General features: G+C 60.0%; 49 protein-coding genes, 1 tRNA gene and 2 rRNA genes (2 of these 52 running past the window's edge). 21 read left to right on the forward strand and 31 right to left on the reverse strand.

The window, feature by feature from the left end:
* The 5 genes from ASD36_RS07190 to ASD36_RS07210 form a co-directional block, all read right to left on the reverse strand.
* Positions 1-732 carry the 5' portion of an efflux RND transporter periplasmic adaptor subunit gene (locus tag ASD36_RS07190; protein WP_060502941.1) on the reverse strand. Its footprint begins 540 nt before the window's first position, so the window shows 732 of its 1,272 coding nt (coding positions 1-732); its start codon is at positions 730-732; its stop codon lies off the left edge, out of view.
* Positions 733-969: 237 nt separating this feature from the next.
* Positions 970-1,971: an ABC transporter ATP-binding protein gene (locus ASD36_RS07195; protein WP_060502942.1), complete on the reverse strand. Its 1,002-nt coding sequence runs from the start codon at positions 1,969-1,971 to the stop codon at positions 970-972.
* A gap of 12 nt (positions 1,972-1,983) precedes the next feature.
* Positions 1,984-3,039, reverse strand: a complete 1,056-nt coding sequence (locus ASD36_RS07200) for a Gfo/Idh/MocA family oxidoreductase (protein ID WP_060502943.1) — start codon at positions 3,037-3,039, stop codon at positions 1,984-1,986.
* A complete protein-coding gene (locus ASD36_RS07205) occupies positions 3,039-3,878 on the reverse strand; it encodes a carbohydrate ABC transporter permease (RefSeq protein WP_060502944.1) in 840 nt (279 codons plus the stop codon). The genes ASD36_RS07200 and ASD36_RS07205 overlap by 1 nt, the downstream gene beginning before the upstream one ends.
* Before the next feature lie 13 nt (positions 3,879-3,891).
* On the reverse strand, positions 3,892-4,842 hold the full coding sequence (locus ASD36_RS07210) for a sugar ABC transporter permease (protein ID WP_060502983.1): 951 nt from the start codon (positions 4,840-4,842) through the stop codon (positions 3,892-3,894).
* Here ASD36_RS07210 and ASD36_RS30890 point away from each other — a divergent pair.
* Positions 4,751-5,113, forward strand: coding sequence for a hypothetical protein (locus ASD36_RS30890; protein WP_162246340.1), 363 nt, complete (start codon positions 4,751-4,753; stop codon positions 5,111-5,113). The genes ASD36_RS07210 and ASD36_RS30890 overlap by 92 nt on opposite strands.
* 40 nt (positions 5,114-5,153) lie before the next feature.
* Here the strand turns inward: ASD36_RS30890 and ASD36_RS07215 are convergent, their stop codons facing one another.
* On the reverse strand, positions 5,154-6,413 hold the full coding sequence (locus ASD36_RS07215; protein ID WP_060502945.1) for an ABC transporter substrate-binding protein: 1,260 nt from the start codon (positions 6,411-6,413) through the stop codon (positions 5,154-5,156).
* A gap of 53 nt (positions 6,414-6,466) precedes the next feature.
* Entirely contained in the window at positions 6,467-7,366 is a 900-nt protein-coding gene (locus ASD36_RS07220) for an N-acetylmuramic acid 6-phosphate etherase (protein ID WP_060502946.1), read from the reverse strand.
* A gap of 196 nt (positions 7,367-7,562) precedes the next feature.
* Between ASD36_RS07220 and ASD36_RS07225 the strand changes: the two genes are divergently transcribed.
* Genes ASD36_RS07225 through nagA form a run of 4 tightly spaced genes read left to right on the forward strand, consistent with a single transcriptional unit; the run spans position 7,563 to position 11,410 of the window.
* The gene (locus ASD36_RS07225) at positions 7,563-8,441 is read left to right on the forward strand and encodes an N-acetylglucosamine kinase (protein ID WP_060502947.1); all 879 of its coding nucleotides are present in this window, start codon (positions 7,563-7,565) and stop codon (positions 8,439-8,441) included.
* Positions 8,438-9,202 (forward strand): GntR family transcriptional regulator, encoded by a 765-nt coding sequence (locus ASD36_RS07230; RefSeq protein ID WP_060502948.1) that lies wholly within the window; start codon positions 8,438-8,440, stop codon positions 9,200-9,202. Before ASD36_RS07225 ends, ASD36_RS07230 begins: the two co-directional genes overlap by 4 nt.
* A gap of 28 nt (positions 9,203-9,230) precedes the next feature.
* Positions 9,231-10,253, forward strand: coding sequence for an SIS domain-containing protein (locus ASD36_RS07235; protein ID WP_060502984.1), 1,023 nt, complete (start codon positions 9,231-9,233; stop codon positions 10,251-10,253).
* Positions 10,250-11,410, forward strand: coding sequence for an N-acetylglucosamine-6-phosphate deacetylase (nagA, locus tag ASD36_RS07240; protein ID WP_060502949.1), 1,161 nt, complete (start codon positions 10,250-10,252; stop codon positions 11,408-11,410). Before ASD36_RS07235 ends, nagA begins: the two co-directional genes overlap by 4 nt.
* Positions 11,411-11,429: 19 nt before the next feature.
* On the opposite strand, the gene ASD36_RS07245 is transcribed toward nagA, so the two are convergent.
* The 3 genes from ASD36_RS07245 to ASD36_RS07255 are packed head-to-tail and all read right to left on the reverse strand — an operon-like array spanning position 11,430 to position 14,433.
* Positions 11,430-12,158: a copper homeostasis protein CutC gene (locus ASD36_RS07245; RefSeq protein ID WP_060502950.1), complete on the reverse strand. Its 729-nt coding sequence runs from the start codon at positions 12,156-12,158 to the stop codon at positions 11,430-11,432.
* Entirely contained in the window at positions 12,155-13,066 is a 912-nt protein-coding gene (locus ASD36_RS07250; RefSeq protein ID WP_060502951.1) for an ROK family protein, read from the reverse strand. The genes ASD36_RS07245 and ASD36_RS07250 overlap by 4 nt, the downstream gene beginning before the upstream one ends.
* Complete coding sequence (locus tag ASD36_RS07255; protein ID WP_060502952.1) at positions 13,063-14,433, reverse strand: amidase; 1,371 nt, start codon at positions 14,431-14,433, stop codon at positions 13,063-13,065. The genes ASD36_RS07250 and ASD36_RS07255 overlap by 4 nt, the downstream gene beginning before the upstream one ends.
* Before the next feature lie 192 nt (positions 14,434-14,625).
* Between ASD36_RS07255 and ASD36_RS07260 the strand changes: the two genes are divergently transcribed.
* From ASD36_RS07260 to ASD36_RS07270, 3 genes are read left to right on the forward strand one after another with little or no spacing between them, the layout of a single operon-like run.
* Positions 14,626-15,372, forward strand: coding sequence for a sulfate transporter family protein (locus ASD36_RS07260; protein ID WP_060502953.1), 747 nt, complete (start codon positions 14,626-14,628; stop codon positions 15,370-15,372).
* Between the two features lie 52 nt (positions 15,373-15,424).
* Entirely contained in the window at positions 15,425-16,069 is a 645-nt protein-coding gene (locus ASD36_RS07265) for a PAS domain-containing protein (protein WP_060502954.1), read from the forward strand.
* Positions 16,066-17,205: an aminotransferase class I/II-fold pyridoxal phosphate-dependent enzyme gene (locus ASD36_RS07270; RefSeq protein ID WP_060502955.1), complete on the forward strand. Its 1,140-nt coding sequence runs from the start codon at positions 16,066-16,068 to the stop codon at positions 17,203-17,205. Before ASD36_RS07265 ends, ASD36_RS07270 begins: the two co-directional genes overlap by 4 nt.
* A 10-nt stretch (positions 17,206-17,215) precedes the next feature.
* Here the strand turns inward: ASD36_RS07270 and ASD36_RS07275 are convergent, their stop codons facing one another.
* From ASD36_RS07275 to kdpF, 7 genes are all read right to left on the reverse strand, one after another.
* Positions 17,216-17,911, reverse strand: a complete 696-nt coding sequence (locus ASD36_RS07275; RefSeq protein ID WP_060502956.1) for a response regulator transcription factor — start codon at positions 17,909-17,911, stop codon at positions 17,216-17,218.
* A complete protein-coding gene (locus ASD36_RS07280) occupies positions 17,908-20,616 on the reverse strand; it encodes a sensor histidine kinase KdpD (protein WP_060502985.1) in 2,709 nt (902 codons plus the stop codon). Before ASD36_RS07280 ends, ASD36_RS07275 begins: the two co-directional genes overlap by 4 nt.
* A gap of 164 nt (positions 20,617-20,780) precedes the next feature.
* Positions 20,781-21,344, reverse strand: a complete 564-nt coding sequence (gene kdpC, locus ASD36_RS07285) for a potassium-transporting ATPase subunit KdpC (protein WP_060502957.1) — start codon at positions 21,342-21,344, stop codon at positions 20,781-20,783.
* Positions 21,345-21,356: 12 nt separating this feature from the next.
* Positions 21,357-23,414: a potassium-transporting ATPase subunit KdpB gene (gene kdpB, locus ASD36_RS07290; protein ID WP_060512005.1), complete on the reverse strand. Its 2,058-nt coding sequence runs from the start codon at positions 23,412-23,414 to the stop codon at positions 21,357-21,359.
* 45 nt (positions 23,415-23,459) lie between these two features.
* Positions 23,460-23,627, reverse strand: coding sequence for a hypothetical protein (locus ASD36_RS30490; RefSeq protein ID WP_156393815.1), 168 nt, complete (start codon positions 23,625-23,627; stop codon positions 23,460-23,462).
* An 8-nt stretch (positions 23,628-23,635) separates the two neighbouring features.
* Entirely contained in the window at positions 23,636-25,339 is a 1,704-nt protein-coding gene (gene kdpA, locus ASD36_RS07295; protein ID WP_060502959.1) for a potassium-transporting ATPase subunit KdpA, read from the reverse strand.
* Between the two features lie 27 nt (positions 25,340-25,366).
* A complete protein-coding gene (gene kdpF, locus ASD36_RS07300; protein WP_060502960.1) occupies positions 25,367-25,456 on the reverse strand; it encodes a K(+)-transporting ATPase subunit F in 90 nt (29 codons plus the stop codon).
* 605 nt (positions 25,457-26,061) lie between these two features.
* Here kdpF and ASD36_RS07305 point away from each other — a divergent pair.
* The 5 genes from ASD36_RS07305 to ASD36_RS07325 all read left to right on the forward strand — a co-directional run bounded on the left by ASD36_RS07305 (position 26,062) and on the right by ASD36_RS07325 (position 34,924).
* The gene (locus ASD36_RS07305; protein ID WP_277995989.1) at positions 26,062-29,658 is read left to right on the forward strand and encodes a FecR domain-containing protein; all 3,597 of its coding nucleotides are present in this window, start codon (positions 26,062-26,064) and stop codon (positions 29,656-29,658) included.
* Positions 29,659-29,666: 8 nt separating this feature from the next.
* Complete coding sequence (locus ASD36_RS07310) at positions 29,667-31,646, forward strand: CHASE2 domain-containing protein (RefSeq protein WP_060502986.1); 1,980 nt, start codon at positions 29,667-29,669, stop codon at positions 31,644-31,646.
* A gap of 323 nt (positions 31,647-31,969) precedes the next feature.
* Positions 31,970-32,428: a hypothetical protein gene (locus tag ASD36_RS07315; RefSeq protein WP_060502962.1), complete on the forward strand. Its 459-nt coding sequence runs from the start codon at positions 31,970-31,972 to the stop codon at positions 32,426-32,428.
* Between the two features lie 265 nt (positions 32,429-32,693).
* Positions 32,694-34,310, forward strand: a complete 1,617-nt coding sequence (locus tag ASD36_RS07320; RefSeq protein WP_082512007.1) for a SulP family inorganic anion transporter — start codon at positions 32,694-32,696, stop codon at positions 34,308-34,310.
* Entirely contained in the window at positions 34,307-34,924 is a 618-nt protein-coding gene (locus tag ASD36_RS07325) for a ParB-like protein (protein ID WP_060502963.1), read from the forward strand. The genes ASD36_RS07320 and ASD36_RS07325 overlap by 4 nt, the downstream gene beginning before the upstream one ends.
* A gap of 40 nt (positions 34,925-34,964) precedes the next feature.
* On the opposite strand, the gene ASD36_RS07330 is transcribed toward ASD36_RS07325, so the two are convergent.
* Both ASD36_RS07330 and ASD36_RS07335 read right to left on the reverse strand, forming a co-directional pair.
* Complete coding sequence (locus tag ASD36_RS07330; RefSeq protein ID WP_060502964.1) at positions 34,965-38,051, reverse strand: efflux RND transporter permease subunit; 3,087 nt, start codon at positions 38,049-38,051, stop codon at positions 34,965-34,967.
* The gene (locus tag ASD36_RS07335) at positions 38,048-39,280 is read right to left on the reverse strand and encodes an efflux RND transporter periplasmic adaptor subunit (RefSeq protein ID WP_082512008.1); all 1,233 of its coding nucleotides are present in this window, start codon (positions 39,278-39,280) and stop codon (positions 38,048-38,050) included. The genes ASD36_RS07330 and ASD36_RS07335 overlap by 4 nt, the downstream gene beginning before the upstream one ends.
* A 303-nt stretch (positions 39,281-39,583) precedes the next feature.
* Here ASD36_RS07335 and ASD36_RS07340 point away from each other — a divergent pair, with 303 nt between their 5' ends.
* Positions 39,584-40,342 carry a Crp/Fnr family transcriptional regulator gene (locus ASD36_RS07340; protein WP_060502989.1) on the forward strand — a complete coding sequence of 253 codons (759 nt, stop codon included), beginning with the start codon at positions 39,584-39,586 and terminating at the stop codon, positions 40,340-40,342.
* On the opposite strand, the gene ASD36_RS07345 is transcribed toward ASD36_RS07340, so the two are convergent.
* The 9 genes from ASD36_RS07345 to ccoN form a co-directional block, all read right to left on the reverse strand.
* Complete coding sequence (locus ASD36_RS07345) at positions 40,323-40,826, reverse strand: hypothetical protein (protein WP_060502965.1); 504 nt, start codon at positions 40,824-40,826, stop codon at positions 40,323-40,325. The two genes, ASD36_RS07340 and ASD36_RS07345, sit on opposite strands and share 20 nt — an antisense overlap.
* 104 nt (positions 40,827-40,930) lie before the next feature.
* Complete coding sequence (gene ccoS, locus ASD36_RS07350; protein ID WP_060502966.1) at positions 40,931-41,101, reverse strand: cbb3-type cytochrome oxidase assembly protein CcoS; 171 nt, start codon at positions 41,099-41,101, stop codon at positions 40,931-40,933.
* A complete protein-coding gene (locus ASD36_RS07355; protein ID WP_060502967.1) occupies positions 41,098-43,365 on the reverse strand; it encodes a cation-translocating P-type ATPase in 2,268 nt (755 codons plus the stop codon). Before ASD36_RS07355 ends, ccoS begins: the two co-directional genes overlap by 4 nt.
* Complete coding sequence (locus ASD36_RS07360) at positions 43,362-43,850, reverse strand: FixH family protein (protein WP_060502968.1); 489 nt, start codon at positions 43,848-43,850, stop codon at positions 43,362-43,364. Before ASD36_RS07360 ends, ASD36_RS07355 begins: the two co-directional genes overlap by 4 nt.
* On the reverse strand, positions 43,847-45,406 hold the full coding sequence (gene ccoG / locus ASD36_RS07365; protein ID WP_060502969.1) for a cytochrome c oxidase accessory protein CcoG: 1,560 nt from the start codon (positions 45,404-45,406) through the stop codon (positions 43,847-43,849). Before ccoG ends, ASD36_RS07360 begins: the two co-directional genes overlap by 4 nt.
* A 116-nt stretch (positions 45,407-45,522) precedes the next feature.
* Positions 45,523-46,398, reverse strand: a complete 876-nt coding sequence (gene ccoP / locus ASD36_RS07370) for a cytochrome-c oxidase, cbb3-type subunit III (RefSeq protein WP_060502970.1) — start codon at positions 46,396-46,398, stop codon at positions 45,523-45,525.
* A 1-nt stretch (position 46,399) separates the two neighbouring features.
* Positions 46,400-46,549, reverse strand: a complete 150-nt coding sequence (locus tag ASD36_RS07375; protein WP_037103611.1) for a CcoQ/FixQ family Cbb3-type cytochrome c oxidase assembly chaperone — start codon at positions 46,547-46,549, stop codon at positions 46,400-46,402.
* Positions 46,550-46,562: 13 nt separating this feature from the next.
* Positions 46,563-47,294: a cytochrome-c oxidase, cbb3-type subunit II gene (gene ccoO / locus ASD36_RS07380; protein WP_060502971.1), complete on the reverse strand. Its 732-nt coding sequence runs from the start codon at positions 47,292-47,294 to the stop codon at positions 46,563-46,565.
* A gap of 12 nt (positions 47,295-47,306) precedes the next feature.
* On the reverse strand, positions 47,307-48,917 hold the full coding sequence (ccoN, locus tag ASD36_RS07385) for a cytochrome-c oxidase, cbb3-type subunit I (RefSeq protein ID WP_060502972.1): 1,611 nt from the start codon (positions 48,915-48,917) through the stop codon (positions 47,307-47,309).
* A gap of 187 nt (positions 48,918-49,104) precedes the next feature.
* Between ccoN and hemN the strand changes: the two genes are divergently transcribed.
* The 7 genes from hemN (at position 49,105) to ASD36_RS07420 (ending at position 55,497) form a co-directional block, all read left to right on the forward strand.
* Positions 49,105-50,451, forward strand: a complete 1,347-nt coding sequence (hemN, locus tag ASD36_RS07390; protein ID WP_060502973.1) for an oxygen-independent coproporphyrinogen III oxidase — start codon at positions 49,105-49,107, stop codon at positions 50,449-50,451.
* Between the two features lie 298 nt (positions 50,452-50,749).
* Complete coding sequence (locus ASD36_RS07395; protein WP_060502974.1) at positions 50,750-51,199, forward strand: helix-turn-helix transcriptional regulator; 450 nt, start codon at positions 50,750-50,752, stop codon at positions 51,197-51,199.
* Positions 51,200-51,204: 5 nt separating this feature from the next.
* Positions 51,205-53,007, forward strand: a complete 1,803-nt coding sequence (locus ASD36_RS07400; protein ID WP_060502975.1) for a hypothetical protein — start codon at positions 51,205-51,207, stop codon at positions 53,005-53,007.
* 25 nt (positions 53,008-53,032) lie between these two features.
* A complete protein-coding gene (locus tag ASD36_RS07405; RefSeq protein ID WP_060512010.1) occupies positions 53,033-53,248 on the forward strand; it encodes a hypothetical protein in 216 nt (71 codons plus the stop codon).
* Positions 53,248-54,441: a YcaO-like family protein gene (locus ASD36_RS07410; protein ID WP_060502977.1), complete on the forward strand. Its 1,194-nt coding sequence runs from the start codon at positions 53,248-53,250 to the stop codon at positions 54,439-54,441. The genes ASD36_RS07405 and ASD36_RS07410 overlap by 1 nt, the downstream gene beginning before the upstream one ends.
* A gap of 116 nt (positions 54,442-54,557) precedes the next feature.
* Positions 54,558-55,157 (forward strand): TfuA-like protein, encoded by a 600-nt coding sequence (locus ASD36_RS07415; protein WP_244481977.1) that lies wholly within the window; start codon positions 54,558-54,560, stop codon positions 55,155-55,157.
* A gap of 97 nt (positions 55,158-55,254) precedes the next feature.
* Complete coding sequence (locus ASD36_RS07420; RefSeq protein ID WP_060502979.1) at positions 55,255-55,497, forward strand: hypothetical protein; 243 nt, start codon at positions 55,255-55,257, stop codon at positions 55,495-55,497.
* A 128-nt stretch (positions 55,498-55,625) separates the two neighbouring features.
* On the opposite strand, the gene ASD36_RS07425 is transcribed toward ASD36_RS07420, so the two are convergent.
* The 3 genes from ASD36_RS07425 to ASD36_RS07440 all read right to left on the reverse strand — a co-directional run.
* Positions 55,626-55,702: transfer RNA gene (locus ASD36_RS07425), tRNA-Met, on the reverse strand.
* 311 nt (positions 55,703-56,013) lie between these two features.
* Positions 56,014-56,128, reverse strand: a 5S ribosomal RNA gene (gene rrf, locus ASD36_RS07430).
* Between the two features lie 239 nt (positions 56,129-56,367).
* Positions 56,368-57,671: ribosomal RNA gene (locus ASD36_RS07440) — 23S ribosomal RNA — on the reverse strand; it runs 1,493 nt beyond the window's last position.

Raw genomic sequence — 57,671 nt, forward strand, 5'->3', positions numbered from 1 at the left:
TTCGTTGCCCCCACCGGCCAAAGCACCGTCCTGCAGCGCCTTGCGCAGGCGGATGAGATCCATCGCAGACTGGGTAAAGTCGGCATAGACAGGATCGAGCTGCTGGATCGTGGCCAGGTTTTCGGAGCCATTGGCGCTGACCAGCGCACCCTCGGTGATCAGCGCACGGCCGATACGGCCGCTGATCGGCGCTGTGACATTGGTATATTGCAGATTGAGCTGGGCGGTTGCGAGACCTGCCTCAGCGATGGCCACGTCGGCATCGGCCTGTGCGAGCTGCGCGATCGCGTCATCATAGTTCTGACCGGTGGCGACGCCGGATTTCTTTAACTGCTCCTGGCGATCAGCCGCCTGCTTGGCCTGAAGCTGAACCGCCTTTGCGCGGCGCAACGTGCCTTCGGCACTCTCGACCAGAACCCTGAAAGGCGCCGGATCAATCCGGTACAGCACGTCGCCGGCGTTCACATGCGAGCCCTGCTCGAACACGCGTTCGATGACGATGCCGGTGGCGCGCGGACGCACTTCCGAAATGCGGGTTGCTGCGATGCGGCCCGGCAGGTCGTTGGTGATCGGCAGCGATTCGGTCTTCGTTGTAATCACCGAGACCTGCGGCGGCGGATAGGACGGGGCCGCCTGCTTCTCGCTGTCGTCCTTCTGGCAGCCTGAAATAATCACCAGGGCAGCCACTGTTGCAGCCAATATTGGTCGGTTCATCCGCATCTCTGGTTCCATACGCAAAGTCCAGCCACACAGCCGATCATCTTTTTTCAAAGAGATCAGCTGCTGCTGGAAGTTCATGAAAATCAATATGATACGAAGAAATTCCGGGACAGAACGACCAACGCATCAATTATACAAACAGATACGTATGTTAAAACCGGAAGCAGCGCAAGCCGATGATGCAACGCACAATAAAACGTTACCGAACGATAATTTTCATCAACATTCGGATACAATCACGTTTCGAAATCAGCGCAGAACCCGGTCGTCGGCACCGAAACGGTGCATCGAAGCCTTGTCCGGCGTCGCGTAGACGACGTCGTCGACATCGTATTTGTGCTCACCGAAGAGGCGAACCGTCAGCAGGCCGGTGACCTCGGTTTCCAGATACAGGATCGTATCGGCACCAAGATGCTCGACATGAATGACCTTGCCCTTCCAGTCACCGCTCTCACGCGACAGGGTAATATGTTCCGGCCGGATACCGACAGTCTTTGCCTCTTTGTCGCCGAGCCTGCCGGCTTCAATGAAATTCATCTGCGGCGAACCGATGAAGCCGCCGACGAACATGTTAGCCGGCCTGTTATAAAGCTCCATCGGCGAGCCGATCTGCTCGATCTGGCCGGCATTGAGAACGACGATCTTGTCGGCCAGCGTCATCGCCTCGACCTGATCGTGCGTCACATAGATCATCGTTGCCTTGAGGCTGCGGTGCAGCCGGGCGATCTCCAGACGCGTATTGACGCGCAGCGCAGCATCGAGGTTGGAGAGAGGCTCATCAAACAGGAACAGCTTTGGCTCCCGCACGATGGCGCGGCCGATGGCGACGCGCTGGCGCTGGCCGCCGGACAGTTCCGCAGGACGGCGGGCAAGATATGACTCAAGCGACAGCATGCTGGATGCCTTGGCGACCTTGGCGTCGACCTCCGCCTTCGGCGCGCCCATCTGCTTCAGGCCGAGGCCCATATTGTCCTTGACCGTCAGATGCGGGTAGAGCGCATAGGACTGGAACACCATGGCGATGCCGCGCTTGGCCGGCGGCGTGGTGACCACTTCCTGGCCATCGATCTGGACGCTGCCGGAGGTCGCATCCTCAAGACCGGCGATGACACGCAGAAGAGTCGACTTGCCGCAGCCGGACGGGCCAACGAAGATGACGAACTCGCCATCCTTCACGTCGAGGTCGATGCCCTTCAGAACTTCGTGATTGCCGAAGGCCTTGCGGATGGATTTCAGTTGAAGTGATCCCACGTGAGGCCCCTTTTAAAGTTTGACCGGCTGGCCGGTGCGCACGCTCTCATCGGCCGCAAGGCAGATGCGCAGCGACTGGACCGCATCGTCCATATGGCGTTCGAGATCGATATTTTCGGTGATGGCTTTCAACACATAGGCCTGCTCGAGGTCGCAGAGCTCCTGATGTCCAGGCTCGCCGTCCATCTTCAGGTCCTCGTCCTTGTGAACGAACTTGCCGTCCGCGCCGGTTTCGGCCTTGTGAACGCGAATGACCGCGGTCTTGGTGTGCGTGTCGATATCGTCGGATTTGGCATTCGGATCCATGACGATGGAAACCGATCCGTTCGGCGACATCACGTCCTTCACGAAGAAGGCGGTCTCCGAGATCATCGGCCCCCACGCGGCTTCGTACCAACCGAGGGAACCATCCTCGTACAACACCTGCAGATGGCCGTAATTGTACATCGACGGGGCGATTTCATTGGACAGGCGCAGGCCCATGCCGCGGACTTCGACGGCCTTGGCATCGGTGATCTGGCACATGACATCGACATAGTGCACGCCGCAATCGACGATCGGCGGGGTGGTCTCCATCAGCGACTTGTGCGTCATCCAGGTTGGGCCGCTGGATTGCTGATTGAGGTTCATGCGGAACACATAAGGGCCGCCGAGCTTGCGGGCTTCGGAAATCAACCGGATCCAGGACGGATGGTGGCGTAAGATATACCCGACCACCAGCTTCTTGCCCGCCTTCCTCGCCGCTGCCACGACGCGTTCAGCATCGGCCACCGTCGTTGCCAGCGGCTTTTCGATGAAGACATCGCAGCCTGCCTCGAAGGCCATGACGGCATAGTCGGCATGGCTGTCGGAGTAGGTGCAGATCGAGCAGAGATCAGGTTTTAACTCTTTGAGGGCCGTGGCAAAATCCGGATGGATCGTATAGCCGCCAAGCTCCGGCGCCAGCACCGGCTTGGAGCGATTGACGAGGCCGACGATCTCGAAGCCGGGATTGTTGTGATAGGCCAGCGCATGACTGCGGCCCATATTGCCGAGACCGGCGACGAGGACACGGACGGGTTTGCTCATTACTTGACTGCTCCTGCGGTAATGCCGCGGATCAGCTGCCGCGAGAAGATAACGTAGAGAATAAGGACAGGGAAGATCGCCAGTGACAGGGCCGCAAGAACCGCGTTCCAATTGGTAACGAACTGGCCGATGAAGACCTGTGAGCCGAGTGTGACGGTCTTGGTGGCTTCGCCGGGCGCGAGGATCAGCGGAAACCAGAGATCGTTCCAGATCGGGATCATCGTGAAGACCGCGACGGTTGCCATGGCCGGGCGGACCAGCGGCAGGACGAGCCGGAAGAAGATCGCATATTCCGACAGGCCATCGATGCGGCCGGCATTCTTCAGGTCATCCGAGACGGTGCGCATGAATTCCGACAGGATGAAGATGGCAAGCGGCAGGCCTTGGGCGGTGTAGACGAGGATCAGTGCCGTCAGTGTGTTCACCAGACCGGCGGCGACCATGCCCTGCAGGATGGCCACAGTGCCAAGCCGGATCGGGATCATGATGCCGATGGCGAGATAGAGCCCCAGCAGCGTATTGCCCCGGAACCGGTATTCCGACAGCGCGAACGCCGCCATGGCGCCGAACAGCAGCGCAAAGAAGATCGAGACGACCGTGACGATCAGGCTGTTCTGGAAATAACCGATGAAATCGCCCTGTTTCAGCACTGTGGTATAACCGATCAGGCTGAACGTCTCCGCTGTCGGCAGAGCCAACGGTGTGCGGAAAATGGCGTTCTTGTCTTTCAGCGAATTGACGATCGTCAGAACGACCGGAAACAGCGCGACCACTGTATAGGCTGCGAGGGCCAGGTGAACGAAACCCGAGCGCAGCGGCGAGATGCGTGCTTTTGACATGGGCCCATTCCCCTTAGAACTGGTAGCGGCGAACGCGCCGCTGGATGCCGAAGAGATATAGCGAGACGCCGGCCAGGATGATCAGGAACATCACGGTGGCGATGGTGGCGCCCATCGAGCGGTCACCAAGCTGCAGTTGGAAGCCGAAGAAGGTCCGGTAAAGCAGCGTTCCGAGAATGTCGGTCGCCCCGTCCGGCCCGGCAAGTGCGCCTTGCACGGTGTAGATCAGGTCGAACGCATTGAAATTGCCGACGAAGGTCAGGATCGAGACCATGCCGATGGCGGGCAGGATCAGCGGCAGCTTGATCTTCCAGAACTGGCTCCAACCGGTGATACCGTCACATTCGGCAGCCTCGATAACTTCGTCCGGGATGTTCAGAAGGGCGGCATAGATCAACATCATCGGAATGCCGACATTCTGCCAGACGGAGATCAGCGAGACTGTAATCAGCGCCGAGCCGGGCTTGCCGAGCCACGGCCCGAAGAAGGCCTTCAGGCCGACGAGATCCATGAAGAACGGCGTAATACCCCAGATCGGCGAGAGGATCAGCTTCCAGATGAAGCCGACGATAACGAAGGACAGGACCGTCGGCATGAAGATTGCTGTCCGATAGAAGGCCGCAAGCCTGAGCTTGGGGATCGACAGCATGGCGGCAAGTGCAATGCCGAGCGGATTCTGCACCAGCATGTGGATTGTAAAGAAGATGAAGTTGTTCTTCAGCGCCCGCCAGAAATCGGCGGCCCAGCGCTCATCCCCGAACAGGACCTGGAAATTGGCGAGACCGACGAACGTGGATTGCCCGTCGACCGTATTGAACAGCGACAGACGCAGCGTTTCGATCAGCGGCAGGATCATCACGGCGGAATAGACGATGAAAGCCGGCAACAGGAAAACAAGGATATGCCAACGTCTCGGCCGCGCCGAGATTTGCATGCTGTCCTCAGACGATATGGCGCTGCTCATGGCTTCTGCCGCTCCGACCCGTTTTTCGTCGATCGCCGCGATGTGCGGCAAGGCCTGCGCTGCCGGTCCCCGCGGCGCGTGCCATCACCAGCAAGCCCGAAGGCGCTGGCAGGATGTGATTTCAGGTTACATGTTTTTGGCTGGACGCTTTGCTTTTTGCAAGGACATCCCGCGTCAAGTGCAGCCCCTCATCCGCCTTCTCGGGCACCTTCTGCCGGTAACGCGCAGAAGGGACAAGCTGCAAACTTCGGAAGTCCCCTCCCCCCTGTGAGGGGGAGGGTTAGGGTTTGGGCTATACGCCCACGCCCGATTTACTTGGCAGGCTTGTACCAGCTGTCGAGGCCCTTCTGCAGCTTTTCGCCAGCAACTTCCGGCGTATCGGTGCCGTTGATGACGTTGGCCGATTCAACCCAGGTCTCGTTTTCGAGGTTCGGGGTGCCACGCGACAGGATCTGGTAGGTCGAGCGGATGGTCGGCTTGCACTTTTCGCGCCAGGAAACGAATTCCTGTGCGAGTGGGTCGGCCATCTTTACCGGTGTCGAGTTCAGGCTGAAGAAGCCCGGCAGCGAGTTGGCATAGATGTCGGCGAATTCCGGCGAAGCGATCCAGGTGAGAAGCTTCTTGGCTTCTTCCGGATGCGCGCTCTTGGCGTTCAGGCCAACGCCGATGTCGTTGTGGTCGGAGATGTAGCAAGCATCGCCTGCGGCCTTAACCGGCGGCGGGAAAGCCCCCATCTTGAACTGGGCCTGCGTGTTGAACAGGCCGATTTCCCACGAGCCGGCCGGGTAGATGGCAGCGCGGCCGAGCGTGAAGAGGTTCTGGCTGTCCGGATAGGTCTGGGCTTCGAAGCCGTCGCCGAGGTAATCCTTCCACTTGGCAAGAACCTTGTAGGGTTCGACCCAACCGGCGTCCGTCAGCTTCTGCTCGCCCTTGATCAGGGCAGCGCGGCCTTCTTCACCCTTCCAGTAGGTCGGGCCGATGTTCTGGTAGCCCATGGTCGCGGCTTCCCAAAGATCCTTCGTGCCCATGGCGAGCGGAATGTAGGTGCCGTCAGCCTTGATCTTGTCGAGCGCTGCGAAGAAGTCGGCTTCCGTCGCCGGGATGGCGATGCCGAGCTTGTCGAAGGCATCCTTATTGTAGATGAAGCCATGAATAACCGATGCCATCGGTACGCAGAAAGCAACCGAACCATCGTCTGTCGTCCAGGCGGACTTGGCGACCGGCGAGAAATTCTCCATGCCGGCAAGACCGGTCAGGTCAGCCAGGTGCTTCTTGTTGTAAAGCTCAAGCGAAGCATCGAACGGGCGGCATGTGACGAGGTCACCGGCCGAACCGGCATCGAGCTTGGCGTTCAGCGCAGCGTTATACTCGGTCGGGGCAGTCGGCGCGAAGACGACCTTGATGCCCGGATGCTTGGCCTCGAAAGCCGGAATGAGCTTTTCCTGCCAGATGGCCAGGTCATCGTTGCGCCAGCTTTCGATCGTCAGCGTGACGTCCTCGGCATGCGCCAGCCCGGCGGAACCGAGGATGCTGGATGCAAGCAGCAGGCCTTTCAAGGTAGTGCGGGTCATTACGTTCTCCCTCATTGTGCGCCATTTTTGGCGCGGTTTTAAAACCCTTGGACTCAATGTGCCGCGACAGCAGACAATGCGCGGCGCAAGTTTTGACCGGCCTCAGCAAGCGCTGCTTCCGCAGCGACCACATCCTTTGCCCCAGCGGCAAGAAGAATGGCGATCTTTACCGAGCCAGAAGATGTCGTCAGATAATGGCCGGCTTCCGTGGCGCCGATCCCGGCAATATCGGAAACGATGCGGATGGCACGGCCACGCAGTTTTGCATTGTCAGCCTTCAGATTGACCATATGTCCATCGTAGACATGACCGAGCTGAATACCGACAAGCGTCGAAAACATGTTGAAGGCGATCTTCTGCGCGGTGGCTGCGCCCATGCGGGTCGATCCGGAGATAACCTCGGGCGGCGTCTGCAGCAGAATAGAGACTTCGGCATTCTGGAAGAGCAGGGCTCCGGGATTGTTGGCCATGGCAATGACGCGTGCGCCCCGCTCGCGGGCCTCGTCGGCTGCCGCAAGCGCATAAGGCGTCGAGCCGCTGGCCGACACCGAAATCAGACAATCTCCCGCGCCAATACCGGCATCGCGCACATCCTTGCGGGCCAGCTCCATATCGTCTTCATATCCACCGGCGAGATCGGTAAGGCTCGCGGCACCGCCAGCAAGAAGCACCACGACCTTGTCGAGCGCAATTCCATAGGTACCGGGCAATTCCAGCGCATCGGTCATAGCCATAAGGCCTGAACTGCCGGCACCGGCATAGGCCAAACGCCCGCCATTGGCGAGCGCGGCGGCAGCGATCTGCGCGGCAGCGGCGATGGACTCGATAGCAGAATCAACAACTTTGGCCGCTGCCTGCTGGCCGGACGCAAGCACACGCAGAGCAAGCGCCGGATGCATTACATCCAGCCCCATCGCCTTGTCGTGACGCTCCTCGGTTTTCACTGACGGCATGCGCTTATCTCCCTCTTCGCAAATTAATGCCAAAAAAATACCAATTGTCTAGGAAAAATTCGATTTTAGCTGAATAAAATTTCCATTTTCTAAAATAATTTATATATTTCAGTTTGTTAATCGATAAATCCAATTAAAGACCAAAATCCTCTTGGTAAATGGTATTTTTTTGGTATCCTTTTTCCCGGAGGTATCCATGCCACATTACATTCTGGGAATCGACGGCGGGGGCACGAGTTGCCGCGCGGCTGTAGCGGGCGCCGATGGGCGTATCCTCGGGCGCGGCAAAAGCGGCGCTGCCAACATCCTGACCGATCCCGATAACGCCCTGATCCATATCGTCAGCGCAGCCACTGCAGCATTCGAGGAAGCAGGCATTGCTCCTTCGGAAATCGGTTCAGCCTGTGCGCTGGTCGGGGTTGCCGGCAGCAATGTCGGCGATGCCGTGCATTATGTGAAGGAACGCTTGCCGTTCGCGAAGGCCGACATCGAATCCGATGGGCTGATCGCGCTGCAGGGCGCACTCGGCGATAGTGACGGCGCGGTGGCCATTCTTGGCACCGGTTCCATCTATATCTCCCGCCAGGGAGATGAGGTCCGCTATATCGGCGGATGGGGGTTCCAGATCGGCGACCTTGGCAGCGGCGCCCGGCTTGGCCACGCGCTTCTGCAGGAAAGCGTTCTTGCCTTCGACCGGATTCATCCATCGTCGCCGCTGACGGATGCCGTGATGGCGGAATTCAACAATGATCCGCGCGAGGCTGTGGAGTTTGCCCGCGCTGCGGTACCCGGCGAATTCGGCCGGTTCGCACCGAAGATATTCGACTATGCGGCCCGCAACGATCCGGTGGCGATCGCCTTACTCAAGGGCTGCGCGCAAACCGTCGATGAGGCTCTGGATGCCCTGGTGGCCCAGGGTAGCCGCAAGCTCTGCCTGCTGGGCGGCCTGGCACCGATCTATCGGCCGTGGCTTGCCGAACGGCATCAGCCTTTGTTCATCGAACCCGAGGCAGACGCCCTGACCGGCTCGGTGGCGCTGGCTGCCAAGCGGTTTGTGACGGGATCTGCCACATGACCCAGCATCTCGAAGCCATATTGCCATTGGACGGCCTGCAGGCCGGGGGCTCCGGCCCCCTTTATCTCAAGCTGCGGCAATCGCTGGAAGAAGCCATTTTGTCGGGAAAGCTCAATCATGGCGACGCCCTGCCGCCAGAGCGGGATCTCGCCGACTATGCCAGCATCAGCCGCGTGACGGTGCGCAAGGCAGTCGACGATCTGGTCAAGGACGGTTTGCTGGTGCGCCGCCACGGATCCGGAACCTTTGTCGTCAAGCCGGTTCACCGCGTCCAGCAATCGTTGTCGCGCTTGACATCGTTTACCGAGGATATGTCACGCCGGGGGCTGGTGACGACGGCGCAATGGATCGAGCGCGGACTGTACCATCCCTCGCCGGATGAAATGATGGCGCTTGGCCTGCCCGCCGATGCGCTGGTGGCGCGGCTTGGCCGACTACGTATCGCCGATGATATGCCGCTTGCGATCGAGCGGGCCAGTGTTTCCGCAGAGTTCCTGCCGGATCCCGTCCGGGTCGGCACATCGCTCTATGCCGAACTCGACAAGACCAAATCGCGGCCTGTGCGCGCCGTGCAGCGCATTTCCGCCTGCAGCCTGAAGGATCCGGATGCGGCGATGCTGGGCGTGCCGGCCGGTTCCGCCAGCCTGTCCATCGAACGCATTTCCTACCTCGCCTCCGGCCGCGTGGTAGAATTCACCCGCTCGCTCTATCGGGGCGACGCCTATGATTTCGTCGCCGAACTGACTTTGTCGGATTCCTGAGAGCGGCCCAGATAAGAAAGACATGACCATGCAAACCAACATGCGGCGCGAAATCAACGAAATCCCCGAAGCGGCAGCGCGTCTTCTTGAACAGTCCAAGGCAGCGGTCAAGGAAACCGGCGCAGCTCTGCGTGCGAAAGACCCGGCGTTTTTCGTAACGATTGCCCGTGGTTCGTCCGACCATGCCGCACTGTTCCTGAAATACGCGATCGAGCTTTCGACCGGACGGCCCGTCGCCTCGCTCGGCCCATCGCTTGCTTCAATTTACGGCGCCAAGATGCAGCTTCAGGGCGCAGCATCGATCGCCATCTCGCAATCGGGCAAGAGCCCGGACATCGTCGCAATGGCCGAGGCGGCAACCAAGGCCGGCGCCGTGACGATCGCACTGACCAACACCCTGCCCTCACCGATCTCGGAAGCCAGCACCCATCCGCTCGATATTCTCGCCGGGCCGGAAATCGCTGTTGCTGCAACCAAGTCCTATGTCAATTCGATCGTTGCCGGCCTTGCCATCCTTGGTGAATGGACGGGAGACACCGCCCTCCAGCGTGCCGTCGCCGATCTGCCTGCCCAGTTTGCCAAGGCGGTGAAGCTCGACTGGCAATCGCTGGCCGATGAACTTGGTGACGCGGAATCACTGTTCGTGCTCGGCCGCGGTCCGGCGCTCGCCATCGCCAGCGAGGCCGCGCTGAAATTCAAGGAGACGTCCGGCATGCACGCCGAAGCCTATTCGGCGGCGGAAGTGCTGCATGGGCCGGTGGCGCTGGTCGAAAAACGTTTTCCGGTGATCGGCCTTGCTGCGCGTGATGCTGCGGAAGGGTCGGTTACCGGCATTCTTGACGGCCTGGCTGCCAAGGGTGCGCTCGCCTTTGCGACCTCGTCGGAAGCGAAGGCGGCAAAGGCTCTGCCGTTCGTGGCAACCGGTCATCCGATTACCGATGCGCTGGCCCTGATCATTCCGTTCTACGGCTTCGTTGAATCCTGGTCGCGTTCACGCGGCCTCAATCCTGACGCGCCGGTCGCTCTCAAGAAGGTTACGGAAACGCGATGACCGCACAAAAAGCTATCACCGGAGCCCGGATTTTCGACGGCCTGTTCTGGCATGATGGCCAGTCACTGCTGCTGGATGGTGGAACGATCACCGGTATCCTGCCGCAGAGCGACCTGCCTGCCGGGACAGAAATTGTCCCGGCCGATAGCCAGTTGCTTGTACCCGGCTTTATCGATCTGCAGGTGAATGGCGGTGGTGGCGTGATGCTGAACGACCGGCAGGACGTCGATGCCATCCGGACGATCTGCGCTGCTCACGCGAAGTTCGGCACGACCGCTCTGCTTCCGACGCTGATCACCGACACATTCGAGATTCGCGCCCGCACCATTGCGGGCGGCAGGCAGGCCAAGGCGGAGAATGTACCCGGATTCCTGGGTTTGCATCTGGAAGGGCCGCACCTTTCCGTTGCCCGCAAGGGCGCTCATGACCCGGCCCTGATCCGTCCGATGGATCAGGCCGATCTCGACGCGTTGCTCGAATGCGCCGGGGATTTTGATGCCATCATGGTAACGGTGGCACCCGAAAACACGACCGCATCGCAGGTTTCAGCGATGGCCGAGGCCGCTATCATCGTCAGCCTTGGCCACACGGATTCTGGCTACAAGACCGTCGTTGAGTATGCCAAGGCTGGCGCGCGTACAGTGACGCATCTGTTCAACGCGATGAGCCCGCTCGGCCATCGCGAACCGGGTGTTGTTGGTGCAGCTCTCGATATTGGCAGCCTGCATGCCGGCATCATTGCCGATGGCTTTCATGCCGATCCGGTATCGATGGGCATTGCATTACGCGCCAAGAATGGCCCCGGCCGCATCTTCATCGTCACCGATGCGATGTCGACGATCGGCTCCGAGCAGACAAGTTTCCTCCTGAACGGCCGCGAGATCTTCCGCAAGGGCGGGCGCCTGACATTGGCCGACGGCACGCTGGCAGGCGCCGATATCGACATGCTCGCTTCTGTGCGTTTTGCCCATGAAAAGCTGGATCTGCCGCTCGACGAGGCGCTACGGATGGCATCGGCCTATCCCGCCGACGCTGCAGGTGTAGCCGCCCGGAAAGGCAGATTGTTGCCCGGTCTCGACGCGGACTTCGTGCTTTTGACCGAGAGCCTGGACATGGCCTCGACGTGGATTGGCGGGACGCGCGTTTTCCAAGCCTAAGCTTCGAGATATCGAGATATCAGGGCGCGGCGGACAGCCGCGCCTTCAGCGTCCGCACGGCCTGTTCATCCGTCTGCTTTGCGCTGCGCGCAACAAAGCCAAGCGATACCAGACGGGCATCCGAAGCCGGCTTTTCCACCGAACAGGACGAGTGAACCTCTGTTACCGGAAGACGGGACAGGAGGCCGCCGACCGTCTCCAGCGTCACCCCCGAACCGGGCATGATCGAGATGCGGCCCTTTGCGGCCGCAACAATTCCGGCCAGTGCATCAGCACCGTCAGAGGCTCGTTTCGCACCACCGGAAGTCAGGATACGCTCGAAACCGAGGTCCACCGCGATCTCGACGGCCTCGGAAAAATCCGGCACCAGATCGAAGGCGCGATGCAGGGTCAGGCCCAATCCATGCGCGTGATCCACCAGCGTCCTGAGCGCTTCTTTATCGAGGCTTCCATCGGGGCGGCTGGCGCCGAGAACGACCCCTGCGAGACCTGCTGACCGGGCCGCTTCGATTTCGACGCGCATCACATCCATGTCACCGGCATCGAAAACAAAATCGCCCGGCCTTGGCCGGATCATCGCGTAAACGGGAATATCAACTTTGCCCGCCAGGGCCATCAGGCCCAACGAAGGCGTAAGCCCGCCGACGGACAGAGCCGAGCACAATTCGATGCGATCAGCGCCGCCATCGACAGCAGCCCGCAGGCCGGCCGCATCGTCGACGCAGACTTCCAGAAGAATATTTGTCATGATGCTTCTCCTGCGAGACCAAGAACGGCGGCGCCGATCAGTCCCGGTTCGATCCGGCATTCGCCCGGCACCACCAGTGAGCGGTCGAACTTGCGCAGGATTCGGCCCCGAACAGACTTGTCGATTTCGGCGATCAGTGGTGTCACGTTGGACAGGCCGCCGCCGACGGGGACGATCGTCGCCCCGGTGATATTGACCGTCAGCGCCAGGGGCGAACTGATGAGGTCAACGAGCACATCGATGGTACGAGCGGCTTCCACATCGCCGTTCTGCCAAAGCGCGGTGATCTCATGGCTTTCCAGGGTCTTGCCGTGCAAGGTCAGGTGCAAACGTTCCATGCCACGGGCGCCGCCGATCGTATCGACGCAGCCACGCTGGCCGCAGCCGCACTCGAAAATGGGAATCGCAACCGGTGGCGTACCAGCCATGGAGGCGACCGCCGGGCCATGGCCCCATTCGCCGGCGAACCCGCCTTCCGCATTGATAAGCCGGCCGTCCACCACCAGGCCGCCGCCGACGCCAGTACCGAGAATCGCTCCAAGCACGATGCGGTAACCGCGCCCGGCACCGGCCCCCGCCTCCGCCAGTGCGAAACAATCCGCGTCATTGGCGATCAACACAGGCAGTCCAAGCAAAACGGAAAGTTCCGCACCAAGCTCGCGCCCGTCGATGCAGGGAATATTGGCGCATTTGATCGCCTGCGTTTCGGGATCAACGACACCGGTGATCGATATGGCGATGCGGTCAGGCGCTTCGCCCGCTTCCGCAATGACATCGCGAAGCGTACCGACAAAGGCGTTGAAATCATCGAGCGGCGTGATGCGGCGTTCCAGCGGTTCGATCCGGTCGGCCGCATGGGCAACGGCGCCCTTGATGGCAGAGCCGCCAATATCGAAGCAGACGATCATGCGTCGCCCCGGATGATGGCTTCGGCCGAAAGTGCCACGGAAAGCAGATTGTCATCGGCGTTGCGAAGGCCGGAGAGAAGAAAGCCGACCGGCATGCCGGCATCGCCCGTGCCGCAGGGGATAGAGACGCCACAGCCGTCAAGGAAATTGCCGATGGATGTGTTGCGCAATGTCCGGCCATTGATCTTGAAAAACAGATCATCATCGGCAAGCAGCGGCGCGATCGGCGGCGCCACATGCGGCAGGGTCGGATGGATGACGAGTTCTCCGGAATCCAGACTTTCGGTGAAAGCTGCGATCAACCGCTGGCGGGCGTCAGCGATGGCAATGTAATCTGCCGTCGTGGTCTTTTCGCCCAGCCGTGTGCGGGCGACGACCCGATGATCCATGCGGGCAGCCTCCGGGCCTTCCAGCCGCGCCTTGTGGAGCGCGAACGCTTCAGCCGTGACCAGTGCACCATGGCGCGCCGTAATCTCGAAAATCTCGGCAAAAATCGGGAAGGCCCGCCGCTTGACCCGGGCACCGGCCTGCTCCAGCCGCAAAACCGCAGCCTCGAATGCGGCCACGACACCCGGTTCGGCATCATCGAAGACGACTGTCTCAGGAATGACAAGCTTCAAGCCGCTTAAATCCGTCCGGCGGATATCCGGCGCGGTGCGCCCGCGCATGGCTGCATCGATCCAGACGGCGTCCTGCACGGTGCGGCAGAGCGGGCCGAGTGAATCGAGGCTCTTTGCCAGCGGGAAGACACTTTGCATGGAATAGCGTCCACGCGTCGCCTTGTAGCCGACAATGCCATTGAACGCGGCGGGAATGCGGATCGAGCCGCCGGTATCCGTACCGATCGCCACCGGTACCAGACCGGCTGCCACGGCCACGCCGGACCCGGCCGACGAGCCACCGGGGATGCGCGGCACATCGCGCGATGCCGGGTTATGGGCCGTTCCATAGTGCGGGTTGATGCCGAGGCCGGAAAAGGCGAATTCGCTGAGATTGGTGCGGCCGATACTGACCATTCCGGCACCAGCAAGCGCCGTAACGACAGCAGCATCGGCGGATGCGGGCGCGGCATCGGCCAGCACAGCGGATCCCGCGGTCGTTACCGATCCCTTCGTGTCGAACAGATCTTTCCAGGCGACCGGAATGCCATCAAGCAAACCGAGAGACCGCCCCGAACGAAGGCGTTGCGAGGACAATCTGGCTTCCGAGAGCGCCTGTTCATCCAGCAATTCCGTGAAAATCGATTGATCCTTGTAGCCAGCTATCTTTTCCAGGGAAGCCTTTGCCAGGTCGACCGGATCGAGCGCGCCGGATTGCAGCAGCACCGACAGGCCCGCTACCGACATATTTATGTTCACTCCATCCATCGTCTCAACACTCCACAACTGCTTGTGCTGGCATCATAACGGTGCAGCACCGGTTTTGGCAGCAAAAACAGCGTCCTTCGCACATGATTTTCGCGGACTTTTCAAAGCCGCAGGCCTCGCGGTCTTGCCCGCAAGCCATGCCCCGCCTACATGCGCAGACAGCGGCACGAACGCCCTCAAAGGAGATACCGGATGATACTCGACGCGGCGCGGCTTTCCTTTGCCAATCTTTTCGCGCCCGAAACGCGCTCGGTCTTCTGGAAGGTGTTGGGGCTGACGCTGCTGGCGCTGATTGGCCTGTGGCTCGCCTTGCGCGAACTGTTCATCTACCTTGCCTTGCCGTGGCTTGACGCGTTGTTGCCCGGAACACCCGGCTGGGCGGGATGGCTGACATTCGTTGTCGGTATTTTTGCAAGTCTCGGTCTTGCCTTGGGGCTAGCGTTGCTTCTTGCGCCGGTAACGGCGCTGATTGCCGGCTTCTTCCTTGATGACGTCGCGGAAGTTGTCGAAAAACGCGATTACCCGAACGAACCGGCGGGCCGTGCTTTGCCGCTGGGAGAGGCGATTGCCGGCACGCTGAAATTTCTCGGCGTCATCATCGCCGGCAACATCGTTGCTCTCTTTCTGTTGCTGATCCCCGGCATCAACTTGATCGCCTTCTTTCTCGTCAACGGCTACCTGCTCGGCCGGGAATTCTTCGAGTTTGCGGCGATGCGTTATCGCTCCCCGGCGGAAGCCCGGCTTTTCCGCGCCAAACATGCCGGCACAGTCTTCCTCAGCGGCCTCGTGCTTGCTGCATTTCTGGCCGTGCCGCTTCTCAATCTGCTGACCCCGCTCTTTGCCGCCGGCATGATGGTTCATCTGCACAAGAAACTGTCGCAGCGCGACCCGGAGTTTCAACGGCAGATCAACTCCGGCAAATCGTCGTTTGGCCGATAGTTGTCCAATTTGTCTATATTGACAAATTGTCAATATAGACGGATAAGGCCTTATGTCTCATCCGCTCACTCCTTTCATCCCAGTCTGCGACGCCGTCGCCACGCTGTTTTCCCCGCATGTGGAAGCGGTCCTGCATGACCTTGAGACGGGATTGATCTTCCATATCGCCAACGCCTTTTCCAGGCGCCGACCGGGGGACAGTTCGCTCAACGAGGCCGGACTGGTTTCGACCCTGGATGCGGATGTGATCGGCCCCTACGGCAAGTCCAATTGGGATGGCCGCAGGCTGAAGGCGATCACTTCCGTACTGCGTGATGCTGTGGGCAAGCCGATCGGCCTTCTTTGCATCAATCACGATATCGAGGCCTTTGCCGGAATCTTCGACCAGTTGAAATCGATGATGAATGTTGCAGCGCCAATGCAAAAGGCATCGGCACTGATGGCGGATGACTGGCGCGAAGCGGTGAATTCCGTGATCGGCGAATTTCTTGCGACGCACAAGACCAGTCTCGCGGGCCTGACCAATTCCGACACGGACAGCCTTCTTGCGCTACTCGACGCCCGCGGCGTCTTTGCCATCCGCAAAGCTGTTCCCTATGTTGCCGAAATCCTGAAACTGTCGAGAGCGACGATCTACAACCGCCTTGGCGCAATCCGCCAGAAACAGGACGCTGCCGTTCAAGGAGAACCGCGATGACCAAGCCTATGCGCGATTTTGTGCTCGAAACGTTCATGTCGAAATGGGAGTTCACCGCCAAATATAACATGACGGCCTCGGATGCTGAGAGCATGCGCCTGCCGGAGCTTCTGGCAATGGCCAGTGACGAAGACCGCACCGATTTCGAAAATCTCAGCCTTGGCTACACCGAAACCTTTGGCGCACCGGTGCTGCGCCAGGAAATCGCGCGGACCTACGACACGGTTCAACCGGAAAACCTGATCTGCTTTGCCGGCGCCGAGGAAGCGATCTATGTCGCGATGAAGGTGCTCTTGACGCCGGATGATCATGCCATCGTCATTACGCCCAACTATCAGGCCGCCGAAACCTTGCCGCTGAGCATCTGCGCGGTGACGGGCGTGGCCTTGGATATCAACAATGACTGGAACCTCGACCTCGGCAAGATTGAGGCCGCGATCCAGCCGAACACCAAGCTGATCTCGATCAATTTTCCCAACAACCCGACCGGCAAGATCCTGCCGCATACGACATTTCATGCTCTCATCGAAATCTGCCGCAAGCATGGTATCTGGCTGTTCAGTGACGAGGTCTACCGGCTGATCGAGAAGGACGAGGCACTGCGCCTACCGCAGGCTGTCGATGCCTATGAGCGAGGAATCTCGCTGAATGTCATGTCGAAGGCTTATGGGCTTCCGGGCCTTCGGATCGGCTGGCTGGCCTGCAAGGACGCGGAATTCCTGACACGTTGCGAACGTTACAAGCACTTCCTGTCGATCTGCAATTCCGCTCCTTCGGAAGTTCTGGCCCGTATCGCGCTGAAGAACCGCGACAGGATCTTGGCCCGGACACGTGCTATCGTTCGCGCCAACATCACCGAGTGGAACACGTTTTTCGCCGATTTTCCGCATCTGTTCGACTGGCGCGAGCCGGACGGCGGTTGCGTTGCGTTCATCCGCTACAAGGGGCCGGAAGGTGTCGAGGAGTTTGCCCGGCGCGCGGTCGAGGAGGCCGGCGTGTTCTTCCTGCCCTCCAGCGTCTATCACTCGGAACTCACGCCCGTGCCGCCAAACTGCCTGCGCGTCGGTTTCGGCCGCCTGCATGTGCCGGAGGGCATCACCGTTCTGCGCAACTGGCTGAACCGCAACAGCCTGTAGACCGATCCGGCTAGAGGTCGGCCTCGCGCAGGCGGTAGCCGACGCCGGTTTCGGTGGTGATATATTGCGGCTGGTCCGGCGTTGCCTCGATCTTCTGGCGAAGCTGGCGCACATAGACGCGCAGATACTGCACGTCATCGGCATTGCCCCAGACCTCCTTCAGCAGGAATTTGTGGGTCAGCACCTTGCCGGCATGCTGCACCAGCATGCGCAGGATATCATATTCCTTCGGCGAGAGTTTCACCTCGCGGCCATCGACCTTGACGATACGCTTGACCAGATCGACCGACAGGCCGCCGGTCTGGAACAACGGCTTTTCACCCTGCTGCTGCAACCGATGGCGCAGCGCCACGCGGATGCGCGCCACCAGTTCGTTCATGCCGAAGGGTTTGGTCACGTAATCGTCGGCACCGAGTTCCAGTGCCTTGACGATCCCGGCCTCATCGGTACGGCTTGACAGGATGACGATCGGCAGCGTCAGCCCTTCCTCGCGCCAGCCCTGCAACAGATCGTGGCCAGCCGCATCCGGCAGGCCGAGATCGAGCAGGATGAGATCGGGCAGCTCCGCCTTGACACTGTCCCGCGCCGCCTTGCCGTTTCCGGCCTCGATGACATCGTAGTCCTGCGTGGCCAGCCCCACCCGCAACAGCCGGCGGATAGGCGGCTCGTCGTCGACGACCAGGATCTTGACTGCGGAAAGTGTCATTTCATGTCCTTGAGATTGGGCGCATCCGGCAACAGTGGCAGGCTGACCGTAAAGATCGCGCCGGAGCGGTCAGTACGGTTTTCGGCGGCGATGGTGCCGCCCATCGCCTCGACGAACCCCCGGCAAATGGACAGGCCAAGCCCGGTCCCGGCCCGCACGTGATCGCCCTTGCGCACCCTGTAAAACGTATCGAAGACCCGTTCCAGATCTCCTTGCGGAATGCCCGACCCTTCATCTGAAATCCGGATAAGGACCTGCTCGCCATTGCTTTCCGCCCGGACGCTCACCCTTGATCCTTCGGGCGCATATTTGGCGGCGTTGTCGAGCAAGTTGAACAGAACCTGCTCGAACAGCACCGGATCGACCCTGATCATCGGCAGGTTGGCGGGAACGTCAACATCGACGCTGTGACCAGCCAGAATCTTCTTCGCCCGGCGCAGGGCGCTCCCGACAATATCACCGGTATAATGAAACGCGGAATTCGGCTGCATGGCACCGGATTCGATCCGGGTCATGTCGAGCAGATTGGCGATGAACCGGTTCAGCCGTTCGGATTCGTCGGTCACGGTGGTCAGAAGTTCGACACGGTCTTCCTCCGGAAGCGCAGACTGATAGTCACGCAATGTTCCGGCAGCCCCCATGATGGCGGCGAGCGGCGTCTTCAGGTCGTGCGAAATCGAGGTCAGCAATGCCGAACGCAGGCGCCCGGCTTCTTCGACCAGCCGCGCATTATCGACATCGGCGACAAGCTGCACGCGCTCGATGGCAAGCGCTGCCTGATCGGCGAGCGCATCCAGCAGCCGCTGCTGTTCGGGGCTCAAGAGTGGCCCCTGACGGTCATTGTCGAGGCCGATGACACCGACGGCGGTGCGGCCGGTGCGCAACGGCACATAAAGGCGTTTTGCGCCCGGCAGCGTATCGGCGCCGCGTCCAGCGGCGCGATTGTGCTCCCAGGCCCAGCGCGCTGCAGCAATATCGGCGTCGTCAAGCGTATCATCCGGCGGATAGCCGGCTTTGACCGCGATCGTTCCCTCTTCCGGCAGGAGCAGCACCACCCGCAGCTTCAGCATCGAGGCAAGCTGGAACGCCGTCGCCCACAACACGTCGTCCAGGGTACCGGTCCCTGCCAGCTTCTTGCTGAAGAGATAGAGGTCTTCGGTGGTGCGTGCGCGCAGGCGAGCGGCGGCGGCCTGCCGCTGGACGCTGGCCGTCAGGTTGCTGGCGATGATCGCCACGATGAAGAAAAGAATGAACGCGACAACGCTGTCGGGATCGCTGATATCCAGCGTATAAAGCGGCTGCAGGAAGAAGAAATTCAACGAGACCGCACTGACGACGCTGGCATAGAGAGCCGGCCGCAAACCTTCGGTCACCGCCGTAGTCAAAACCGCCATCAGGAAGACGAGTGCAATGTTGCGCACATCAAGGGACTGGTCGAGCAGAAAACCCACGGCCAGGGCACAACCGACATAGAGCGTCGCCAGTGCATAGGGCCTGATCTTGAACTGGACGGGTGCCGGGGCAGTCTTGACGCCCGTTCCAATGGGTTCGCCTTCCCGATCGTCACCAGCGATGACATGAACGCTGATATTGCCGGCGCGCCGGATCAATCGGCTGGTCACCGAACCATGCAGCCATTCCCGCCATCCCGATGTTTTCGGCGTTCCGGCGATGATATGGGTGACATTGCTGGATGTGGCGACACGGACGATTTCCTCCGCTTCGTCGGAGCCCGGCCTTGTCAGCGCTTCGGCCCCCAGCCGCTCAGCCAGCCTTAACGTCGCGGCGATACGGTCGCGCGCGGCCTCAGATAAGTGAACCGATCGCGCCGTTTCCACATGTAGCGCCACCAGCGGCGCGCGCAGACGGTCGGCCAGCCGGGCGGCGTAGCGCACCAGGGATGCGCTGCGGGCCTGGTCATCGACACAGACCAGCACCCGGTCACCGGCCGCCCAAGGGCCGGAAATCGCATGCGCCTGCATATGCGTCAGCAGCTGGTCATCAACCCGCTGCGCGGTCTGGCGCAGTGCAAGTTCGCGCAGTGCCGTCAGGTTTCCGGGCGAAAAGTAATTTTCGAGGGCTCGTTGCGCCGTCTTCGGGATATAGACCTTGCCGTCATGCAGACGCTTGATCAGGTCTTCCGGCGTCAGATCGATGATCTCGATATCGTCGGCCCGGTCGATGATCGAATCCGGCACGGTTTCGCGCACACGAATGCGGGTAATCTGGGCAACGACATCGTTGAGGCTTTCGACATGCTGGATATTCAGAGTCGAGTAAACGTCGATGCCGCGCGACAGCAGCTCCTGCACATCCATGTAGCGTTTTGGATGCCGGCTACCGGGTGCGTTGGTATGCGCCAGTTCATCGACCAGAACGAGACCTGGACGGCGGGCAAGAATGGCATCGATATCCATTTCTTCAAGATGGCGGCCCTTGTAGTCGATCGGCATGCGCGCGATGACTTCGAAACCGTCAGCCAGCGCCTGGGTCTCCTTGCGGCCATGCGTTTCGACCACGCCGATCACGACATCGACGCCATCGGCTTGCTTGGCATGGCCGGAGGTCAGCATTTCGTAGGTCTTGCCGACGCCGGGCGCCGCCCCCAGAAAGATCTTCAGACGGCCGCGTGTTTCCTGCTCCGCCCGCTGCAACAGGGCGTCGGGAGATGGTCTTCCATCCATGTCACGGACATCGTCCCGCATGCGCGCTCGTCTTTCCTCATCAATGCCGAAAAGCGGCAGGATGCCGCTTTTGACTATTCCGGACATGGTCCAAAATCCCGCAGAATTTGGGACCGGTTCCGTCAATCAAATTGCCGCCGGTATCGCGCCTCGTCGTCGAAGCGCGATACCGTGACCAAACAAGGCTAGACAGCTTTATCAAGCGCCATGTTCAGCGCCAAGACGTTGACCGCCGGCTCACCGAGAATACCGAGTTCGCGCGCCTCGACGGCCTGATCGACCAGTGCGCGAACCTTGCTTTCATCCATGCCCCGCGCCTTGGCGACGCGCGGAACCTGGAAATAGGCGGCTTCCGGCGAAATGTGCGGATCAAGGCCGCTGCCCGAAGCGGTCACCAGATCCATCGGCACGGCAGCGCCGGGATTGGCAGCCTTGAGTGCTTCGGCATCTGCCTTGATCCGATCAAGCAGCTTCGGGTTGGTCGGCCCGAGGTTTGAGCCGCTGGACGAAGCCGCATTGTAGCCATCGCCTGCAGCCGACGGACGGCCATGGAAATAGATATCGCCGGTAAAGACCTGACCGATCAAGGAGGAGCCGACAACGGTGCCGTCCTTTTCGACCAGGCTGCCATTGGCCTGATGCGGGAACAGGGCCTGGGTAATGCCGGTCATGCCGAGCGGATAGGCAAGGCCGGTGATAATGGTGATGGCAACGATCATGACCAGCGCGGGCCGCAATTGTTTCAACATTTGAATGTTCCTTTAAACGAGACCAAGGGCGGTGATGGCCAAGTCGATGGCCTTGATGCCGATGAACGGGACAATGATGCCGCCAAGGCCATAGATGAGCAGGTTGCGCGACAGGAGCGCACCGGCACCAACGGCACGGTAGGCGACACCCCTCAGCGACAGCGGGATCAGCGCGACGATAACCAGCGCGTTGAAGATGATCGCCGACAGGATTGCGCTTTGCGGCGAGGCAAGGCCCATGATGTTCAGCGCCGAAAGCTGCGGATAGAAGGCCAGGAACATCGCCGGGATGATGGCGAAATACTTGGCGATATCGTTGGCGATCGAAAACGTCGTCAGCGCACCGCGGGTCATCAGCAGTTGCTTGCCGATCTCGACGATCTCGATCAGCTTGGTCGGGTCCGAATCCAGGTCGACCATGTTGCCGGCTTCGCGGGCGGCGACCGTACCGGTGTTCATCGCCACGCCGACATCGGCCTGCGCCAGCGCCGGAGCATCGTTGGTACCGTCGCCGCACATGGCGACAAGTTTGCCCTTGGCCTGTTCCTCGCGGATCAGCGACAGTTTGTTTTCCGGCGTTGCCTGGGCAAGGAAATCATCGACACCGGCTTCGGCAGCGATGGCAGCGGCTGTCATCGGGTTGTCGCCGGTGATCATCACCGTGCGGATACCCATGCGGCGCAGTTCGGCGAACCGCTCGCGGATGCCGCCCTTGACGATATCTTTCAGGTGCACCACGCCCATCAGGCGGCCATCGCGCACGACGGCCAGCGGCGTACCACCCGACTTGGCGATCTCGTCGGCAATCGACTGGATTTCGCGGACGGTATCCGGACGCGCCGCCGTATTCTGGCTGGCGACGTAGCTCAGGACCGCATCGACAGCGCCCTTGCGGATCGACGAGCCTTCGATGTCGACGCCACTCATGCGGCTCTGTGCGGTAAACGGCACGAAGGTCGCATGCAGTTGTGCCATGTCACGGGCGCGGATGCCGTATTTCTCCTTGGCCAGCACGACGATGGAACGGCCTTCCGGCGTTTCATCGGCAAGCGAGGCCAGCTGGGCTGCGTCGGCGAGGTCCTGCTGCGACACGCCGGACACCGGGTGAAGCTCGGTTGCCTGGCGGTTGCCGAGCGTGATCGTGCCGGTCTTGTCGAGCAGCAGCGTATCGATATCGCCGGCAGCCTCGACGGCGCGGCCGGACATGGCGAGCACGTTGAAGCGGACCAGACGGTCCATGCCGGCAATGCCGATGGCCGAGAGAAGCGCGCCGATCGTCGTCGGGATCAGCGTTACAAACAGGGCGACCAGGATGATGACCGGGATGGAGCCGCCGGCATAGGTGGCGAAGCTCGGGATGGTCACAACGGCCAGAACGAAAATCAAGGTCATGCCGGCGAGAAGAATGTTGAGGGCGATCTCGTTCGGTGTCTTCTGACGTTCGGCACCTTCGACCAGCGAAATCATCCGGTCGATGAAGGTCGAGCCCGCTGCGGCGCTGATACGCACCCGGATCCAGTCCGACAGCACCTGCGTGCCGCCGGTGACGGCCGAGCGGTCGCCGCCGGATTCACGGATAACGGGGGCAGATTCGCCGGTGATCGCCGCCTCGTTGACGGAGGCGACCCCTTCGATGACCTCGCCATCGGAGGGGATGATCTCGCCAGCTTCGACAAGCACGATGTCACCGACCTTGAGGCTGGTGCCGGAGACGATCTTGAAGCTCTTCAGATCCGCCCCGGTCAAAAGCTTGGCCTGGGTTTCGGTCCGGGTCTTGCGCAGCGATTCCGCCTGCGCCTTGCCCCGGCCTTCGGCAACGGCCTCGGCGAAATTGGCAAACAGCACCGTGAACCACAGCCAGATATTGAGCTGCAGCGAAAAACCGAGATTGCTGCTGCCGGTTATGAGATCGCGCAGGAACAGGACGGTCGTCAATGTCGAGACGACGGCGACGACGAACATCACCGGATTCTTGGCGAGGGTGCGCGGATTGAGCTTGTTAAACGCCGAGCCGATCGCGGGAATAAGGATGCGAGAGTCCATCAGGCTCGCAGATTTGGACTGGCTCATAAGAGAACTCCAGTTTCTTTTGTGTGTGACATCACGGTGACCGCGTCAGCCGTGGAACAATTCGGTAAAAGCGTGAGCAAGACCGCCGATCACCAGCAGGACCAGCATGAAAGCGATGATGATGCTGGTCGCCTGCGGGGGTGCCGCTCGCGGCGGATCACCGTCGCGAGGTTTGAGGAGCCTTTTGAACTTCTGCTGGAACAAGCGGTTCATGACGGCACCTAGAAGGTTTGACCCGATATCATCGCCAGGTGCTCGACGATCGGCCCGAGCGCCAGCGCCGGGAAGAAGGTGAGACCGCCGACGATCAGGATGACGCCGCAAAGCAGTCCGACGAAGAGCGGGCCATGGGTGGGGAACGTCCCTGCCGAAGCCGGCACCGTCTTCTTCATCACCAAAGAACCGGCAATGGCGAGCGCCGGAATGATCACCAGGAAGCGGCCCATCAGCATCGCGATGCCAAGCGTGATATTGTACCAGGGCGTGTTGCCGGTCAGACCGCCGAAAGCCGAGCCATTGTTGGCGGCAGCCGAGGTATAGGCATAGAGGACTTCCGAGAAACCGTGCGGTCCCGGATTTCCGATCGAGGCCACGCCTGTCGGCAGGAGGACGGCGACGGCGGTGAAGCCGAGCATGGTTGCCGGCAGGATGAGGATGGCGAGAACAGCCATCTTGACCTCCTTGGCCTCTATCTTCTTGCCGAGATATTCCGGTGTGCGGCCAACCATCAGTCCGGCGACGAAGACCGTCAGGATGACGAACATCAGGATGCCGTACAAACCCGCGCCAACGCCGCCGATAATCACTTCGCCCAGTTCCATATTGAGCAGCGGGATCAGGCCGCCCAATGCGGTGAATGAGCCGTGCATGGCATTGACGGCACCACAGGAGGCGGCCGTCGTGACGACCGCGAACAGCGAAGAAAGGACGATGCCGAACCGAACTTCCTTGCCTTCCATATTGCCACCTTCAAGGCCCATGGCATGGACCAGCGGATTGCCGGCTGCTTCAGCCCAATAGGTCACCGCGACACCGGCGAGGAAGAGCACGCCCATCGTGGCAAAGATTGCCCAACCCTGGCGCTGGTTTCCGACCATGCGGCCGAAAACATTGGTGAAGGCCGCGCCGATCGCGAAGATCGACACCATCTGGATGAGGTTGGAAATTGCGTCGGGATTCTCAAAAGGATGCGCGGAGTTCGCATTGAAGAAGCCGCCGCCATTGGTGCCGAGCATCTTGATTGCCAATTGCGAGGCGACCGGGCCGAGCGCGATGGTCTGCTGCGCACCTTCGATCGTCGTTGCCGTTAAGTAGGCGCCGAGCGTCTGCGGTACGCCGAGATAGACATAGGCAATCGTCAGTAGGATGCAGATCGGCAGAAGGATGTAGAGCGTGGCACGGGTCATATCGACCCAGAAATTGCCGATCGACTTACCGGAAGCGCGCGCAAAACCGCGGATGAGCGCAACGGCGATGGCCATGCCGGTGGCGGCAGAGGCAAAATTCTGCACCGTCAGACCAGCCATCTGCACCAGGTAGGACATCGTGCTTTCGCCACCATAGTTCTGCCAGTTGGTATTGGCGACGAAACTGGAGGCGGTGTTGAACGAAAGCTCAGGCCCAACAGCGGTCATGCCCGCAGGGTTGAACGGCAGGAAGCCCTGGAACCGCTGCAGCGCATAGAGAATGGCAAAACCGGCAAGATTGAACAGGAGCAGGGAGAACACGTAGCTCGTCCAGTGCTGCTCTTCCTTCTCGCTGGTGCCGGACAGCCGGTAGAGACCGCGTTCGACCGGAGAAAAAAGGGGCGACAGCAAGGTGCGCTCACCACCGAAGACGCGCGTCATATAGGCGCCAAGCGGCTTGATGAGCAAAATGACGATCCCGCAGAAGATGAGGATCTGGATCCATCCGTTGAGTGTCATGGCAATAACTTTCCGAACCTGGCGTTGTTAGAAGCGCTCAGGGCGAATGAGGGCGTAGGTCAGATAGGCAAGCAGAAACACGGACACGCCGGCTCCGAGCACATAATCGACAAGCATTTCTCTGAATCCTTCGAACTAGAGACGGTCGCAGGCCCGGGCATAGGCAAACGACAGCGCGAAAAACAAAACGCCGATCCCGATCAAGACAATATCCATCATCGATCCAGGCTCCTTTTGTTGAATTTCATCTTTCCCTCCTCTTCAAAGAAGGGCGGCGACGCGAAAGAGGCCCCGTTTGATCATGCTCAACGCAAGATCCGGGGCCTGAATTCCACGCTGACTATCGCCCCGAACCACATTAGTGTTCGAGACGGGGCGTCCGGGAGAGATATAAAAATCTCATAGGATTTTGCGGAAACGCACCAGCGGCAGCGCCATCGTGATGGTCATTGCCTGTTCAATACAGGGTCAGGTCGAATAACTCGCATCCGCAGAACGTTCCTGGGAGAGCCGCAACTGATACTTCCCATGTATCGTCAGGAACAACCAACAGTTCTGCATTGTGTTTCCTTATTTCGACACTTGCCACGCAAAGCAGAATCAGGACCGCCGCCCCACTTGACTTTTGGGTTACTCAAACTCAGTGATTATCCGTGCATTCTTGGGGAAACTGCATGAAATATACGCCGGTTGGTGCTGCCTTGGGAGTGCTCTGTCTCGCCATGCCGGCGCAGGCTGACCCTTTGCCGCGCCCATCCCCGGCTGCCGGGTCGGTCATTGCCCGCAAATCCGGCGAGGAAGTGCGCTTTGTCGATATTTCCGGCTGGCGTTATGTCGATCTGCAGCAGGCCCTTTTGAGCGGCGACGTGCTGCGCACCAACGCAACCGGCCAGCTTGCCGTTCTCTTCTCAGACCGCACCCAGGTGCGGCTTGGCCGCAACACCTCGCTGCTGGTCAAGCGGATGGGCGGCACCGGCGATACAGGGCTGGAGCTGCAATCCGGCACCATCTGGGCTCGCGCCGAACGCGGCGGCCAGGGCGTGGTGATCGACACGCCGGCAGCGGCGGCCGCCATCCGCGGCACGGACTGGACGATGACAGTCGGCGCCGACGGCAAAACGTCGCTGATCGTGCTGGACGGTGTGGTCGAGCTCAGTAATGCGCAGGGCAGCGTCACGGTCTCACAGGGCGAAGGCGCCGTTGCGGCAATCGGGCAAAAGCCGTCAAAGATCGTCATCGCCAAGCCGAAAGACAGGGAACAGATGCTGTTCAATCTGTCGCTGAGGAGCGCATTCCAGTGGATGCCGGCAACGCCATTGATCGTGCCGCAGATGCGCAAGGAACGCGACCGCCTCGAAGCGGAAGAAGCTGGCGCGCGTTCGGCGGAAGATTGGTTGAGCCTGTCGGAAATCTATCTTTCGCTGGAGGGAAAAGAAAAGGCGAAGGCTGCCCTCAATCAGGCGCGCGCTCAAGGTTTGCGCGGCTCTCAGATCGCACGCGCCAACTTGATCGACGCTTTGATCGCCGGCTCGGAAAACCGCTACCGGGACGCCGCGGCGTTGTTTGAAAAAGCAAGACCGGGGCTTGACGCCAAGCGCAGTGCAATTGCGGCCTATGGCGGTTATTTTGCTCGCTCACTTGCGGACCCCAATCATGTCGAGCAGCCTCCCCGGCTCACCAACAGCGGCTATGCCGGCATGGCGAAGGCCTGGACTGCCGGTTTCCGCGAAGATATTCCGGCAGCCCTGGAAGTCATCAAGGAAAGCGAGCGCAATACGCCCGGCGACCCGACTTTACCCGGCGCCCGTGCCCAACTCGGCATCATGCTGGCTGACGAAAAAGAGGTTGTCGATGGGTTTGAGCGCGCGCTCGCAATCGATCCGGATGATCCGACCGGCCTCGAAGCCCGAGCGAACTACAAGCTTTTTATCCGAAGCGACCGGCAAGGCGCGCTCGACGATCTGAATCGCGCCCTTAGAACCGCACCTGGCTCCAGCTCTATCTGGAACACGATCGGCCTTGCCCAAAGCGACAGAGACGCCAACCGGGAGGCTGAAGCCGCCTACAAAAAGGCAATCGAGCTCGATCCGCTGGACCCGGTCAGTCACGCCAATCTCGCACTTTTGTATCTCACGGAAGGGCGCATGGCCGAGGCCAAACATGAGATCGACGAGGCCTTGCGGGTCGATCCATCCTTTGACATCGGGCTGATTGCGCGCGGCCGGTACTATTTACAGCGCGGCGAAATGGACAAAGCGGTGCAGGATCTGCTCGCCGGCTCGACCGCAAATCCCGGCTACTCGCAAGGACAGCTGATGCTGGCCGCCGCCCTTTATGAGAAAGGCGATCGGATCCCCGCCGCCCAGGCGCTAGACAATGCCGGGCGGCTTGATCCCCACGATCCGGTCATTGCTTCCGTCCGGACGTCAATGGCCATTCATGAATACGACTCCGACAACGCGATACGCTATGCGCAGGAGTTCTTGAGATTGGGCCGTGCCCGCGGCGGTGATTTCATTTCGTTCAGCGCCAACCAGAGCGCCGGTTCAGTTCTCAACGACGCATTCCGTCTCCAAGGGCTAGACGCCTGGGGGCAGTATTACGGCGATGCGGTGTTTGATCCTTTCACCGGTACGTCCTATCTGGACCAATCCGTGCACGGCAGCGTCAACCCATTCGCCAACACCTACGCCTATGGCGGGAACGCGACGGACTACGTTCAGAATGGCTCCAGCTATTCCTCCTTCATCCAGGCTTTGATGCTCGATCCGCATATGCTCGCCAGCAGTGAGCGTACATTAATGCTGGTCAACTCGCCATTTATCGAGACGTCCCTCGTAGGTGGATTCAACACGAGCGGCAGCGACACTGACTGGCTTGCGGAAGGACAGGTACAGGGTTACGCCAACGCGGTATTTCCAGTCAGTTTCAATATCAACGCACGATGGGAAACGACGCCATTTTCCGGGCGCTTCCCCGGCGATCTCGGATATTATGACGGCAGCACCGAAGTCAAAACGGCGAATGGATATCTTACGGCGTCACCCACGCCAGATGATCGCATCGTTTTCTACGCCAACTATTTGACAGACAATTTTCTACAGAACACCAGCCTGTTCAGCTCCACACCGGCACCAATAACCTACCTTATCGACCGCGACGATGAATCAAGAACGACAGGAGCCGGTATCGGCTGGAGTCACACAATCGAGCATCGTAACATCGTCAATTTGGCTTTGTTCTATGGCGACGAACGCGCAGATATCGGGACCACCCTGGGAACTGACCTCGGCAGCCTATCCTCAATCGACACAAGCAAACAGAGAACCTATATTGCCGCAATCAATCACACCCTCGGCTATGATGACCTGACCTGGCGCTACGGCCTCGAAGGCGGCTGGGCCGACACGTATTTCCGCCAAGAGATTAATGGCATTCCACTCTATGAGCCGCTTGAGGGGCGTTATGATATTGGAAAAGCCTATGTCGACGTCTTGCATGATATCAGCAGTAGCCTGAGGGCGGAGTATGCCCTTTTCGGCACCTATATCAGCGGCGAAAATGTCGAAGTTAGCCGATTGGAGCCTCGCGCGGGATTGGCCTGGACACCGATAGAGGGACATTGGCTTCGCGCCGCCTATATGCGTGAGAGCTACGACTTCAGTGCACCGACATTGTCGCCGATTGGCGTTGTTGGAATTCAGCCTAATGCCTATGGAATAGGACTTGATGGCCGCGCCGATACGATTGCCTTGCGTTGGGACGCGGAATGGTCTGATCGATTTTTCACCGCAGTCGATTTTCAGCACCAGGATCTGCATAAGGTATCGATTGCCTTCCCGCAAACATCGCCACTTCCTTATATTCCGGGTTCAGCGTTGGGAACGGCCTTCCAAACAGACGAAGGCCGGATCGACAGAGCGAGCCTGACTGCGAACTTGGCCGTGGGCCATGGTTTTGGGCTATCGGGAACGATTGCCCGGACCAGTTCCGAGGATCAGGATCCAGCAAGCTTGACGTTCGGCGACTCCTTACCCTTCATACCCGAAACATCCGGGCAGGCGGCAATCACCTGGGTTAATCAGGCGAATATCAAGGTGATGCTTGCCGCGAACTACGTGGGGAAACGCGATACCGGGTTGAAAACAAAACTGGATGGCTATTGGACAATTGATGGCAACCTGACATGGGAGCCATTCGACAAACGGTTCGTCCTTGAGTTGGCCGCCTACAATCTGCTCGACGAAGAATTTGACGTGGCTCCACTGACACCGGGCTGGGGACGTTCGTTCAGAGGCTCGCTCAAAGTGCGCTTTTGATGACAAAAATGGCGAAAGAGCCCATAGCCGAGAACCGCTTCAACATCGGCACAGCAGCCCGCCGCAGCGGGCGCCGCCGCGCTGGCCTTGCCATACTTGCCGCTCTTGTCACAGTAATTCTCTCCCTCGCTTCGCTCACGTCTCCCTTCTCGCTCATCGAACTGCGCAGCTTCGACTATCTATCCACGCTTGCCCCGCCGCCCCTTCCCGAAGACGGCCCCGTCATCGTTGCCATCGACGAGCCCTCAATGACCGAGATCGGCAGCCAGTGGCCGTGGCCGCGTGCCTTGCATGCACGGTTGATCGAGGCACTGCGCGCCGCCGGTGCGAAGGCCATCGGCATCGACGTGATCTTTGCCGAGCCTTCGGCCACGCCGGAAAATGACGCGGCTCTTGCTGAGACGCTCGGTCCCGATGTCGTTCTGGCCGGTGATGAAACGCTGATCGAGACGCCCCATGCCGACCAATTCGTGCGGACGGAGCCGTTGGCAGAGTTTGTTGCCCGCGGCGCTAAAACGGGCATCGCCTCGGTTCATCTGAGCGGTGACGGAACATTGCGGCAGGTGCCGGGCTATGCCGACGGTTTTGCCGCACAATTGGCCGAGGTTGCCGGCCGGCCAAAACAGCCAGTATCCGGAACCGCCCTTCTCCAGACATTCGGCCCGGCACGAACCTATCCGACGGTGTCGTATTACCAGGCGCTCGATCCCGGCCAATTCCTGCCGGACGGTCTCTTGCGCGATCGCGTCGTCATTGTCGGCCTCAGTCTGCAGAATGCACCGACCCTCAAGGATGGCGGTGCCGACGCTCTTGCCACGCCATTCACCGTCCACACCGGCCATCTGGTCTCGGGCGCCGAAATACAGGCGACGATCTTCGACAATATGACGCATAGCCTGTTCATCACCAAACCGGGACAAGGAGCGGTCATTGCAGCGATTGCGCTTGGAGCATTGCTGGCCTCGGGCGTGGTTTACCGGGCAACCGGATGGCAAACCATGGTGGTGAGCATGGCCGTGCTGATCCTGCTGATCGCCGCGAGCTACGCGCTGTTGCGGCTTGGCCATATCTTCGTCTCGCCGGTCGGCCCGGCACTGGCATACCTGTCCGTTGCCGTCAGCCAGACGGCGCTCGACTACGCAGCCGAGCGGCGCAGCCGCCGCGATATCACCCGGGCCTTCTCGCGCTATCTGTCCCCAGCGCTGGTCGAGCGCCTTGCCGATGACCCGTCGCAATTGAAACTGGGCGGCGAACGCCGGACGCTGACCATCCTCTTTTGCGACGTGCGTGGCTTCACCACCATTTCCGAGGCGCTGAAGGACGACCCCGAACAGTTGACGACGCTGATCAACCGGCTGCTGACACCGTTGTCCGACATTGTGCTCGAAAACGGCGGCACCATCGACAAGTATATCGGCGACTGCCTGATGGCCTTCTGGAACGCGCCGCTCGACGATCCCCACCATGCCAGCCATGCGGCTGGCGCGGCGCTGAAGATGCTCGGAGCGATCGAGCGCCTGAATGAAGACTTGCGGCGGGAGGCTGCGGACGCTGGTATCGAGGCACGGGTGCTGAAGATCGGTATCGGCATCAACACCGGTGACTGTGTCGTCGGCAATATGGGGTCGGCGCGCCGTTTCGACTATTCCGTGCTCGGGGATGCCGTCAATCTCGCCTCCCGTCTCGAAGGTGAATCGAAGAATTACGGCGTGCCGCTTTTGCTCGGCGAACTTACGGCATCGCTCTGCGCCGCGGATTTCACCATCGCCGAACTCGACAGCATCACCGTCAAGGGCCGCACCACGCTATCGCCGATCTTCACCATACTTCCAGCGCTCAAGGCCGGGCCGCTTGAAACGCACCGGCAGTTGATCGCCGCCAAATATGCCGGCAGCTTGACCAGCAACGATCCGGCCTTCCCCGAACTCGAACATACGATCCCCCACCTTGCCGGCTATTACCGCCTGCTCCGGTCAAGACTGACTTGAAGGTCAGGCGAGATTTCTGCTCTTCCTGGATCGGAAGCCAGTTCCGCCCAAAAATGGAAGTTCGTATCGACAGCCGCGCTCCGGTTTGAGGGTGCCCGTCCCTGCATCAAGTCACGCTTCCCCCTCCCGCAATTGATCGAAATTGTGGCAGGCACGGGAATCAGAATATTACTTTAATTTAACATGATCTTACTGAGATAGAGCAGTATATTCCAGATCGAAGCTATGTATTGCCGGCGGCCATCGCACCGCGACGCGACACTATAGGATAGCTTCCTATCGAGAGACGTTTCAGCAACGTCGTTATATCAGAGGTAACGCAAATGTTCTCTTTTGCAAAAACCGCAGCAATCTCCGCGATTTTCATCACGACCTCCATGGGGGTCGCTTTCGCCGGCACCCACGGCGAACCCGGCCGCGACCATGATCACCATAACGGGTTCCACGACCGCTCGATGCTGGGCGACAACGACATCACGACCGACGTCACCCCGAGCCCAACCTATATTGTTCCGGCCTATGCGCCTGCTTATGTCCACCAGTCGCGGCTCAATACGATCCTTGCCGAACTCCGGGCCGACAACCGCACCATGAACGCAGACAGATCACGCGGCCTTCTGACAAGCGCTGAATATCAGCGCCTGAGAGCCGACGATGCGTGGATACGCCACGAAGCCATGACCGTGGCTGATCATCACAACGGTGCGATACCGGCAGCTCGCTACGCTGCCCTGCAAAATCAGGCCGAGCAGCTTCACGCCAACATTCACCGAATGGCATGAAGGCCTGCCAGCCCCGAGCATACAGCATCGCCTGCATGTTCGGGGCTGGCATGTATCCGGCATCGCAAACCGGACGATCTCCGTGGTCCGTTCAAATGGGGAAGTTCAAACCTTAGCCCATTTCGCAAATCTGCCCAGCAACATGGATCACTCCCACTAAAGCCGCGATGAAGAACTGCCCGAAGCGCCGTTGCGGCGCAAAGCCTGATGCAAGGCAACCTGTGATATTGATCCTATCTCGAAAGCGGAGGAGAGCCGGTCCGTCATGCGCAAGGGAGACTGGATTGCGGGTCTGTCGGTCGCGGGATTGATGCTGCCCGAAGCTGTCGCCTATGCCGGGATAGCCGGTCTGCCGCCGCAGCGGGCGATCTGTGCGGCGATTGCCGGCTGTCTTGCCTATGGACTTATTGGACGAAGCCGGTTTGCGATCGTCAGTCCCACCTCCTCCTCCGCCGCCATCCTGGCGGCAACGCTGCTGACGATGCCGGGCTCCGCCGACGACAAAACGGTGCTTGCAACGATCCTGGTCGCTCTTGTCGGCATTCTCTTCCTGATCGCTTCGATTGTCCGGCTTGGAAATCTGGCAGGATTCATATCACGGCCCGTGCTGCGCGGTTTCGCGTTCGGGCTGGCGATCACGATTATCCTGCGTCAGATACCGGTTCTGACCGGTGTACAGGTTAATACCTCAAATCTGCTGTATCTGGTCACCGGCCTGATTTCGTCGGTGCCGCAATGGCATATGCCAAGCGTTCTTGTCGGCGTGACCGCGCTTGCTGCGCTGATCGGGCTTCGCCGCGTTCCCATTCTACCCGGGGCGTTTCTGGTTCTCTGCGCTGGCATCGCCACTTCGGCCCTCTTCGATCTTTCCCGTCACGGCGTTGCCCTTGTCGGGACTATCCCGCTTCTGCCGGCTTGGCCCGATTTCTCATCTCATCAATGGACGGAAGTCATAGCACTTCTGCCCTTCGTCTTGCCGTTGGTACTCATCCTGTTTGCCGAATCCTGGGGCACTATCCGTTCGTTTTCGCTGCGCCACAATGAGACCGTCGAAGCAAACCGGGAGCTTGGCGCGCTTGGTCTCTCAAACCTCGCCAGTGCCATCGTCCAGGGCATGCCGGTCGGAGCCGGGTTCTCGGCCGGAGCGGCAAGCGAGGCTGCCGGCGCGCAAACCGGGGCGACCGCGGTCGTCGCGGCGCTCGGGCTGACGCTGCTGATTGCCTTTGCCGCCGCACCTGTCGCACTCCTGCCCCAGCCGGTCTTGGCAGCGGTGGTCATCGCTGCATTGACCCATGCACTCGATCCCATGCCGTTGTTGCGCCTGTGGCGGCTAAAACGCGACGGCTATATCGCACTGGGTGCTGCTCTCGGCGTGCTGGTGTTTGGTGTCCTCGACGGCATGCTGGTGGCAATCGCATTGTCGCTGGTAGCGCTGCTCAAGCGCCTTGCATCGCCCTATGTGGCACGTCTTGGACGGCTCGCCGGAGGCCACGACTTTGTCGATATCGCCCGCCATTCCGACGCATTCCCGGTTTCCGGGGTCACCGTCTGGCGGCCGGCGCAACCTTTGTTTTTCGCCAATGCGGATGCCATTTTGAACACGATCGTCAGCCGCGTTCGAGCGGACGGCCGCAGCAAGTGCGTTGTCGTCAGCCTCGAGGAAAGTTTTGATCTGGACAGCACCGCACTCGATGCGCTGCTGGAATTCGACACCGCATTGAGAGCCGCCAGCAAGCGGGTGCAATATGCCCGCGTGCATGACCAGGCCCGCGATCTGATCATGGCGGCAGCACCTGAGCTTGCAAGCCGCTGCAGCGTCAGCGTCGATGATGCTGTTTCAGCCGTTCTGACCCAAGCATCCAGCACCCGAGGTGCCCCATGACACAAACCTACGAACCCCACCTTCAACCCGTGGCGATAGCAAGCCTGCGGCCAACGCAAATGACGGTCGGCTTTCGCGAAGTCGCCGAAAAACGGCTGGAATGGCGCGAGATTGCCGGGCATGACGGCGCCGATTTTCTCGGCCGCCATATGGTTCCCGTCGTCATTGGCTGGAAGAAGCGTAGCTATCTGATCGATCATCATCATCTCGTCAGGGCATTGCAGGAAGAAGGCGTAGCGCATGTCCTGACCAGCGTCGTTGCCGATCTCAGCGATCTCGCGAAACCGGAATTCTGGTCGGTGATGGATCACTATCGCTGGAGTTACCCCTTCGACGCGGCAGGCGAGCGGCAACCGCATAACAGCCTGCCCAAATCAATCGGCGGGCTGACCGACGATCCCTACCGGTCGCTGGCTGGCGCAGTTCGCCGCGCCGGCGGTTATGCCAAGGACAATACGCCGTTCAGCGAGTTCATGTGGGCGGATTTCCTCAGAAGCCGCATCGATGTGAAACTGCTGCACCGGGATTTCAAAGACGCCGAAATTGCGGCTCTCAGGCTCGCGCGGACCAAGTCCGCAAAGCATCTGCCCGGTTGGTGCGGCCCAAGCGACTGATCTGCCGACCGCAAACCGATAGCGGCCAGTCTCCGAGCGATTACTCCGCGGCAACAATGGCGCCCTTGCGTGACCAGAGCGACCGGACGACGGCGGACACCCGTTCGATCTCGGCGAAGATGACCGGCGTGATGAACAGCGTCAGTACCTGACTGACCAGCAACCCGCCGACAACCGCCACCCCGAGAGGTTGGCGCAGCTCCGAGCTGGCGCCGGTTCCGACGGCGATCGGCAGTGCGCCGAGAAGGGCGCAAAACGTCGTCATCATGATCGGCCGGAAACGCCGGACGGCCGCCAGATGAATGGCCTCGTGCGGTTCATGATGCTGGTCGCGCTGCAATGTCAGCGCCACATCGATCATCATGATGGCGTTCTTCTTGACGATACCGATCAGCATCAGCAGGCCGACTAGCGCAATGATCGACAGATCGAATCCGAAAATCCTCAATGTCAGCAGCGCCCCGAATGCTGCCGACGGCAGGCCGGAGAGAATGGTCAGCGGGTGCAGGAAGCTCTCGTAAAAGACGCCGAGCACCACGTAGATGATCAGCACCGCTGCGCCAATCAACAGCCCGGTATTGCCGCTTGCCTGCTCGAAAATCTGGGCGGCACCGGCATAGTTTGTCGTGACCGTTGCAGGAAGTTTGATCTGCTGCTTGAGCGCATCGACGCGCGCGGTCGCAGTCCCGAGCGATACGCCCTTCGGCAGATTGAAAGACAGGGTGACGGCCGTCAGCTGTCCCGTCTGATTGACGGTGACCGGCCCTGCTTCTCGCGTTACCCGCGCGAAGCTCGACAGCGGCACCAGCGTTCCCGACGAAGATGCAATCCGGATTGCCGATAGCGACTGCTCGTTCCAGTCCAGCGACTGATCATATTCGATAATCACGTCATAGCTGTTGCCGGTGGTCTGGATCTGCGTGACGACGTAACTGCCGAAGGCTGCCTCCAGCGTCGTGCGCAACGCCTGCGAGGAGATTCCGAGACTGTTTGCCCGATCGTTATCGACGGTGACATGCGCCTGAAGCGCGTTGTTCTGCAGATCGGTGGCAACATCGACAAAATGGGCAGGGTCTGCCCGCATCGCATCGCCCAGCGTCTGCGACCATTGCCGTGCCGCGGCAGCATCAATCGATTGCAGAACGACCTGGTAGAGGCTCTGGGTGCTGCGCCCGCCAAAGCGCAGGCTCTGCTGGGGCGTGATGAAGGTTTTCAATCCGGCAATCTCTGACAGCGAATGCCGCAGGGCCTGCAGGGTCGTATCAAGCGGCGGACGCGTATCGCGCGGTTTCAGCTGAACGAGAAGAGAACCGGCATTGAGTGCCGATCCACCTGGCCCGGAACCAAGGGTCGAGGTCACGTGTGCGACGGACGGGTCGCTGGAGACAATGGCGGCCGCACGGGCCTGCAACACGCTCATCGCCTGATAGGATATGTCCTGCCGCGCCTGAGTCGAGATTGTCAGGATGCCAATATCCTCTGAGGGGAAGAAGCTTCGCGGCAGGCTGGCGAACATCCATCCGGACGCGACAAACGTGGCAGCGAAGACCAGCATGACGATTGCTCGATGGTTCAGGCACCAGCCGACGGCCCGGCCGTAGGCGGCGGTCACTCTGTCGAACAGACCCTGACGCTTCGGCTCCTGCATATCCCGGTGCGGCAACCGGGCCGCAAGCATCGGGGTGACGGTCAGCGATACGGTGGCCGAGGACAGGATCGCCAATGTGACGACGACCCCGAACTCGTTGAGCACGCGCCCGACGATGCCGCCCATCAACAGGATGGGCAGGAAGACGGCGACCAGCGAAATCGACATCGAAATGATGGTGCCGGTGACTTCGCGGCTGCCCTCGATGGCCGCCTCAAGCGGCGCCATGCCCTCCTCCACCTTGCGAACGATATTTTCCAGCATGACGATGGCATCATCGACCACAAGACCGACCGAGAGGGTCAGGCCGAGAAGCGAAATATTGTCGATGGAAAAACCGAGCGCATACATCGCGGCCAGTGTCGCCACCAGCGACAAAGGCACGGCGAGCGCCGGGATAAGTGTTGCCGAAACGCGCCTGAGGAACAGGTAAATGACCAGAACCACGAGCCCAATGGTGATCATCAGCGTCGTCTCGACATCGGCCACCGCCGCACGGATCGAGACTGAGGCGTCGTTGACGATGTTGATGTGCATGTTGGCAGGAAGGTTGGCCTGCAGGTTCGGCACCTTGGCCAGAATGGAATCGACCACTACCACGGTGTTGGCACCGGGCTGGCGCTGCACGGCAAGCGCGATGGCCGGCTTGCCGTCAAGCCAGCTACCCTGATTGACGATCTGTACGCTGTCGACGACATCCGCGACATCATCCAGCCGGACGATGCGGCCGCCGGGCTGGGCGATGATCAGTGTTTTGAACGCCTCGGCATCGCTGCGCTGGGTCGCGACATCCACCGTCAGTGCCTGCGATTTGTTTTGCAAGGTGCCGACAGGGGATTGATCGTTGGCGACAGCAACCGTCGCCGCCAGCCCATCCAGCGAAAGGCCGCGGCTTTCCAGCTTGTTCGGATCGACCTCGATCCGTACCGCATAGGCCTTCGCGCCAAACACCTGCGCCTGCGCCACGCCGGAAATGGTCGAGAGCGCCGGGGAAATGATGTTTTCTGCGACGTCGTCCATTTTCGTCAGCGAGGCACCATCTCCGGTCAAGGCCAGGATCAAAACCGGCGCATCGGCAGGATTGGCCTTGCGATAGCTGGGCGGCGCCGTGAGGTTGTCCGGCAATTGCCGTTGGGCTCTGGCAATCGCTGCCTGCACATCGGCCGCAGCGGCATCGATATCGCGAGAGAGATTGAACTGGATGGTGATCTGACTGTTGCCGAGCGACGAACTGGCACTGATCGTATCGATCCCGGCGATGGTCTCGAACTGCTTGATCAGCGGCGTAGCGACGGAACTGGCCATCGTATCCGGCGAAGCGCCGGCGAGCTGTGCCGTGACATTGATGGTCGGGAAATCAGCCTGTGGCAGGGCGGCGACAGGCAGGTTGGTGTAGGCGGAAGCCCCTGCGAGCAGAACACCAACGATCAGGAGGATGGTCGCGACGGGACGCCGGATGAAGATTTCGGAGATCTTCATTCGATCGCTCCGCCTTCAGCCATCGTTTCAGGTGCTACCACCGGCGCCGATACGATTTCGACTGGTGTTCCCTCTACCAGGCCCGCCTGTCCTTCGGTGACGACGATCTCGCCCGCCTTCAGGCCAGTGGCGATGCCGGTCGTATCCCCAACGCTGAAAGCGACCTTCACCTTGCGCACCTCAACGGTCTTGTCCTTTCTGACGACGTAGCAGACGGCACCGTCGCTCTGCGGCTGCACCGAGACTGTGGGCACCAGGACCAGGTCCTTCTGCTCACCGGCAGTGACCGTGACACGCAGCGACTGTCCCGGCCAGAATGTCCCGTTGGCATTATCAAGACGCGCCCGCATCTTGAACGTGCCGGAGGGTGCATCGACCGCATTGTCGATGAACACAATCGGTCCAGTCTCTCCTGCCGTTTTATCCTGCGACAGGGTGGGGGAAATGCTGACATTCAGTTGCCCGTCTGCAAGCGCCTGACGGGCGAGAGCCAGATCCGTTTCGGGTAGCGTGAACTCCGCATAGACCGGCTTCATCTGCGTCAGCGTGACGATATCCTCACCCGGCGCGACATAGGCCCCGGGCGACAACAGGATCACCCCGAGCTTACCGTCGAAGGGTGCGCGCACTTGTGTTTGCGTCAGCGCCACCTTGTCGGCAGCCAGCGTGGCACTATCGACGCCGATTGCCGCTTCCGCCTGTTTGGCGGCCGCGATTGCATCATCATATTGCTGGCGGGTCTCTGCGCCGTCATTGCTCAACGCCTCTACCCGCTTGAGGTTTGTATTGGCTTCGTCGAGTGCTGCCTGATCCTTGGCAAGCAGGGCGGTGTCCCGCGCTATGTTCGCATTGATCGTGCGATCGTCGAGTTGCACCAGCAAGGTGCCCGCGGTGACTTCGGCACCGTCCTTGACCAGGATCTGCGCGACGGTGCCCGATGCCGGGCTCGAAAGAGCGGTGGACGCGAAGGGGACAATGGTTCCGAGCGAACTGCGCGTCACCGGCAGCGCGCCGGCTTTTGCGGCCGTCGTAGTGACGGTCACGGCGTTGCGCACATGTCCGGTGGCTGCCGTCGCTTTATCTGCTTCGCTGTTCGGCTTGCTTTCGGCGGAATCGATCGAAAGAAGGCGTGCGATCGGGTCTGGCAAATAGCGGCCGAGTTCTGCGCGGCCAAGAAAGACACCAGCAGCAACAACAATCACAACAAGAAGTGAATTCCGGTACCGCATGTTGTTTTCCTTCGATGGCAACAACGCTTTTGCCGAATACTCGGATTATCCGAATACTAACGGTTATCAATGACCTCGAACCGGGCAACACGGTGTCAGGAATGACCAGGCCAGAATTAAATTCTGTTTAGAATTCCAATGATGATCTTGTCAGAACTGCCTGATCCCGGGGCCGGTTGATTGGCATATCCGCCGGACGATCGGCGCCGCACGGGCGACCCGCGACGAAAGGTCCGCGATGCCAGCCAACTTCGCAGCGGCAAAGGCCGGTGGAATCTGCTAATACGTGTTCCAGTTGCAAATTTGACCAAGCATTGGGGAACCAAACTGTCTGAAACGGCCCGGATCGATATCCACAACTCCGAGACGCCCATTCTCTGTCGAAGCTGCGAAGTGCGTCACAAGGGATTGTGCGGCGCGCTTGATGCCGGGCAGTTGCTTGCCATGGCAAAGCACACCCGCATGACCCGCCACGAGGCCGGCAAACTGCTGGCCGGCGAGGAAACGCCGATCCAGTCCTATGCCAACGTCATGCGCGGCGTCGTCAAGCTGACAAAGGTGCTTGAGAACGGCCGCCAGCAGGTCGTCGGCCTGCAGTTCGCGCCGGATTTCCTGGGCAGACTGTTTGGTCGGGAGAATGCAGTGACGGCAGAGGCTGCGTCCGATGTCGAGCTCTGCGAAGTTCCCCGCGCCGCCTTCGAGCGGCTGGTGGCCGAATATCCGCAGATGGAACACCGGCTTTTCGCTCAGGTTTTGCGCGAGCTCGATGAAGCCCGGGACTGGATGGTCACGCTTGGACAGAAGACCGCGGCCGAAAAGGTCGCCAGCCTATTGTATCTGATCGCTGGCCATATCAACCCATCAACCGGCACCGAAACACGCGACACCGCCGAGTTTGATCTGCCTTTATCGCGCATGGACATTGCTGAATTTCTCGGTCTGACGATTGAGACAGTTTCGCGCCAGATCACCAAGCTGCGGACCGAAGGGGTGATTGCCGTAGTCGCCAACCGCGAGATCACAGTCCCGAGCCTCAGCCGCCTCAAGGCTCGCTGCGGTTAACCGGCAACGCCGGGGCTGCGCAAAGCATTGGGAGCAAAACGGTGCAATCAAACCGGATGCGCCGCCTGGCGCAATCGAAATAGGCCCGCAGCATGTAACCGAGCGTTTCCGGTGACGGTTTGACCAGCCCTGTACCAAACGCGCGCAGAGCATCGCAGAGCTCTTCGGCATAGCATTCCTCCTCGATCTGCTCGTAGTGGATCTGGTCGAGGATTTCCGGCAGACCAAGCGGCATTCGCCCGCATTTCGCAATGAATGGAAGGATGATTTCCTCTTCCAGGCGATGTACGGCCGTCAGGATCGGCGGGATCGCCCGGCGAAGATGCAGGCATTCACCGTGCGCGACATTGTCCGGCAGCCGGTCTGCAAGACTTTCCAGGGCATCGCACAGGACCATCTGGTCCTTGAGTGCATGTTCCAGCCGATCAAGCGCCGGATGAATTCCTGTTATAACCTTTTCCCATCCCGGCAGCTTCGCGTCCATCGATGGCCCTCCCCGGTTCGGCATTTGCCCGTGTCGCAGCGAACATGCCGCCGTTTCCTCTGCCTGATGAAACATCCACGCGCCTCCTGCCACCTTGACCTCGATCAAGTAGCCCCGTTGTCTTTCGGCTGTGTGCGCTCGTCATCAAGCAGTATCCGCTGTGCCGCGCCGTCCATGTCCTCGTACTGACCGCTCCTCAGCGACCAGATGAAAGCGCCGAGCCCGGCCAATCCGAGCGAGATGGCAACTGGCATGAGATAGATCAGCGATTTCATCGCAACTGGCCCTCCGGGTTGGCAGCTGGCGATAATGACGGCGCGTCGAAATGGCCCGCCCCGGCATTGAGACGCAGGGCGTTGCCGATCACCAGCAGCGAGGATGCAGACATGGCGATGGCGGCAACGAGCGGCGTCACGTAGCCAAAAACCGCGATAGGGATGGCAAAAGCGTTGTAGCCGATTGCCAGCGCCAGATTCTGCCGGATCAACCGGCCAGCCCCGCGCGACACATCCAGCGCCACGGTAACGGCGCTCAGCGAATCGCGCAGGAAAACGAAATCGGCGGCATTGCGGCCAACGTCCGCAGCCGTCGCCGGTGCCATGGAAACATGCGCTGCGGCAAGCGCCGGGGCGTCGTTGAGCCCGTCCCCGACCATCAGCGGTCGCCGGCCCTCCCGCGCCAGTGTCTGCAGGCGTTCGAGTTTGCCGGCGGGTAAAAGCCCGGCGCCATAGCGTTGGATCTTCAAGGTTTTCGCAACAGACTGCACCGCCGCCTGTGTGTCCCCCGAAAGAAGTTCGACAGCCATGCCGCTCTGATGCAGATGCTCGATGGTCGAAGCCGCATCCGGGCGAAGCTTGTCGCGGAAGGTGAAGCGGGCAATGACGATCCCGTCTTCCGAAAGCGCCGTCGTCGTGCCCGGCGCGCCCGGTTCGATCGTTCCCGCCCAGGGGCTGCGCCCAAGGCGATAGGTCTTGTCGGCTATCGCCGCCTCGATCCCGAGCCCCGGATGTTCGGTGACCCGGTCAGCCCGGACATCCGGATAATGAAGGCCGGGATGCGCTTTCCAGATGGCGCGTGAGGCGGGATGGCTTGAATATCCCGCCAGGGAGACAGCGACGGCAAGAGCTGTTTCGTCCCGCGCGTCGCTGCTGGCAAGACTCAACTGGCCCAACGTCAGGGTTCCCGTCTTGTCGAATACGGCAGTATCCGCCTCGGCAAGCCGTTCCATGGCCGACCCGTCCTTGACCATGATGCCGCGTTCGAACAACCGGCGCGCGGCAACGACCTGGACGATCGGAACAGCCAGTCCCAAGGCGCATGGGCAGGTGATGATCAGAACCGCAATCGCGATGGTGATGGCCTTGTGCCAATCACCCGAGACCAGCAGCCAGCCGATCCCTGTGAGAAATGCGGTCAGATGAACCGCCGGTGCATAATAGGTCGCGGCCCGGTCGGCGATGCGCCGGTAGAGCCCACGGCCAGCTTCGGCCGCTTCCATCAGCCGGATGACTTCGGCGAGAAACGATGCTTCAGCAGCGGCGGTGACTTCGATCGTCAGCGGGCCTGTCAGGTTGAGCGTACCGGCGCTGATGGTATCGCCGGCCTTTACCGGACGCGGGTCGCTTTCGCCCGTCACCAGCGAGCAATCGAGCTCGGAGAGACCCTGCCGGACGATGGCATCGACTGGAATGCGATCACCGGCGGCAATGAACACCTTCATTCCGGGCTCTATCCGCGCGAGCGGCATATATTCACGGCTACCATCCGGTCCAAGAACCACCGCGCCCGCAGGGGTCATCCGCACGAGACTGCTGACGGCCGAGCGGGCCTTCTCACGCATGACGTGATCAAGCACGCGACCGATCAAAAGGAAAAACAGAAGCGAGGCGACGGCATCGAAATAGGCATGCTGGCCGTGGTTGATCGTCTCGTAAAGGCTCATACCAAAGGCAAGCGAGATGCCGACCGCGATGGGCACGTCCATGTTGGTGCGGCCATGCCGGAGCGCCGATACCGCCGAGCGAAAGAAGATGCCGCCGCCGAACAGGAGCGCCGGCAGCGCAATCAGCGCCGAAATCCAGTGGAACAAATCGCGCGTTGCACCTTCGGCCCCCGACCAGACAGAGACGGACAAGAGCATGATGTTCGCCGTGGCAAAACCGCAGACAGCGACCGCCCGGATCAGCTCGGACCGGGTGCGATCACCTTCACCGTCCTGCTCGGAAAACAGATGTGCGGGATAACCGAGCCGGTACAACACCCCACAGAAATCCGGAACAGCTCCATCGCGCCAGCGGATCGAAACTCGCCGGGTGGAGAGGTTGACGCGGGCATGCTCGACGCCCTCGAGCTTGCTCAGCGCCCGCTCGATCTTGCCGATGCAGGCAGCGCAATGCACATCCGGCACGGACAGATTGGTCTGCCTCAAACCGTCGCCGAGCACGTGGCTGAGCAGGCGGATTTCATCCGCCGGCGGAATCGCCTGGCGCTCCGCCTCCAGCTCGAGCATCGATGCATTGCCGACGGCACAGCAGCTCATTGGCGTTTTCCATCCTTGATCAGAACACGTTCGCTATGGCGGTAGGGCACGGCCAGGCCGCCTTCGACCTCGACATTGACCACCCAGATGCCGGGAGATACCGCTGAGGAGGCGCTGAGCTGGCCATCTCCCGACGGAACCAGTACCGCCGACCAGTCCGCCGCCTCAAAGCTCGGATGCTGGAAGGTCGCTTTGCCACCGGTCATTTTCACCGGATTGCCAATACGGTCGGCCAGCGTGAAGGTGATCTTTCCAGCGGCGATGTCGAGCTTCGGCACCCAGCCGAGATCGTTCTGGGCTCGTACCGCGATCATCTTTTCGTTGAACTGCTGGCTGGCGACATAGGAATTCTCGACCACCAGTCCGGTCCAGCTGGTCACGGCAAACCGCGCCATGACAAAGTTGACGGCGATAATGACCCCGAAGAAGGCAAGCATGATCAGCAGCATATGCCGGCCGGTAAATTCACGGGATTGAAGTTTCATTTCGAGCCTCCCGGTGCCTGGAATGTTGCCGTGTAGGTTTTTGTCTCGGGGCCTTCTGTATCCTCGATGACGAACCGGAAGGTCTGCACCTGCTTGTCAGCAACGTGGCGCGGCTGGGTGACAAAAACCTTCAGGCTGCGCAGACGGTCCGGCTCGACCGGTACAAGGAATGTTCCGTCACCCTGAGCCTCGTTACCGGCGATCGCGACGGAGCTTTGCGGCAAGCCCTCGATCCGCACGGCCATCACACGCGGCTTGGCGATCATGTTGAGGATTTTCAGTGTGTAACCATTGCGCACCGATCCATCCGACAACATGACGAATTGCGGATTACGATCATGCAGGACGTTGACGTCGAGCCGGTCGCGGGTGACCAGCGCATAAACGAGGCCGATGCCGACCAGCGACCAGAGTGCGGCGTAGAGCAACGTTCTTGGCCGCAGGAACGAGGCGAGACTGATATGGCGCAGCGTCGCCGCGAGCTTGCCGTCAGGTGTGCGGACGCGCGCCGGGTCGATCGGCTGGGTGCCTCCGGCCGTCGCCAGCGCCATGTTGGCATTGTAGTCGTTGAGTGTCGTATAGGAGATCAACCCGCGCTCCCGGCCGAGCTTGTCCATCACGCCGTCACAGGCGTCGATGCACAGCGCGCAGGTGATGCACTCCAGCTGCTGGCCGTCGCGGATATCGATCCCCATCGGACAGACGGCGACACAGGCGTTGCAATCGACGCAATCGCCGACCACCGCACCCTGCGCTGCCGATTTCTTGGCGTGGCGCGAACGCGGCTCGCCGCGCCAGTCGTTGTAGGTCACCGTCAGCGACGCCTCGTCGAGCATCGCCGCCTGGATGCGCGGCCACGGGCACATATAGGTGCAGACCTGCTCGCGCATCAGCCCACCGAAGATGTAGGTCGTTGCCGTCAGGCACGCGATGGTGCTGTAGGCGACGATTTCAGCCTGGCCGGTGAAGACATCGACAAGCAGTGTCGGTGCATCGGCAAAATAGAAGATCCAGGCCCCGCCGGTGGCCACCGCGATCAGCAGCCAGATGACGTGTTTGGTGGTCCGCAACACCAGCTTGCGCGGCGAATAGGATTCCTTGTCGAGCTTGATGCGCGCATTGCGATCACCCTCGATCGCCCGCTCGACGACCAGAAAGAGGTCAACCCAGACTGTCTGCGGGCACGTATAGCCGCACCAGGCGCGCCCGACCGTCGAGGTCAAAAGGAACAGGCCGAGACCGGCCATGACCAGCAGACCGGCAACGTAGAAAAACTCCTGCGGCCAGATTTCGATGAAGAAGAAATAGAAACGCCGGTTGGCGATATCGATCAGCACGGCCTGATCCGGTGCATAACCGCCACGGTCCCAGCGCAGCCAGGGCACCAGATAGTAGATGCCGAGCGTGATCGCCATAATGAGCCATTTGAAACGGCGAAATCCTCCCGAGGCGCGCTTCGGGAAGATCTTTTTACGCGGCGCATAAAGCACCTGCCGCTGCTTCTGCGAATTGACCGCCTCGGCGTCCAGTCTTTCGATGTCCATTTTTTCCAGCATTCCAGCCCTCAAGGGCATGACGCCGGCAAGGCCGGCCACTCGTCTTTGAACCGGAGAGTGGCACGTGATGGCGCCAATCTCCTTGATCGAGGTCAAGCGACCGTAACGCGAGAAATCTATTTGCCGCCGCCGAGCGAATAGACATATGCCGCAAGTTCCTTGACCGTGACATCACCAAGGCGTCCGCCCCAGGCCGGCATGACGCCGTGTTTCGGCGCACGGATTTGCGCGGCGATCGCCTCCTCACCATCCACCAGCAACGACAGGCTGTCGGCAAGATTGGGCGCGCCCATCTCCTGATTACCCTCGCCACGGTCGCCGTGGCAGCTCGCGCAGTTCTGGGCGAATATCTGCGCGCCGGGCGCCGTTTCCTCCGGAAAGCCGGTGCCGTTCGACAGATCGGCAACGAACGTGGCGACGGACGCGATCTCCTCGGGTTTCAGAATGTCGCCGAAGGCGGGCATTTCGCTGACATGCGTGTCGGCGTCTTCCGGCGCACGAACACCATGGGCGATCGTCGTCAGAATCTGCTCCGGCGTTCCACCCCAGAGCCAATCATCATCATTGAGGTTCGGGAACCCTTTCGAACCCTGCGCGCCCGATCCATGGCACTGGATGCAGTTGACTTTGAAGGCGGCGCTGCCGGCGGCCGTTGCAACCGTTCGCAGCGTCTCGTCGGCAAGAATCTGTTGCATATCGGCGGCCTTAATGGCCGCGACATAGCCTGAGCGAGCCGCTTCGGCAGCGGCCAGTTCGGAGCGTACATCGGCACGGCTCGAATAGCCAAGCACGCCAGTGGTGGCGGACGTCAGCAACGGCCAGGCAGGATAGAAGACCGTGTAGACCAGGGCCCAGACGATACAGGCATAGAAGGACACGACCCACCAACGCGGCAGCGGATTGTTGAGCTCCTTGATGCCATCCCATTCGTGCCCGGTCGTCGATACGCCCGACAACTCGTCCAGATGAGGATCTTTATGAGGATCGTGCATGTCAGTCATCCTTGAGCGGGATTTGTGCGGCTTCATCGGCAGATTTCCGGCTACCGGGGCGGAACGCGAAGATCAGCGTGCCGACGAAGAACAGCGTCATCGCCAGAAGGCCCCAGCTGTCGGCGAAGGTCCGTAGTTGTTGGTATTCCATCTGGTTTTCCTCCTCAGCGGTCACTGCCTGCTTCGTCGTAGCTCTTGAAGTCCACCAACGTGCCGAGCATCTGCAGGTAGGCGACGAGCGCATCCATTTCCGTGATCGCCTGCGGATTGCCGTCGAAATCGCCGATGCGGGCTTTCGGATAACGGCTCTCGATGCCTGATGTATCGACCGTCGGGTCGGCCTGGGCGCGCAGATCGGCATCAGCATTGTCGATCATGTCCTGACTGTAGGGCACGCCGACAGCGGCATTGGCCTTCAGATGCGTGGCGAAGTCCTTGACCGGCAGCGGCTTGCTTTTCAGGAAGGCGTAGCTCGGCATCATCGATTCCGGCACGACGTCGCGCGGCTCCGTCAGATGTTGAACATGCCATTCATTCGAGTAGCGGTTGCCGACGCGGGCAAGGTCCGGCCCGGTGCGCTTGGACCCCCACTGGAACGGATGGTCGTACATCGATTCCGCGGCCAGGCTGTAATGGCCATAACGCTCGACTTCGTCGCGGAAGGGCCGGATCATCTGGCTATGGCAGGCGTAACAACCCTCGCGGATGTAGATATTGCGGCCGGCAAGCTCCAGCGGCGAGTATGGCCGCATGCCCTCTACCTTCTCGATGGTATTTTCGAGATAGAACAGTGGTGCGATCTCGACGATGCCACCGACGGTGACGACCAGAAACGAACCGATGAGCAGAAGCGTCGCATTGCGCTCGAGGATCGCGTGTTTGTCCAGGATACCCATGGTCTTCTTTCCTTATTCGGCCGCTTGGGGCGCTGGCACGGCGCCGCCGATTTCCTGTTCGTCGCGCTGGTACCCGAGGATGGTCATCGTGACGTTCCACGCCATGATCAGCCCGCCGATGAGATAAAGAGCTCCGCCCAGCGCACGCACGACGTAGTAGAGGTGCATCGCCTCGACGGTTTCGGCGAAGGAGTAGACCAGGAAACCCTGCTGGTCGTATTCGCGCCACATCAGACCCTGCTGGATGCCCGAGACCCACATGACCGCGGCGTAGACGACGAGGCCGAGCGTGGCGAACCAGAAGTGCCAGGTGACCATGCGCACCGAATAAAGCCGCTCGCGGTTCCACAGTTTTGGCACGAGGAAGTAGACCGCGCCGAAAGTGATCATGCCGACCCAGCCAAGCGCTCCGGAATGGACGTGACCGATGGTCCAGTCGGTATAGTGGCTGAGCGAATTGACCGCCTTGATCGACATCATCGGGCCTTCGAAGGTCGACATGCCGTAGAAGGCGATGGCCGCAACCATCATCCGGATGATCGGATCGGTACGGATCTTGTCCCAGGCGCCCGAGAGCGTCATCAGGCCGTTGATCATGCCACCCCACGAAGGCATCCACAGCATGATGGAAAAGACCATGCCGAGCGTCTGCGCCCAATCCGGCAGAGCGGTGTAATGCAGGTGGTGCGGACCGGCCCAGATGTAGAGGAAGATCAGCGCCCAGAAATGGATGATCGACAGGCGGTAGGAGTAGACCGGCCGGTTGGCCTGCTTCGGCACGAAATAATACATCATCCCAAGGAAGCCTGCGGTCAGGAAGAAGCCGACGGCGTTGTGGCCATACCACCACTGGGTCAGCGCGTCCTGAACACCGGCAAAAGCCGAATAGCTCTTCGAGCCGGTGATCGAGACCGGAACCGCCAGGTTGTTGACGATGTGCAGCATCGCCACCGTGACGATGAACGACAGGTAGAACCAGTTGGCGACGTAGATATGCGGTTCCTTGCGGCGCAGGATCGTGCCGAGGAAGACGATGAGGTAACAGACCCAGACGATCGTCAGCCAGAGATCGACATACCATTCCGGCTCCGCATATTCGCGGCCCTGAGTGATGCCGAGAAGATAGCCCGTCGCCGCCATGACGATGAACAACTGATAGCCCCAGAAGACGAACCAGGCGAGATCACCACCGAACAGCCGGGCGCGGCTGGTGCGCTGGACGACATAGAACGACGTTGCGATCAGCGCGTTGCCCCCAAAGGCAAAGACCACGGCCGATGTGTGCAACGGCCGGACCCGCCCGAAGGACAGGAACGGCTCGACGTTGAGATCGGGATAGGCGAGCTGCAATGCGATGACGACGCCGACCAGAAGGCCGACGACGCACCAGAATACGGTCGCGATGACGCCGTAGCGGATCGGGCCGTCCATATAGGCTGACATGTCCACCGCCGGCTGTCGCACAAACGATGTCTGGCGCATCAGCATGACAACCGCGCCGATCAGCACGATCACCAGAATTCCCATGTGGCTTGCGAACAGCTCGTCCTTGGCAAGGCCGGCAGCAAGCAGCGCGAAAAACGCCGCTATGCCGGTGCCGATGATCGCCGATCCGTATTTCATCTCGTCGTCCCCGCATCAATCAGATGTCGAACCGCGCGCAGCGGTCCCCTGCCCCCTTCTCGGGGCAAGCGAAGAGACGCGCCTTGATCCAGATCAAAGCGACGAGCGGAGAATATGGACAGGTTGCCCGCGAAGGCCGGTCCTTTTGGGTCTTGGCCGCTGAATGATGCTCAGATCGGAGCCACCAATGTTGCCAGCAGCAGCAATGCTCGACGCCAAGGTACCCCGCTACACCAGCTACCCAACCGCGCCGAATTTTCATTCCGGTCTCGGGGCTGAGACTGCAAGACAATGGTTATCCACGTTGCCCGCGGAAAAGCCCGTGTCGCTCTACCTGCATATCCCGTTCTGCGACCGGCTGTGCTGGTTCTGCGCCTGCCATACCAAGCAGACGCTGCGCTATGAGCCGGTGAGCGCTTATCTGCAGGTTTTGCACGCGGAAATCGATACCGTTAGCCGGCTTCTCGACGGACGTGCTCCGGCCGGCGCTATCCATCTGGGCGGCGGTTCGCCGACGATGCTGCGCCCAGACGATCTGATCACGCTCGGCAAGCGTCTCCGCAGCTCTTTTCACGTCCTGCCGGATGCGGAAATCAGTATCGAGATTGATCCGAACGACATGAATGAGGAAAGGCTGGACGCACTCGCGGAATTCGGCATGACCCGGGCGAGCCTCGGCATCCAGGATTTCGATCCGCGCGTCCAAAAAGCCATCAACCGGCTGCAGAGCCTCGAGCAGACGGCCTATGTCGTTGATGGCGTTCGGGCCCGCGGGATCAATTCCGTCAACCTCGACCTGCTCTATGGCCTGCCCCACCAGACCGTCGAAAGCGCTGCGTCGACACTGCACCAGGCACTGCAACTGGCACCTGACCGCATGGCGCTGTTCGGGTATGCCCATGTGCCGTGGATGAAGAAACACCAGACCCAGATCAAGGATGAATGGCTACCGGACGGGCAGGCACGTTACGCGCAGTCAGAAGCCGTGCGGAGGCTGGCGCTTGACGCCGGGTACCAGGAAATCGGCATCGATCACTTCGCCCTCCCAGGCGACGCCCTGACGCAAGCCTCTCAACAGGGCCGGCTCCGGCGCAATTTCCAAGGCTATTCCGCTGACCAATGCAGCACCATCATCGGGCTCGGCCCATCGGCTATCAGCCAGTTCGAGCAAGGCTATTTGCAGAACTCGCCAGCGACCGGCGACTACACCCGCCGCATTGAAGACGAGGGGATCGCCACGATGCGCGGTGTTGCTTTATCGGACGACGATCGCGTCCGCCGGTGGGTAATCGAAAAACTGATGTGCGATTTCCGCTTTTCGAGCCACGAAGCCCTGCGCCGTTTCGGCACTTCCGCCGGCGCAGTCGTGATGCAGGCGAAACGCCTGGCGGCAATGGAAAGCGATGGTCTGTGCGAATGGCGCAATGACGGGTTTGAGGTCACAGCCAAAGGCCGCCCGTTCGTCCGTCTCATCGCCGCTCGTTTCGATACTTATTTTACGGCGGCCACAACAAAACACTCAGCAGCCATCTGAAACGGGCAACGAGACCATAGAGGATCGAACCCCGGTGTGTGGCTGAGCCGTCTTGGTGCGCTCAACCGCACATCACTCTGATTTCACGGACACAGGCCTGTTCTCCAAAACACGTGCAGCCCAAAACTGCCTGACGCCTTTCATGTTCAATGGCCCGCGGGGCGGCCTGTAATGCAATGGCTACCGCATTTCTGGAATTCCCTCTCTCAGAGCGACCGCGTAAATATTGCATTTCTAATGAAAATTGGCATGCTGAGAACTGCCACCGCATATCGGAATCGTGGCAATTACGGGAGTAATGGACGTGTCAAAGAGCGAACCTCATCAAATTGATATTCATGTCGGCAATCGTCTGAGGTCGCGACGGCTGGTTTTAGGATTAAGCCAGGAGAAACTGGGCGAGCGCCTGGGCATCACCTTCCAGCAAATTCAAAAATATGAAAAGGGCACCAACCGCGTCAGTGCGAGCAAACTGCAAGCTGCGGCGTTGGTGCTCAACGTTCCCATTGGCTACTTCTTCGAGGACCATGAACCCGTGGTCCCGGATGGATTGGCAAGGGAAGTCGACGAGATCGGCACATTCCTGCTCTCGAGGGATGGCGTGATGCTCAACCGAGCCTTCACCTCCATCAAGAACAAGCAGGTTCGCCTGTCCATCATCACTTTGACGAAGGCGCTCGCAAACGCTGATGACACCGTTACGCAGGCGGCGGACACAGAACGCGTTGCTTCTCCTGATCCACGGTGAAACCCATGTTCCTGCAGACATTCGGTAGGTTGTGCCTGCTTGATGCCGCGGGACAGGAGTGCCGGTATCCTCGCAAGGGTTTGTTCCTTGTCGCGTATCTTGCCACCGGCGCCAGCGCTGAAATCGGCCGAGACGAAGCGGCTGACCTCCTGTGGGGCAACGAGGATCGCGCGCTTGCATTTACAAACCTGAGAAAGCTGATTTCGCGTCTGCGGGCAGCACACGGGCCGGTCCTGACCATATCGCCCACACATCTTCGCCTCGACCGCCAGCAACTCAGCTGCGACGCGGATGCGACAAAGACAGCAAAGACGCCCTTGTCCTCTCTTGTCGAACTGATGAGCCGGACGTTTCTTGCCGAATTCGACGATACCGACGGCCTGGCCGGCCGATGGCTGAAATCGCAGCGCCGCACCTATTTGGAATTGATGCGCGAACGGTTGCTGAAGAAATCGTCGGAGCTTTCTCCGGTTGCGGAATCTTCAGCGGCCAGACAGGCGGCATTCCTGATTCTGGAGCATTGGCCGGACGATCAGGCGGTGCGCAGAACGCTCTCGGCCGAACCGCAGCTGCAACCGGTGGAGCGCACGGCCGAGCCCAGAGGGGTTTTCGCGACAGTCGAGCACGGCCACCCTTCGGATAGTGAATGGACATTCGGCGTATCGAAATTGCCGCGCGTGGCACTTCTCCCGCCGATCGGAGTATCTTCTGCAGCCCTTGATCTTTCACGAGCGAGTGCCTTGATCGACGACGTCGCGATCGGGCTGTGTTCGCTGCGCAGTCTTTCGATCATCGCGCCTTACACAGCCGAACGTATTCGTGCCAGCGAAGACAAGGTTCTCCTGCTCAACAAGCACGACATCTCCTATGTGGTCGATACAAAGCTGACCGATGACGGGCTCTTCGTTCAAATCATTTTCGTTCCATCGGACCACGTGATCTATGCCGAACGTTTTGAGATAACCGGCGGGCTTTTGTCTTCACATCGGAAGGTGTTGGCAGGCGTTGTGAAAGACCGCATCCTTGTCGAGTTGAAGCGCAACGAGAATGCGCTCAGCGACTACGCGTTTCATCCGGATGCCTACCAGCGGTATCTTCTTGGCGTTCAACAGATGAGCCGGCTGACATTGCCCTCGGTTCGAAGCGCCAGGAAGACATTCAGGGAAGCGCTCAATCACAATGGTGATTTCTCCCACGCCTTCAGCGGCCTTGCCAAGACATACTCCATCGAATGGGTTTTGACGGCCAGGGGCGATCCCGAACTGCTCCGCAAGGCGGAGGCGAACGCGCGATCGGCAATCGAAAGCAATCCGGATATTGCCTACGGGTACAAAGAACTTGGCATGGCAAAACTCTATCTCGGCGCCCTTGACGAGAGCCTCGACGCGCTGGCCCGCGCAGAGGAACTGAGCCCTCATTACGCCGACGCGATCTATAGCTTCGCCGACGCGCTCATCCATGCCTCCCGCCCCATGGAAGGGCTCGCAAAAATCGAGCGTGCCATCTCGCTCAATCCGCTGGGACCGGACGAATATTTCTGGTGTGCTGCGGGCGCAAGCTACTTCGTCGGCGCCTTCGACAAAGCCGTTTCCCGAATACACAGCATGTCCAACCAGGCCTCGGCACACAGACTGCTGGCGGCAAGCTGGGCTATGCTTGGCGACACCAAGCGCGCGCATCACTACCGCCGGAAAGATCGCGAGGCCAACCCGCAATTTGATCTGCAAAAATGGCTCGCTATCGTCCCGATCAGGGAGACCTGGCAGAAAGACATGTATCGCGAGGGCCTAACGAAAGCCGGCTACTGAAACGTCAACAGAGAGGGAGAATGAAATGTCCAAAGTCGTGGTGATCGGGTTTCCCGGTGATAAAAAACTCTACCTGGCCGACATTGACGCAGGAACAGTCACCGAGCTTACCAAAGCCTCGGGATCACTTGCCTCGGCAAGCCAATTGCGCGCTTCAGGCGGCACTGTGATAAAAGACGTCGACTTCGCGGTTGCTGTTTCTTCTGCTGCATCCGTATCAGCAGGGCTTTTCGACGCTTGATGTTCGATGAAACGGGATGGAGCGACAGGGCGTTTAGCCCGGCCGAGACATACGCACGCGTGTCCTCCCTCCTTCCCGGTTTCGGCATAACCCGTGTTGCCCGCCATACCGGCCTCGATCGCATCGGCGTTCCGGTCTGGTGTGCCTATACGCCCAACGCAAAATCCATCGTCGTCGCGCAGGGAAAGGGCCTGACGGACGAAGAGGCGAGGACGTCAGCTGTCATGGAAGCCCTCGAACGATGCGTGGCGGCAAGTCCACACGCCGATATCGTTCACACCACGGCACGTGTACTCAGGCGTGCCGGGAAACGGTTCGACATGCTGCCCTGCCTGATAGCAGCAGGCCGGTCACCGCCACGGGATGACGAACCGATCTCCTTTGTTGTCGGGACTGACCTGGTTTCCGGGGACGACATCCATGTACCGCTCGATGCCGTCACCCTTGACCGCACGCTGATCGATTGCAGATATTGGCAATCGTCCGACGGGCTGGCGTCGGGGAACACCCTGAATGAGGCTGTTTTTCACGGATTGAACGAACGTATAGAGCGGGATGCCTACGTTCTGTGGCAAGTGTCGAGTGCCGGTGCGCGCCAATCGTCCTGCGTTGATCCGGGATCCATTGAGCGTCCGGAGCTTTCATCGCTGGTTGCCAGCATCGAAGCGGCCGGCTGTGTGCTGCGGTTATTCGATATGACCAGCGATATCGGCGTTCCTTCTTTTAACGCCCTGATCGCGCCGATTGACGTTCTTTCCGCCCGCAACCCACGTTTTGTCACGGTGAACTACGGGGCAGGAACTCATCCCTCAGCGGCCAGAGCCATGATCCGCGCGGTCACGGAAGCGGTGCAGTCGCGCATGACATTCATCAGCGGCAGCCGGGACGATATCTATCCACCGGTCTACAACAGGCCGCTCCCGGGAGAAACCCAAACCCTGTTGAAGGTGAATTCAGCGGTTCCCCTCAAACCCTACCGGCGCAACGACGGATGGCCGTCAGCCGCCAATAGCGGCACAATCCTTGACACTCTGAAACAAATGGAACTTGGGCCGGTCATTGCTGTGCCGCTCAGCGAACCGGCGTTGCCGTTTGCGGTGGCAAAGGTCCTCGCCCCAAAACTGGAAAATCCCGAAGGCCGCCGCGCCCAAAGGTTTGGCCAGCGCGCCCTCGCAAAAGGGTCCTTCGGATGAAACTTCTCTATGTTGGCCCGACATTGCCGGACGCCAGGGATTATACCACCGATATCATTGTCCGGGGACCAGCAGTGCAGGGTGACCTCTTTCGCGCGGTCGAAGAGGGAGCAGCCGTGATCGGCATTGTTGACGGCGGTTTCGAATATACCGCACCGATCTGGCACAAGGAAATACTCTATGCTCTCAGGTCCGGAACACAGGTGCTCGGAGCAGCGAGCATGGGTGCGCTGCGCGCCGCGGAATGCCATCCATTTGGAATGATCGGTGTCGGCACTATTTTCAGGGAATACCTTGATGGCACCCGTATCGATGATGCGGACGTGGCGCAAATTCATGGACCTGCGGAGCTTGGCTGGCTACCGCTCAGCGAACCATTGGTCAATGTCACCGCCACGCTCGAGGTCCTGCTTGAAAGGCGGTCCATCTCTCCAACGGAAGCCACTCATCTGGACGCTGTTGCCCGCGCTATTTTTTTCAAGGACCGGACATGGCGATCAATTCTTGATCGGGCCGCGGCCCTTGAGGATCAGAGAAAGACGTCCATCGCGATGGCTTTGCAAGCGTGTAAAGTCAATCGAAAGCGCGCGGATGCCATCGAACTTCTCGCCGTGATGTCACAGTTGGACGGGGGACGATCAGCAGCCAAACCGGACTGGGAGTTCCAGCGCACAACCCTTTGGAACGAAATGCGGAACCATCATTCCGTGGCGTAAAATCCCGGCCATCCATCTTTGAGTGTGTCACGCCCGTGTCACGCGAAACTTGTCCCGGTTGCGATTAGTATGCCCGCGAATCATTGCGGAGCCGATTATGCCAGCAGCATACGCCACCATTGCTTTGAACACTCTCGACGCAGACAGCGAGATCGAAGAGTTTCACGCCTTGACCCGCCTGATCGTCTTCGCGAAAGAAAATGCCGCTCAGCTTGACGCGCATCAGACGGTTTATTGCCTGGATTTGGCGCTTGAGCAGATTGCGACGGAACTGCGTCATCGTGCGGACAGTTCGGCGGACATTGTCTTCTATCTCAAGGACGGAATTAGCCGACAATAGAATTTCGTGTCTCATGGCCGCCGCTTGCTGCGCGTTGGCTTGTGGCGTTATCATTGCCGCTTGTGTTTTGTGGCCATTAACGCACAAAAGCCCGTGTCATTTCTGATCACGGGCTTTTGTTTTTTGTTTGGTTGCGGGGGCAGGATTTGAACCTGCGGCCTTCAGGTTATGAGCCTGACGAGCTACCGGGCTGCTCCACCCCGCGTTATCAGCGTCTTCGGCGAAGCCGAAGATCGCGACGAGGAAACCGCCTTTGCGGTTTTCGTCGACAGCGCAAACCGAAGGTTTGTCGCTTACGGATTGGGCCGTATGCCCGTTCCGGTATTCATTCTGAGCAAATTGCCAGAGGCAATTTGTCTCCTGTGAGGGAGGTAGAAACTGTTTCCGCCGCCCCTGGAATTCAGGTTCCCCGGCATTTTACCGAAGCAAAAAGGCCGCTTGAGGGCGGCCTGTTGTTCGGCTGGGCCGGAGGTAGAAGAGAAGATAGTGTGTTTGGTATTTTCTTGCCATTAATAGACCTGGCAGCGACCTACTCTCCCGCGTCTTAAGACGGAGTACCATTGGCGCAGGGGCGTTTCACGGCCGTGTTCGGAATGGGAACGGGTGCAGCCACCCCGCAATAACCACCAGGTCAACTAAGGGCAAGAATGTCACCGGCGACGGTGACAAACCAAATGAGAAGCTGGCGAGGGAGACCCTCTTTCTTATATTTTGAACACGTCTTGTTGCCTGGCTTTCGGTCGAAGACCGCAAGCGCAGAGCGCGTCGCCAATCGTTTGGCGCGCCGTCTGCAGCGCAGCCGCCTGAGCGGCGACAGCATGAAGACAAAACAGATGGCTCTGTTCATTTCAATGAACATGAGCAATGAGAACAATCAAGCCAATCGAACGATTAGTACCGGTAAGCTTCATGCATTGCTGCACTTCCACACCCGGCCTATCAACGTGGTAGTCTTCCACGGTTCTCAAGGGAATACTCGTTTTCAGGTTGGTTTCCCGCTTAGATGCCTTCAGCGGTTATCCATTCCATATATAGCTACCCTGCTATGCGGCTGGCGCCACAACAGGTCCACCAGAGATATGTCCATCCCGGTCCTCTCGTACTAGGGACAGATCCTGTCAATATTCCTACACCCACGGCAGATAGGGACCGAACTGTCTCACGACGTTCTGAACCCAGCTCACGTACCGCTTTAATTGGCGAACAGCCAAACCCTTGGGACCTGCTCCAGCCCCAGGATGCGATGAGCCGACATCGAGGTGCCAAACAACCCCGTCGATATGGACTCTTGGGGGTCATCAGCCTGTTATCCCCGGCGTACCTTTTATCCGTTGAGCGATGGCCCTTCCACACGGGACCACCGGATCACTATGACCGACTTTCGTCTCTGCTCGACTTGTCAGTCTCGCAGTCAGGCGGGCTTATGCCATTGCACTCGACGAACGATTTCCGACCGTTCTGAGCCCACCATCGCGCGCCTCCGTTACTCTTTCGGAGGCGACCGCCCCAGTCAAACTACCCACCATACACTGTCCCGGATCCGGATAACGGACCGCGGTTAGACATCCATGACGATAAGGGTGGTATTTCAAGGATGGCTCCACAAGAACTGGCGTCCCTGCTTCAAAGCCTACCACCTATCCTACACATGCCGACACGAATGCCAGTGTAAAGCTATAGTAAAGGTGCACGGGGTCTTTCCGTCTGACCGCAGGAACCCCGCATCTTCACGGGGAATTCAATTTCACTGAGTCTATGCTGGAGACAGCGGGGAAGTCGTTACGCCATTCGTGCAGGTCGGAACTTACCCGACAAGGAATTTCGCTACCTTAGGACCGTTATAGTTACGGCCGCCGTTTACTGGGGCTTCAGTTCAAAGCTTGCACCTCTCCCTTTAACCTTCCAGCACCGGGCAGGCGTCAGGCCCTATACGTCGTTTTGCAACTTCGCAGAGCCCTGTGTTTTTGATAAACAGTCGCTACCCCCTGGTCTGTGCCACCCCTCCATACTTGCGTACGAAGAGGTCACGCTTCTTCCGAAGTTACGCGTGCAATTTGCCGAGTTCCTTCAGCATAGTTCTCTCAAGCGCCTTGGTATACTCTACCTGACCACCTGTGTCGGTTTCGGGTACGGTCTATACGGTGGAGCTATTTCCTGGAACCGCTTCCCCGCCC

Source organism: Rhizobium sp. Root1334 (assembly GCF_001426665.1).
GTDB lineage: Bacteria > Pseudomonadota > Alphaproteobacteria > Rhizobiales > Rhizobiaceae > Pararhizobium.

Excerpts from the sequence above, each read along its gene's own strand:
- ASD36_RS07200 (WP_060502943.1), bottom strand. The coding sequence starts at position 3,039 with ATGAGCAAACCCGTCCGTGTCCTCGTCGCCGGTCTCGGCAATATGGGC.
- ASD36_RS07205 (WP_060502944.1), bottom strand. The coding sequence starts at position 3,878 with ATGTCAAAAGCACGCATCTCGCCGCTGCGCTCGGGTTTCGTTCACCTG.
- ASD36_RS30890 (WP_162246340.1), top strand. The coding sequence starts at position 4,751 with ATGAAAGCCGGCAACAGGAAAACAAGGATATGCCAACGTCTCGGCCGC.
- ASD36_RS07210 (WP_060502983.1), bottom strand. The coding sequence starts at position 4,842 with ATGAGCAGCGCCATATCGTCTGAGGACAGCATGCAAATCTCGGCGCGG.
- ASD36_RS07215 (WP_060502945.1), bottom strand. The coding sequence starts at position 6,413 with ATGACCCGCACTACCTTGAAAGGCCTGCTGCTTGCATCCAGCATCCTC.
- ASD36_RS07220 (WP_060502946.1), bottom strand. The coding sequence starts at position 7,366 with ATGCCGTCAGTGAAAACCGAGGAGCGTCACGACAAGGCGATGGGGCTG.
- ASD36_RS07225 (WP_060502947.1), top strand. The coding sequence starts at position 7,563 with ATGCCACATTACATTCTGGGAATCGACGGCGGGGGCACGAGTTGCCGC.
- ASD36_RS07230 (WP_060502948.1), top strand. The coding sequence starts at position 8,438 with ATGACCCAGCATCTCGAAGCCATATTGCCATTGGACGGCCTGCAGGCC.
- ASD36_RS07235 (WP_060502984.1), top strand. The coding sequence starts at position 9,231 with ATGCAAACCAACATGCGGCGCGAAATCAACGAAATCCCCGAAGCGGCA.
- nagA (WP_060502949.1), top strand. The coding sequence starts at position 10,250 with ATGACCGCACAAAAAGCTATCACCGGAGCCCGGATTTTCGACGGCCTG.
- ASD36_RS07245 (WP_060502950.1), bottom strand. The coding sequence starts at position 12,158 with ATGACAAATATTCTTCTGGAAGTCTGCGTCGACGATGCGGCCGGCCTG.
- ASD36_RS07250 (WP_060502951.1), bottom strand. The coding sequence starts at position 13,066 with ATGATCGTCTGCTTCGATATTGGCGGCTCTGCCATCAAGGGCGCCGTT.
- ASD36_RS07255 (WP_060502952.1), bottom strand. The coding sequence starts at position 14,433 with ATGGATGGAGTGAACATAAATATGTCGGTAGCGGGCCTGTCGGTGCTG.
- ASD36_RS07260 (WP_060502953.1), top strand. The coding sequence starts at position 14,626 with ATGATACTCGACGCGGCGCGGCTTTCCTTTGCCAATCTTTTCGCGCCC.
- ASD36_RS07265 (WP_060502954.1), top strand. The coding sequence starts at position 15,425 with ATGTCTCATCCGCTCACTCCTTTCATCCCAGTCTGCGACGCCGTCGCC.
- ASD36_RS07270 (WP_060502955.1), top strand. The coding sequence starts at position 16,066 with ATGACCAAGCCTATGCGCGATTTTGTGCTCGAAACGTTCATGTCGAAA.
- ASD36_RS07275 (WP_060502956.1), bottom strand. The coding sequence starts at position 17,911 with ATGACACTTTCCGCAGTCAAGATCCTGGTCGTCGACGACGAGCCGCCT.
- ASD36_RS07280 (WP_060502985.1), bottom strand. The coding sequence starts at position 20,616 with ATGCGGGACGATGTCCGTGACATGGATGGAAGACCATCTCCCGACGCC.
- kdpC (WP_060502957.1), bottom strand. The coding sequence starts at position 21,344 with ATGTTGAAACAATTGCGGCCCGCGCTGGTCATGATCGTTGCCATCACC.
- kdpB (WP_060512005.1), bottom strand. The coding sequence starts at position 23,414 with ATGAGCCAGTCCAAATCTGCGAGCCTGATGGACTCTCGCATCCTTATT.
- ASD36_RS30490 (WP_156393815.1), bottom strand. The coding sequence starts at position 23,627 with ATGAACCGCTTGTTCCAGCAGAAGTTCAAAAGGCTCCTCAAACCTCGC.
- kdpA (WP_060502959.1), bottom strand. The coding sequence starts at position 25,339 with ATGACACTCAACGGATGGATCCAGATCCTCATCTTCTGCGGGATCGTC.
- kdpF (WP_060502960.1), bottom strand. The coding sequence starts at position 25,456 with ATGCTTGTCGATTATGTGCTCGGAGCCGGCGTGTCCGTGTTTCTGCTT.
- ASD36_RS07305 (WP_277995989.1), top strand. The coding sequence starts at position 26,062 with ATGCCGGCGCAGGCTGACCCTTTGCCGCGCCCATCCCCGGCTGCCGGG.
- ASD36_RS07310 (WP_060502986.1), top strand. The coding sequence starts at position 29,667 with ATGGCGAAAGAGCCCATAGCCGAGAACCGCTTCAACATCGGCACAGCA.
- ASD36_RS07315 (WP_060502962.1), top strand. The coding sequence starts at position 31,970 with ATGTTCTCTTTTGCAAAAACCGCAGCAATCTCCGCGATTTTCATCACG.
- ASD36_RS07320 (WP_082512007.1), top strand. The coding sequence starts at position 32,694 with ATGCGCAAGGGAGACTGGATTGCGGGTCTGTCGGTCGCGGGATTGATG.
- ASD36_RS07325 (WP_060502963.1), top strand. The coding sequence starts at position 34,307 with ATGACACAAACCTACGAACCCCACCTTCAACCCGTGGCGATAGCAAGC.
- ASD36_RS07330 (WP_060502964.1), bottom strand. The coding sequence starts at position 38,051 with ATGAAGATCTCCGAAATCTTCATCCGGCGTCCCGTCGCGACCATCCTC.
- ASD36_RS07335 (WP_082512008.1), bottom strand. The coding sequence starts at position 39,280 with ATGCGGTACCGGAATTCACTTCTTGTTGTGATTGTTGTTGCTGCTGGT.
- ASD36_RS07345 (WP_060502965.1), bottom strand. The coding sequence starts at position 40,826 with ATGGACGCGAAGCTGCCGGGATGGGAAAAGGTTATAACAGGAATTCAT.
- ccoS (WP_060502966.1), bottom strand. The coding sequence starts at position 41,101 with ATGAAATCGCTGATCTATCTCATGCCAGTTGCCATCTCGCTCGGATTG.
- ASD36_RS07355 (WP_060502967.1), bottom strand. The coding sequence starts at position 43,365 with ATGAGCTGCTGTGCCGTCGGCAATGCATCGATGCTCGAGCTGGAGGCG.
- ASD36_RS07360 (WP_060502968.1), bottom strand. The coding sequence starts at position 43,850 with ATGAAACTTCAATCCCGTGAATTTACCGGCCGGCATATGCTGCTGATC.
- ccoG (WP_060502969.1), bottom strand. The coding sequence starts at position 45,406 with ATGCTGGAAAAAATGGACATCGAAAGACTGGACGCCGAGGCGGTCAAT.
- ccoP (WP_060502970.1), bottom strand. The coding sequence starts at position 46,398 with ATGCACGATCCTCATAAAGATCCTCATCTGGACGAGTTGTCGGGCGTA.
- ASD36_RS07375 (WP_037103611.1), bottom strand. The coding sequence starts at position 46,549 with ATGGAATACCAACAACTACGGACCTTCGCCGACAGCTGGGGCCTTCTG.
- ccoO (WP_060502971.1), bottom strand. The coding sequence starts at position 47,294 with ATGGGTATCCTGGACAAACACGCGATCCTCGAGCGCAATGCGACGCTT.
- ccoN (WP_060502972.1), bottom strand. The coding sequence starts at position 48,917 with ATGAAATACGGATCGGCGATCATCGGCACCGGCATAGCGGCGTTTTTC.
- hemN (WP_060502973.1), top strand. The coding sequence starts at position 49,105 with ATGTTGCCAGCAGCAGCAATGCTCGACGCCAAGGTACCCCGCTACACC.
- ASD36_RS07395 (WP_060502974.1), top strand. The coding sequence starts at position 50,750 with ATGGACGTGTCAAAGAGCGAACCTCATCAAATTGATATTCATGTCGGC.
- ASD36_RS07400 (WP_060502975.1), top strand. The coding sequence starts at position 51,205 with ATGTTCCTGCAGACATTCGGTAGGTTGTGCCTGCTTGATGCCGCGGGA.
- ASD36_RS07405 (WP_060512010.1), top strand. The coding sequence starts at position 53,033 with ATGTCCAAAGTCGTGGTGATCGGGTTTCCCGGTGATAAAAAACTCTAC.
- ASD36_RS07410 (WP_060502977.1), top strand. The coding sequence starts at position 53,248 with ATGTTCGATGAAACGGGATGGAGCGACAGGGCGTTTAGCCCGGCCGAG.
- ASD36_RS07420 (WP_060502979.1), top strand. The coding sequence starts at position 55,255 with ATGCCAGCAGCATACGCCACCATTGCTTTGAACACTCTCGACGCAGAC.